The sequence below is a fragment of the Chitinophaga sp. ARDCPP14 genome (genome assembly GCF_051362515.1).
GTDB lineage: Bacteria > Bacteroidota > Bacteroidia > Chitinophagales > Chitinophagaceae > Chitinophaga.
On sequence record NZ_JBKIXB010000006.1, the window covers coordinates 230,685 to 288,355 of the forward strand.

Genomic DNA, 57,671 nt, shown 5'->3' on the forward strand with positions numbered 1-57,671 from the left:
GCACCCCCGCTAAAATAAAAGACTGGCAGAGCTGGTTCTCCATCCCCGACAAGAATTGTTATAATTACGAAAATTTCGACCGCATAAAAGATAACAAAGACATCGACGCGGTATATATCACCACACCCAATGCACTGCATCACGACCAGGCCATCCGCCTGGCTGCAGCAGGTAAACATGTGATCTGCGAAAAGCCAATGGCGCTGAATGCCAAACAGGGTCAGGAAATGATCGCCGCCTGTAAAAAAGCAAACGTAAAGCTGCTGGTGGGATATCGCATGCATTTTGAAGCCAAAACACTGGAAGTTATCCGCATGCGTAAAAACGGCGACTTCGGAAAAATCATGTTCTTCCAGGGGCAATGCGGTTTCCGTATTGGCGACCCCACGCAGTGGCGCCTTAATAAAGAACTGGCCGGCGGCGGTTCCTTAATGGATATAGGCATCTATGCTATCAACGGCTCCCGCTATATGACTGGCGAAGACCCTATATGGGTAACAGCCCAGGAAACCAAAACCGACCCGGTGAAATTTAAAGAAGGCGTGGACGAAACCATCCAGTTCCAGCTGGGCTTCCCCAGTGGCGCCGTGGCGTCGTGCCTGTCTACTTACAACATGAACTACCTCGACCGCTTTTACCTCACCGGCGAAAAAGGATTTGCAGAGATGCAGCCTTCCACCGGCTACGGCCCCATCCGCGGGCGCACCAATAAAGGAGAACTTACCCAGCCACACGTTACCCATCAAACCGTGCAAATGGAAGAAATGGCAGGGATCATCCTGGAAGGAAAACAACCGGTGGTAGCTGTGGATGGAGAAGAGGCCCTGAAAGACCTGAAAATTATTGACGCCATCTATCACGCCGTTAAAACCGGACAGAAAGTAGACCTTAAACTGTCATAACCCCAAACGATCTGCCGAGGAAATATCCCGCGTGATAGTGAAAAACAGCAGGATCATCTATTAGTGGTCCGGGCGCAGCAATTCGCATCTGATCAATTCGTTTCTTTATGCTAAAATCATCAGCTATGAAAAAACGATTACTGTCAGTATTGTTGCTGGTTTGCCTTGCTGCCGCGGCCAGCGCACAAGGACTGCATTACGGCATCAAGGCAGACCTGAACATGTTTAAACTGGATGGGGCAGGCATTAAATCAAATTATACACTGGGCGGAAGATTAGGCGTATACGCCGAATATGATTTTACAAAAAAATGGGGGCTGCAACCGGAACTCCTGTTCTCGCAGGTGGGACCCAAACGTGACGATGATTTCGGTGCAAAATATATTTCTGCCGGCAACGACAACGCCAATAAAAGCATTAAACTCAGCTATATTACCCTGCCCCTGTTATTGCGTTACAACGTGAATAAGTTAATTACTATCAACGCCGGACCGCAATACAGCTACCTGTTTTATGCCAATGAAAACCTCCTTAACTACAACCGTAATGCTTTTAAACGCAGTGATCTGGGAGTGGCTGCCGGCGCCACATTGAACTTCGACATACTGCACGTATACGCACGCTATGTACTCGGCCTTACGAATGTAAATGACATTGATGACCGCTACCAGTGGAAAACACGCCAGGTACAAATCGGCATTGGCGTGAATATTAAGTAAACAGCCTTACGCCTTTACTACGGTATCGTATATACGTTGTAACTGGTGTATATGTCTTTGCGTATGAATATTGATGAACTGTATCCACTCCAGCCGGGTAAAAGGTCCGAAGCCAGGCACTTCAAAGTCGGTGCATTCTTCTGTAAGGTTAACGGTATTGGCGGCAGTGGTTAATTTATGCCAGGCGGCAGCGGTATCTTCCAGTACAGCTTCTTTCGGCATATAACCTTCTTCCGGTACAATCATGTCCGGCGACTTCATTTTAATATCGAAGTTCAGGAACAGTGATTTTACGGCGGGTATTTTTTCATCCGGTTGACGGTCGGTAGGTACCGCCTCGCCATACAAGATGCCGCAGTCGCCGGCTTTGCAAATATGCGATGCCACCTGCGCGGCTGTCCAGCTGCCTTCAAAAGGTACCTTGTTCAGTTGTTCGTCATCAAAGGACGTAAGCAGTTGTTGCAGGGTATCGCCGGTGTTGGTTACTTCGCGGAGCAGTTCTTGTCTCATGATTTTCTTTTTCACAAACTTAGGTGGATATATCGGTATATAACGGGTGTGAAAACGACAATCAGGCGGGCAAAAAAGGACAATAAACAGCTGCAGTTATTTCACTACCTGCAGCTGTTCCCTGCATTATATTTTTTGGAATGAAAATATTATTTCCTGGAAGATCCCAGTTTTCTTTCAGCAGATTCTACTGTTTGGGCAATCAGTTTTGCGATAGTCATAGGTCCAACGCCACCCGGTACCGGCGTGTAGGCGGCCACCCGGTTTGCTAATGGCCCCAGTTCTATATCGCCGATGCCGCCTTTGTGATAACCGGCATCTATTACAACGGCATCATCTTTTATCCATTCCGCTTTTATAAATTCAGGTTTACCCACTGCGCCTACTATAATGTCTGCCTGTTGGATAAGCTCCCGTAAATTATTGGTCCGCGAATGACAAATAGTTACCGTGGCATTTTCATTCAGCAGCATCATAGCTACCGGTTTGCCGAGGATAGGACTCCGGCCCACTACTACTGCATGCTTACCGGCAACAGGTACCTGGTAATGCTTCAGCAACTCCATAATTCCCGCAGGGGTGGCACTGCCATAAGCGGGTTCGTTCATCGACATACGGCCAAAGCCCAGGCAGGTAACCCCATCTACATCTTTATCGATATGTATTTTATCGAAACACGCCCGCTCATCGATCTGTGACGGAACCGGGTGCTGCAACAGGATGCCGCAGATCTGGTCGTCGTTATTCAGCTTTTTGATGGTATCCAGCAATTCCTTGGTAGTGGTTTCTTTGGGCAGGTGTACTTTTACAGAGGTCATGCCCACCCGCTCACACGCATTCCCTTTCATTTTCACATATACTTCCGAAGAAGGATCATCGCCCACCAGGATGGTAGCCAGAACAGGCACCACGCCCGTTTTTTCAATGATGCGCTGCACCCTGATCTTTAATTCTGCTTCCATTTGTTTGGATAAAGCTTTTCCGTCGAGTAGTATTGTTGTTGCTGTCATATTTTGGTGTTTATTTCCGTGTGTTGAGCCAGATGTATGTAGAAGACAGCAAAGATACTAACCACCTGCGACATAATTTTTTTTCGTAAGACACATTCCTGTTACCTTTTTTTCCGTCTTTATAAACATAACGGTCTTTTAAAGGGCTGTTATTGATTCACGTATGAAAATAAAACTCTTTTCTATCCTCCTTGTAGCTACAGGGTATCTCCTTCCGCTTAACAGTTCCGGGTTTACAGCGCCTCCCAGGGAGGTGGACATTTGCGTGTACGGCGGCACCTCTGCAGGTGTAATAGCTGCTTATACAGCAAAGCAGTTGCATAAAACAGTACTGCTCGTATCACCGGACAAACACCTGGGCGGCCTTACCTCCGGCGGTTTGGGATATACCGACATCGGTAATAAGTATGCTATCACCGGGTTATCGCGCGACTTCTACCGCCGGATCGGCAACCACTACGGAAAACTGGAACAGTGGATCTTTGAACCCCATGTGGCGGAAGCTACTTTCCAGCAGTATATCGATGCCGCCAAAGTGGAAGTGCTGTACGGATACACCATCAGCAACGCAGTAAAGAAAAACGGGTATGTTACGGAAATAACCGTGAACGGACCCGCGGAACAGGTGGTTAAAGCCAAAATGTTCATCGATTGCTCCTATGAAGGCGATCTGATGGCCAAAGCTGGCATCTCTTATACCGTTGGCCGGGAATCCAATGCACAATACCACGAAACCTACAACGGCGTTCAGCTCCTCGACAAACACCAGTTCCCCGACGGCATTGATCCGTACAAGATCCCCGGCAAACCCGAAAGCGGCCTGCTGTGGGGCATTAGTCCCGATTCGCTGGCCGCCCATGGCGAGGGCGACAAAAAGGTACAGGCCTATAATTTCAGGATCTGCCTGAGCAACCGCCCGGAAAACCGTATTCCGATTACCAAACCGGAAGATTATGATCCGTCCCGTTATGAGCTGCTGATACGCCTCCTGAATGCTACCAAACCTGAAGCCCTGAAGCCCAACCTCAAGATAGATCTCATGCCCAACGGGAAAACGGATATCAATAATTACGGCGCTTTTTCCACGGATATGATCGGGATGAACTATAACTACCCGGAGGCCGATCCGGCTACCCGGAAAAAGATCATCCGCGATCATGAGCTTTATACCAAAGGACTGTTATATTTTATAGGACACGATGAACGGATCGCTTCCCATCTCCGGGAACAAATGTTACAATGGGGGTACCCGAAAGATGAGTATACGGATAACGGCCATTGGTCGCCCCAGCTGTATATACGCGAGGCCAGGCGCATGATCGGCGGATATGTGATGACACAGGCCAATTGTGAAGGCCGGGAAAAAGTAACGGATGCCGTTGGTATGGCGGCCTACAATATGGATTCCCATAATTGTCAGCGTATTGTAGTAAATGGTATGGTAAAAAATGAGGGAGATGTACAGATTGGCGGTCTTGGCCCTTACCCGGTTTCTTACAGGTCCATCACACCTAAACCGGAGGACGCGAAAAATGTACTGGTGCCGGTTTGTTTATCAGCGTCGCACATTGCCTATGGCTCCATCCGCATGGAACCGGTATTTATGGTACTGGGGCAATCTGCTGCCACCGCAGCGGCGGTAGCCATCGATCAGCGCAGCTCCATACAGGACGCAGACGTAAAAAAGATCCAAACCATGCTGCGTACCAACCCGCTGGTGGATAACAGCCCGGCGGAAATACTGGTGGACGACAATGATGAGCAACACGTAACCATTACCGGCGAATGGAAAAAGGTGATCCATGGCTGCTATGGCCCTTCCATGCTCACAGACGACAGCAAGGGAGCTGTGCGCAAATCGGTACGTTTTTCACCGGCTATCGGGAAAACGGGTAAATATGAGGTATTTACCTATGTGCCGCGCCTACCCGGATTGGATGGAAATGCACGGGTAAAGGTATACGATGGCCGTACGGTAAAGGAAGTGGAAATTGCAGCGGCAAGTATAAAAGTAGAGGGACAAACCAGCGGCGAATGGGTGAGCCTGGGTAGTTACCAGCTGAAAGCCGGAACCGGCGCCTATGTGGAAATAGACAACCACAAAACGGACGGGATAATAGCTGCGGATGCAGTATTATTTATCCCGAGATAATTATTTTGGAAAAAATAGAACAGGAAGGATTCGGTTTACATTTTTTATCGTCTTTATAATTACAGGTAGTTCCGCGAAATGATTATTTTGTAATAAATTCCATGACCTTCCTTGCCGAAAGATAGTCCACATAATGAAAAAGAGCTGTTGCTGCGTGTGGCAGCGGGGGATCAGCCCGCCTTCCAGCGGTTATTTGACCGGTACTGGGGGAAGATGTATGCCAACACCCTGCAATTTGTTAAGTCGCCTGCCGTGGCAGAAGACCTGACACAGGAAATTTTTATAAAAATATGGATGAACCGGGAACGCCTGCTGGCAGTACAGCGTTTCGATGCCTTCCTGTATACGATGGCAAAAAACCTGATCCTGGATGAGTTCAGGAAAAGGGTATTGCCCACGGTGCAGGAAGAAGGACACCATGTGTACATGGCATCGGACCAGCCGTCTGCCCAGGATAAACTGGAACTGAAGGATTTTGAAGGCCAGTTGCATGCTGCCATTAACCAGCTGCCGGCGCAAATGCAACTGGCCTTCCGCCTGAGCCGCTTCCAGGGATTGTCGCACGATGAAATAGCCCGGCAGATGAATATTTCCAGGGTCACTTCCAAAAATTATATTGCACGGTCCATTGCCGCCATCCGGAAGTATATGGGTGGGAGAGCGGAGCATGTTACATGAGCATGGAAACAGGTGATAACGTTGCCGGTTAAACGAAGTGAAATATTTTCCGGTAACAGAAGGATTCCCGTTCGTTCTTTTTTCGTCTTTATTATACAACCCTTCATGAGAGTGTTGTGCTTGCATCCGGTTTTATGTTACACGATGAGTTAAAAGATTTATTGGAGAAATACCTGGACAACCGGATTACACCGGAAGAAACCAGGCGCCTGCAGGTATTGATGCAGGCTGAACGTAACGGGCCGGCAATGGAAGAAATGATTGAAGCCATACTGGCGGAAGACAGGTATGCGGCTAACGCTCATCCTGATCTGCAACAGGCTTTTAACAAGGTAATGGAAACTGCTGCCTTGCGGCAGGCGCTGACGCGGAGAGATGATGACGCGGAAACAGGCAACGATGCGCAACCACCAATAAAGGAGGAAGATAACCGCTATCACATCTCCCGGAAAAGTATCCGCACTTTTTATAAAACAATGGCCGCGGCAGCAGCAGTAGCATTTATACTGGCAGCGGGTTACACCTGGCGCTATTATTACGCAAGCCCGGCACCGTTGGTATCAAGTAAAACAGCTTCGCCCATACCGGCAGGTAATAAAGCTGAGCTGATCCTGGCAGATGGCAGCACCATTGTACTGGATGATGCAGGAACAGGAACAGTAGGCAAACAGGGAAACACCCGTATCATTAAACTGGACAGTGGCCGGCTCGCCTATCGTGGCATGAGCAGCAGCAGTGGCGCCGCCCCCGAATATAATACCATCCGCACGCCTAAAGGAGGACAGTACCAGGTAGTACTGCCCGATGGCAGCCAGGTATGGCTGAACGCCGCCTCTTCACTGAAATTCCCTGTAGTGTTTACAGGCAGCAACAGAACAGTACTCCTCACCGGGGAAGCGTATTTTGAAATCGCACAAAATGTGGCAAAGCCTTTTGTGGTTCAAACATCCGGTATACAGGTGAAAGTACTGGGCACTCACTTTAACGTAATGGCTTACACCGACGAAGCACGTGTAAAAACAACCCTGCTGGAAGGCGCTGTCAGCGTAACACAAGGCGCTGCTACCGCAATGATGAAACCTGGTCAGCAGGCAAGCATCGCTGAAAAAGAAAACCAGTTTTTAATTACCCGCCCGGAAATAGAAGAGGTAATGGCCTGGAAAGAAGGACAGTTCAAATTCCGCAAAACAGATATCACCGTTATCATGCGACAGATAGCCCGGTGGTATGATGTGGACATCGAATACAAGGGCGATCTTTCCGGTATTCAGCTGTATGGCAGCATGACCCGCAAGGAAAGTGTAACACAGCTCCTGGAGCTGCTGGAACAAACCGGAAGGGTGCATTTCACCATCAATGGAAGCCGTATCACCGTAATGCCCGCCACTATGAAGTAAATCAGGAGAGTACTCCACGTATGAATTATTTAAACTCAACCAGAAGATAGTATGGAACTGTTTACCATTGTCCACTCCCACGGGAGCAGGAGCCGTATGCCGGCTAAACAACGAACATGGCGGGTATTTAAATTTACCGCCTGGCTGCTGCTGGCAGCCTCACTTACCGCCAGCGCTCAAACCGTAAAGCTCTCCGTGAGTAAAATGCCGCTGGATAAAGTATTTGATCTTATCAGCAAGCAAACCGGCTACCAGTTTATCTGCGATGAAAAACTGCTGGAAGATGCGCCGCCGCTCAGCGTGAATATCGCCAACAAATCGCTGGAAGAAGCCCTGAAGATCTGCCTGAAAGATCTTCCGCTTACCTACACGATTAAATACGGCACCGTCGTTATCAAAAAAAACACACCGCCCGGCGGAACGCTTTCCCCACAGGACGGCAGCTCACCGGCAAAAACCATTACCGGCATCGTTACGGATAGCGCCGGTGTAGGCTTACCTGGCGTAACAGTAGGCATCAAAGGCACTACAAAAGGCGTGCTCACAGATGAAAACGGAAAGTTTTCACTGCCCAATGTAACAGACCAGGACGTACTGAGTATTTCCAGCATCGGGTATCTCACAAAACAACAACCTGTTAAGGGGGAGAAGTTTTTTCGTATACCGCTGTCCGTTACCCCCGCAGCATTAACGGAAGTGGTGGTAGTAGGATATAGTACCCAGAAAAAAATAAACCTCACGGGAGCCGTAGCCACGGTGTCCGGCGAGGTGCTGGCCGCGCGGCCGGTAGGACAAACCGCCGCAGGGTTGCAAGGTACCATGCCCGGCGTTACTATCACGCAAGGCAACGGTAAACCCGGTGGCGATGGCGGTACGGTGCGCGTGCGCGGCTGGGGTACCCTGAAAAACCCCGATCCGCTGGTGCTCATCGATGGCGTGGAAGGCTCTATCAACAACATCGATCCTAATGTGATCGCCTCCGTCAGTGTGTTGAAAGATGCGGCATCGGCAGCTATATATGGTTCGCGTGCGGCCAACGGCGTAATACTCGTAACCACCAAGAGAGGCAAAAGCAATAAGCTGTCCATTAACTACAACAACTACGTTGGCTGGCAGAAACCTACCAATCTGCCTGCACTCACCAACGCGCTGGATTATATGCTGCTGGCGAATGAAGCGTATAAAAATTCGGGCCGCTCTCCGTTGTACTCCGATGCACTGCTGGAAAAATACCGGCGGCAGGGAAACGGCAGCTCCGATTCACTGCCCAATACCGACTGGCAGAAGGCCGTGTTAACCGGTTCCGGTTTTCAACAGAGCCATTTCCTGACAGTGAACGGTGGTACCGATAAAGTAAAGATGCTGGTGTCCTTGGGGTATTTTGATCAGAAAGGATTGATGGATAACAACGAATTTAAACGCCTTACCATCCGCAGTAATACCGATATCATTTTTTCGAAGAAGTTAAACATGCAGTTTGACCTGCAGTATATCAGCCCGGTAACCACCGAGCCGGCAACAGGCGCCGATGTGATCTTTGCCTATATGAATAATATTTCCCCCAACCAGCTGGCTGTAAACGCCAACGGTACCCGCGGGGAAGGATGGGTAGGCATTAACCCGGCGGCAGCCGCCAGCGAAGGGGGCCTGAACCGCGTAAGCGCGCCCTGGGGCAGTCTTAACACGTCCATTAACTACCAGCCGGTAGAATGGCTTACTGCTTCCTTTAATATCGCCCCCAAATACGTGCAAACCTATACGAACAAGTTTAATAAAGTAGTGCAAACGTATCATCCTGATGGCACTCCCAGCTATAAGTTTCCACCGGTAAGCACCCTGGACGTTTCCAGTCAGCGGCAGTTTTATAACAACATGCGCGGTACCCTCACGTTCCAGAAAAAATACGGCGTACACGACCTGAAAGTATTGGGCGGTGTGGAACAAAACAGCTACCGCCAGGACAGATTCACCGCGTACCGCGACAACTACGTTTTACCCGACTATCCCATACTGAATGCCGGAGCGGCTACCAATATGAATAACGGCGGCGCCGGCGAAGAGTGGGCGCTGCGTTCCTTTTTCGGCAGGATCAACTATAACTACAAAGAAAAGTACCTGCTTGAAGTCAATACCCGCTACGACGGATCTTCCCGTTTTGCAGAAGGCCGCAAATGGGGGGTATTCCCTTCCGCCTCAGCCGGATGGCGTATTTCAGAAGAAGCATTTATGGCATCGCTCAAACCGGTGGTGAATGAATTAAAGCTCCGCGCATCGTGGGGCCGGCTGGGTAACCAGAACATAGGAACCTACCCGTCTGCCACCGTAGTGAACCTCAGCTCCTATACAATGGGCGGACAAATCATAGGCGCCGCCGCCCTGGATTCTCTCGCGAACAAAAATATCACCTGGGAAAGTACCGAGATGAGCGATATAGGATTTGATGTAACCTTGTTTTCCCATCTCTCCATAACAGGAGATTATTATGTCAGCAAAACAAAAGATATCCTGCTGTTGCTCAATATACCACTGATCACGGGGCTGACAGCACCTTACCAGAACGCAGGAAAAGTAAGCAACAAAGGCTGGGAGCTTGGCATCAACTATGATGGCAGGATCCGCGACTTTAAATACAACATCGGTGTGAACGTATCCGATGTGAAAAATAAAGTAGTGGATATGCACGGTATTAACCAATCGGCTGTAACCGTGAGCAGGGAAGGTTACCCGGTGAACTCAATTTTCGGGTTAGAGGCAGAGGGATTTTTCCAGAATGCCGATGATGTAGCCAAACATGCCACACAATTCGGTACCGTTGCGCCAGGCGATATCAAATATAAAGATCAGAATGGCGATGGCATCATCAATGAAAGTGATAAGGTAATTATTGGCAACACCATTCCCCGCTATACTTATGGCGTTAGTTTAAACGCATCGTGGAAAGGCTTTGACCTCAGCGCATTTCTGCAGGGCGTAGGTAAAGTAGACGGCCTGATTTACGGCGCCGGTATCATGCCTTTTTATGTAAGCTCTGTAGGCGGTACCGCGCAGGAACGCTTCAAAGATTACTGGACGCCCGAGCATAAAGATGCCGCCTTTCCGCGGCTGGTATTTGGCGGCACCAACAACCAGCAGATCTCCAGTTTCTGGATGAAGAGCGCCGCTTATCTGCGCCTGAAAAACTTACAACTGGGATATACGCTGCCGGCCAACCTGGTGAAATCCATGCGGATCAACAGCCTGCGGGTGTTTGTAAATGGTTCCAACCTGTTTACGTCCAGTAAGTTCTGGCCGGGCTATGATGTGGAAACAGCTGTGGGCGTGGCCGACAACTATGCCATTGTAAAGGTCTACAGTTTTGGTGTTAATGTAAATTTCTAAAAACCGAAATCATGAGGAAGCGTTTTACCTGTTGGATGATTGTGGCTGTTACCCTGCTGGGGATACAGGCCTGTAATAAAGATTACCTGGATAAAGATCCTTTAACCGGCCCTTCCGACGCCGCTTATTTCAATAACCAGGACGAACTGCTGCTGGCAGTGAACGGACTGTATAAAGGGCTGAATAAGCCTATGGACAAAGCCTCCGACCCGGCCCAGCTGGATGGGTTTCCCTCAGTGCTCCTGTTTGATGCCATCAGTGATATTGGCTATGAGCGGAACAACAGCGACCTGCAAAAAATAGGGCTGGGTAACCACGATGCCAACAATACCTTTACACAAGGCATCTGGACGGATTACTACAAGGTGATAGGACGGTGTAATTATATACTGGATAATGCGGAAAGAGTACGGGCCGTGACTGATCCCTTGCTGTACCAGCGCAGTATGGGCGAAACCCGTTTTGTAAGGGCATTTATGTACCAACAGCTGCTGTCGATGTTTGGCGGGGTGCCGTTGGTAACGCATACCCTTTCATTGGAAAACTCGCAGGTGCCACGCAGCGAGAAAGCAGCCATACTTAAATTCGTGTTCGATGAGCTGGACAGTGCGGCAGCATTACTGCCGGTTACCTATCCGGCTACCGATAATGGCCGTGCTACCAAAGGCGCAGCGCTCACTATAAAAGCAAGGGCGGCGCTGTATAACGAACAATGGAAAACTGCTGCTGATGCCGCCAAAGCAGTGATGGATCTAAACGTGTACAAGCTGGATGACAGCTACCCGCGGTTATTTAGCTATGATGGAAAAAATTCGCCGGAAGTGATCCTGTCCCTGCAGTATCAGTTGCCGGTTATCAACTGGGTAGGACCGTACCCGCTCCTGTGCAGGAATGCCGGCGGTGCTTCCAATAAAATTCCTTCACAGTCGCTGGTCGACAGCTATGAGTGTACCGACGGACTAACCATTGATCAATCACCGTTGTTCAACCCGCAGAAGCCTTTTGAACACCGCGATCCGCGGCTTGGCTTCACGATTGCACTCCCGGGATCCATCTTTTTTAATTACCAGTTTGAAACGCATAAGGACAGTCTCACGTGCTGGAACTATAATACCAACCCGGCTACCCGGATCGTAAACCAGGATGCCGTTAACGCTTACGCTTCTTTCAGTGGTTATTGCTGGCGTAAGTATGTGGATTTGAAAGATAAAGACAACACGCGCCAGTCGACCATGAGCGTGATCCTCGCACGGTATGCGGAAATACTGCTCATGTATGCGGAGGCAAAAATAGAAGCCAATGAGCTGGATGCCACCGTATACCAGGCGATTAACGCGGTAAGGAAACGGCCGGGAGTAAACATGCCGGACATTCCCGCCGGCAGCACACAGGAAGCGCTTCGTTCTGCAGTAAGGAAAGAGCGGATGCACGAATTGTCGATGGAAGGATTCCGTTTGTTTGATATCCGCCGCTGGAAGATTGCCGATAAAGTGATGAAAGGGCCATTTTATGGCCGTGTGCCGAGAGGCTGGCTTGCTGCCGCCCCGAAGATAGATGCCAATGGGATCGCCGATTACAGTGCAGTGCCCAATAAAAGCGAAATGAGGGTGATAGAAGTGCGCACCTTTAATGCTGCACGGGATTACCTGTGGCCGATCCCTTATATAGAAACACAAACAGATCCGTTGATCGTACAAAATCCCGGTTATTAATTCCGGGAGATAAATATCTGGTCACCCATGCTGCTGCCCGTTGTGTTTACAGCGGGCAGCTTAGTTTTTAAGATCTTTCGGAAGCAGGCCGAATTTCTTCCGGAAGGCAGCTGTGAAGTGCTGGGGATATTTATAGCCCATCCTGTCGGCCACCTCGTTTACATACATTTTTTCCTCCAGCAGCAATCGCCTGGCTTCCTGCATTTTCAATCCTGAGATGTAGCCAAATACGGTGGTGTTAAACAGGGCTTTAAAGCCGTTTTTCAGCTTCATCTGGTTAATACCGGCAGTGCGGGCCAGTTCCAGTATGGAAAGTGGTTGCTCATAGTGCTGATCGATGTAGTATTTAATGCTGTGAAGCCGCTCTGTATCGCCGGGTGTTAATCCTGCGGGAGCGGGCGATGGCTGGTCCAGTTGCAGCACCTGCATCAGGAATAATTCCGTGGCTTTGGTTTCCAGGTAGGTAGCCTTTAGCGCGCCGCTGTATGGGCTATGTTGCATATCGTTGATGACGCTGTGCATGGCCGGCAGCATTTGTGCGGTAAATTCCGGCGCAGGTATATTAAAAGTGTTGTACCGGCGGAAACGTTCCATAAAACGGCTTTCTTCCGTGAAAATATGATCAAAGAAATCATCCGTAACGATCAGTTCAAAGAAGGAGCGTATTTTATTATTGGTGGGAGGAATGAACAGATCGTGCGACTCCGGTGATTCGCGGTATACCACGAACTGTTTTTCGCGGATGGCGTGTGTGCTGGCGGCGCCGGCATCCTGTATCCTGAAGTGTGATACAATGGCCTTTTTGTCCGGATGAAAAGACATCACTTTGGCGTCGTGGTTGATGTAGCTTCCCCAGCGTAGATCTACGCCGTTAAAAGTGATCTCTTCCAGTTGAATGCGAAACCCGGAGGCATCTCCAATACTCAGCTGTTTTTCCTGCACGGGAGGTTTATCTGCGCTATGGGTTACCTGGCATCTGCGGATCATAATACTTCTTTTTGCGTTGATGAGAGTTCCTTCTGCGTTATCAGCCGGAATTTACGGGCGGTAACTTTGGGTCTGCTAAATTAAATCATTAAAATGGAAAACACACCGTACCGCACCGTGTTTGGTGCAACAGGAAAAATAGGCAGGGCATTGCTCGGTTTCTTATCAGAGGCGCAGCTGCCCACTATTGCAGTAACCCGCGACCTGGGCAGGGCTGAAAGCCTGCCTTTTGTAGAATGGGTGGCCGCGGATATGAGCCGGCCGGAAACGCTTCCTGCCACCATGAAAAACAGTGTGGCGGTTTTTCTGGTATCTGGCATGGGGGCCAGCTTCATAGCGGAACAACACAATGTAATCACCGCGGCGAAGGCTGCCGGGGTGAAAAGCTTTGTAAAATTATCCTCTGCGGCAGCCGGTAAAAGCTGGCCTGCACACATTGCGCCATCGGCCATCGGGCAGTCGCACAGGCAAGTGGAAGACTTGCTGAAAGCCTCCGGCCTGGACTGGACCATCCTGCAGCCGACTGGTTTTATGCAGAACTGGCTGGGCGAGTTTTCAAAACGGGTAAAAGAAGAGCGCAGTATTTATGAAGCTACCGGCGATGGCGGGCGGGCATACATCGACCTGCGGGATATTGCGGAAGTGGCATTTACCGTGCTCAAAGACCCGGCAAAACATGCCGGGCAAACGTATATCCTCACCGGCGACGAAGTCCTTAATTACTGGCAGCTCGCCGATATCATAGGAACGGTGATCCATCAGAAAGTGACCTATGTGCCGCTCACCCTGGAGGAAGCCCGGGAACGGATGGAAAAGACGGGCATGCCGCAGTGGACCATTCAAACCCTGATAACGTATGCTGAAGTACAGCGGAATGGCGACGCCACTTATGTGAGCAATGATGTGCAGCAGGTGTTGGGCAAGCCGGCGCGTACCGCCGCCGCTTTTATAGCAGACTATATAGAATGGTTCAAATAAATGCCCGTTAAAGGATACCGTTTACATTTTTTATCCCCATTCCCCGGAAGGCATTCCTTCCGGGGAATGTATTTCGTGTAAAAATGACAATTAATATAAAATAACAATTGAACAGTGGTTTGTTTCCCGTAAACCCTTATCCATCAAATCTTCTATAATAATTAAAAAAAATCCGGAAAAAAAATAACGGGTCAATAGTTATTAATTGTATATTAGACAATTAATAATTCTCACGTTCCGAAGGAACAGAAGGCCGTAGGTAAAGAGAGGTTTCACGTTTATGTTAATTTTCCACTTATGAATAGTGTGCATCTTCAACAATATGCAGACGATATTCTTTTAAATTTGCTGAAAGAGGATAGCAAGGAAGCCTTTGATGTGATCTATATGCGTTATTGGGAACGGCTGTACTTTTATCTGGTAAAGGCAATCAAGGATACCGCGGAGGCGGAAGATATCCTGCAGGAAGTATTTGTGTCCCTGTGGAAACGCCGCAGTAACCTGCACAATGTAGAATCACTGTATACCTATCTTCATTCCTGTGTACGATATGGCGGCTTCCGGTACATCCGCCAGGAAATCAAAAGAAACCACTTCCGTAAATCCTGGGGCATACTCTTCGCGGAGGCCGACGACCTTTTTGAACGGCAACTGGCCGCCAATGAGCTTTCCCTGCTGGTAAACCGTGAAATAGATAAGCTGCCCCTGAAAATGCGGGAAGTATTTCTCCTCAGCAGAACAGAAGATCTCTCTCATAAAGAAATTGCACATAAGCTGAATATCTCCGATAAAACAGTAAAGAAACAGATCAGCAATGCATTGAAATACCTGCACCTCAAACTGAATGTATAATTTTTTCAACTTTTTTTTAAGTCATCTACTACCATCCCTTCTTTTTATACACTTCTATATTAACCACGTGTTCCATACAAAGAAAAACAGCCGTTATGAATGAAACTGACTTTAACACGCTGCTGGAACTTTACCTGGAAGGGAAATGCACGCCGGAACAAAAAGAGTGGATGGAGCAGTGGTTCGACCGCCTTTCAGAAGAAGGAAGCGGGGAGGAGTTGCCTGCAGATAAAGAATTGGTAATGCAGCGGCTGAAAGAACGCATCGACAGACAAATCAAAAGACAAAATTTTTTTAAGCTCCCGGTATTGCTGCGTGTAGCCGCTTCTGTTATTGTTATTTTATCATTGGGCACATGGGCATACCTGCATTATCACAACACAGGCACCGTTGCAGCACAGTATGTTACAAGATCCACCGCCAGGGGGCAACAGCTGAAAATACCGCTTCCGGATGGGTCAATAGTAACATTGAATGCAGGCTCCGGTATCCGTTACCCGGAAAACTTCCGGGAGAACAGAACGGTAACGCTGCTGGAAGGAGAAGCTTGTTTTGACGTAACAACTGATCCTATGCATCCCTTTACTGTTTCAAGTGCAGGCGTACAAACAGAAGTACTGGGCACCGCATTCAATGTACAGGCATACAAAGCATTGGGAGAGGTAACAGTTACGGTTATACGTGGTAAGGTAGCAGTGGAAACATCTTCGCAGGAAGCGCCTTTGATGGTGCTGCCGGATGAACAGGCTATCATCCATACTGCCAACGGGTCACCACAGAAAAGGAAAGTGGACGCGGCGGCCACCACCGGGTGGCTCACAGGGAAATTAATCTTCCGTAATGAAACTTTGCAGCACGTGGCCATCCTGCTGGAGAATATTTATGATGTCAAAATAGTTTTTAAAGATGAAGCTACGAAGGGAATACGTTTTACAGCAAATTTCAGTTCCACCGATTCATTGGAAAAAATTCTTTTCGCTATTGCTAAAGCCAACAAACTTAACTGGTCAGCCCGGAATAAAGTAGTACAATTCTAAATCTTTTCTTAACCAAAATTCTCACTCGTTATGAAGCAATTCATTTGGTGTCATCTCTATGCCATCCGGAAAACGATGCGCACCGGCTGTAGCATATTCCTGCTCATTTCACTGGGCACACAACTTTTGTTTGCAGGCGCCTTAACAGGGCAAACAGCCAGGGAGATAAAAATAGATGTGCAGCTGGAGAACCGCTCCCTGCATGATATCCTGACAGAGATAGAAAAGAAAAGCGGGCTTTCATTTGTGTATAATGATAAACTGGTAGCGGAATACAGGCAGTTGTCCGTATCTGCAAACAGGCAACCGCTCTCTGTTGTACTGGACAAAGTACTGAAGAATACGAAGCTTAGTTACCTGCAGAAAGATAACCTGATCATTATCGTGGAAAAAGAAACTCCGCACCAGGAAATCATCAATGATATACCCATTCAGCAAATAACGATACAGGGAAAGGTAACCGATGATAAGAATGAGGCACTGCCCGGTGTAAGCGTGAAAGTGAAGAACGGGCAAACAGGCACTTCTACAGATGTGGACGGAAAATACCGCATCGCTGTGGACCCCGGCGCCGTACTGGTGTTTTCCTATGTGGGCTACCAGGATGAAGAAGCGCAGGTGGGCAACAGGACTTTGATAAATGTAGTTATGCAGGGATCGATAGCAAGTCTCCGCGAAGCCGTGGTTATTGGTTATGGCACACAGCGCAGGGGCGATGTAACCAGCGCCATCGCCACCGTGAAGGCGGCCAACTTCGTGAAAGGCCCGGTACTGGATGCGGGACAGCTGTTGCAGGGAAAAGTAGCAGGTTTAACCATCGCTACACCCAGCGGCAACCCCACTGATGGGTCACAAATATTACTGCGCGGTAACACCACCTTATTCGGCGCTAACGCCAATCCCCTCGTTATCGTTGATGGTATCCCCGGCGATCTGAAAACAGTAGCGCCTGAAGATATTGAATCGGTGGATGTGCTGAAAGATGGTTCCTCTGCAGCCATCTATGGCGTAAGAGGATCCAATGGCGTTATCATCATCACCACAAAAAGAGCCAAAGGCACCATCGCTAACGCCGTGGACTACAGCGGCTATGCTACCACGCAAATGATTTCCAAAAAACTGGATATGCTCACGGCACAGGATTACCGCGACCAGATTAAAGCCGGCACCAGGCTGGCTTCATGGGATGCAGGCGGCTCTACCGACTGGCTGAAAGAAGCCACCCGTACGCCGTTTTCACAGGTACATAACCTCACCATCCGCGGCGGAAACGCTACCACCAACTACCTTGCATCCGCCAACTACCGCGCGTTACAGGGTATCTTTAAAAAGAGTGATAACAATACTTTCTCCGGCAGGATCGATGTAAACCACAGTATGCTGGATGATAAACTGAAACTGAATATCGGCATCCTGAACCAAACCAATAATTACAACCGTAATAATAATGGTGATAACAGCTTCAACGGATGGATTTACCGCCAAACAGTCATCAGGAATCCTACCGAACCGGTGCGTAAAGAAAACGGCGACTTCTATGAACAAACCGGCAACTTTGATTATGAAAATCCAATGGCCTTATTATATGAAAGCGACGGGGAAGCCAAGAATGTAAATTCGCGCATGAATGCTACGCTTACCTACCGCCCCATTAATAATTTGAAGCTGTCGGCCTTATTCTCCTACGCGCGTTTTAACTCCAACAAAGGTTATGCAGAAACGAAGAAGCATATCTCCAATATCAAAAGCGGCGTGAATGGCTTTGCATCGGTGGCTTCGGATTTATCTATCGATCGCCTTACAGAATGGACGGCCGAGTATTCCCGGTCATTCAATGCGCATCACTTTACATTATTAGGCGGATATGGCTACCAGGAGAATGAGTCTTCCGGTAACTATGCCGATAACCAGGATTTCCCGACTGATCTTTTTGGGTATAATAATATTGGTTTGGGAGAAGGCATCAAGAACCAGCTGGCGAATATCAGCAGTTATAAAAGAGAAACAAACCTGATCAGTTTTTTTGGACGACTGAACTATAGCTACGAAGACCGTTACCTGCTGATGGCCAGCCTGAGAAGGGAAGGAGCCAGCCAGTTGTTTGGTGCTAAGAACCCCTGGGGTAATTTCTGGGCAGCATCCGGTGGCTGGAGAATTTCAAATGAAAACTTTATGAAACAGCAACGGCTGTTTGACGACCTGAAACTGCGTGTTGGATATGGTATTACCGGTAACCCGCCATTGGATGGGTTTTTAAGCCAGCCATTAATTGGCTATGGCGACTATGTATATACCAACGGCAAATGGTCGCGCATCCTGGTGCCTTCTACCAATGCGAATCCGTTTATCCGCTGGGAAGAGAAAGCAGAAGCTAATATAGGATTAGACTTTAGTATGCTGAAAGGCCGCATCAGCGGTAATGTGGATGTATATAACCGGCGGATCAAAGGATTGCTGTATAATTATGAAGTACCCAGTCCGCCTAATCTTTACCGCACCACTACTGCGAACGTAGGTAAAATGGAAAACAAAGGCATTGAGGTAATGCTAAACTTTATCCCGGTGAAAGCAAAGGACTTTACGTGGAATACAAGCGTCAACTTTTCTACCAATAGCAATAAATTAATCAGCCTCTCCAACGAATTATACCAGACCACTACGCCTTACTTCACCACTGGTGCGGCGGGGATTCCCATCCAGACATTTACCAACATTGTAACCATCGGCAAAGGTATCGGCGATTTTTACGGATATAAAGTGATTGATGTGGATGATAACGGTAAATGGATATACGAAGGAAGAGACGGTAAACCGGTCGCCTATGATAATTTTGCCCATGCTTTTGAGGACAAAAAAGTAATCGGTAATGGTTTGCCGAAATATTATGCCGGCTGGAATAATAATTTCTCCTACAAACAATTTGATCTCAGTATCACTATGCGCGGCGCTTTCGGGTACCAGATCATTAATTCGCAAAGGATGTATATGGAGAATCCATCTATACAAAATTATAATATCCTGAAATCGGCTTATGATCCTGTTTTTGGAAAGAAAGTACTGAATGTAAATGCACTGGAATTCAACAGCTATTATGTGGAAAACGGCGATTTCTGGAAGATAGATAACATTACATTGGGCTACACTTTGTCACAGGTGAAAAGCAAGTATCTCAAAGGTGCGCGTTTCTATGTTTCCTCGCTGAATACTTTCGTTATCACAAAGTACAAGGGCCTGGACCCTGAAGTAAACAGGTTGGGACTGAACCCCGGTATGGACGACCGCGACAAATACCCGTCTACCCGTTCCTTTACCGTTGGTGTGAACCTGAATTTCTAATCTTCCAAAAACACGCATATGAAAATGCTTCGTAAAATAAATCTGCTGATGGTTATTGTTTTACTGTCGGCGTGCACCAAGTTAAAAGATAAGCCATACACCACCATCATCTCCACGGAGTTCAATCCTACTAAAGATGATATTGCCGCGCTGGTGGGCGCAGGATACTCGCAATGGCGGTTTATATTGCTGGACTGGAATGGCCTTTGGCGGGCACAGGAAGTAACTGGCGATCAGCTGGTGATTCCAAAGCGCCCGTGGGGATGGTTTGATGACGGGGTATACCAGCGTTTGCACAAGCACACCTGGACTACCGATGACGATGTGGTAAACCAAACCTGGTCCCGGACCTACGCAGGTATCACCAACTGCAACAGGATCATCTACCAGATTGAATCCGGCCTGATACCCATCACAGATGAAAAAGAAGCCACCCTCGCGGAACTGAAGGTGCTCCGCGCGTCGTACTATGCCATTCTTTGCGATTTTTACGGGAATGTTCCCGTGGTAACACAGTTTGATCTGCCTGCAGGATTTCTGCCTCAACAAAGCACGCGTAAGGAAGTGTATGACTTCATTGTAAAAGACCTCACCGATAATATTCCCTTGCTGAGCAAGGATAACACGGTGGCTACCTACGGCAAGTTCAACAAATGGGCGGCCTTTACGCTGCTGGCTAAAATGTACCTGAACGCAGGTGTGTATACCGGTACACCGCAGTGGGAAAAATGTATCAGTGCCTGCGACAGCGTTATGAATTCAGGCGCCGGGTATATCCTGGAACCGGCACAGAAAAATGTGTTTGTAACAGAGAACCAGAGTTCAAAAGAAATAATACTCGCAATTCCGATGGATGAGGATTATACCAATAACTGGAATGCCTTTGACCTGCACATGCAAACATTGCAGCAGGAAAACCAGTCGACCTATAACCTGAAGAATACGCCATGGGGTGGTATCTGCGCTATTCCGCAATTCATCAGCACCTTTGATGTTGCGGATGCCCGCTATCAGAATAACTGGATCAAGGGCCAGCAGTACACCGCCGGCGGCCAGATGCTGTTTGTGGCGCAGGGCGATTTTGCCGGGAAGCCGCTGAGCTTTGTGAATGAATTACCGGGATTGGAAAAGGGAGAGTCGGTGCATGGTTTCCGTTTAGGAAAGTTTGAAATAAAGATGGGCGCCACCAACCGGTTGAGTAACGACTATCCGCTGTTCCGCTACGCAGAAGTGTTGATGATGAAAGCGGAAAGCTTGCTCCGTACGGGTAAGGCCGACGAGGCAGCAGCCATTGTTACCCAGGTAAGGCAACGTGATTTTGTGGGTAATCCCGCGAAGGCAGTGGTGACTGGTGCGCAGCTGAAAGGCGGCAGTTCTTACCAATATGGTATGAAAGACGCCGTGAATAATCAGTTCAGCAATGAAGGCGGGGCGGATCTTTCATTCGGCCGGTTTTTGGATGAGCTGGGCTGGGAGTTTGACCAGGAAGGTCATCGCCGCACAGATATGATCCGGTTTGGCGCATTTACGAAAAAGTCGTGGTTGTCGCATGCCGCTACCAATAACATTAACCGTACGCTATTCCCGATACCCAGAACGGAGATACAGAAGAATAATAATCTGAAACAGAATCCGGGGTATTGAGGTCTATTTTGGTTGTATAAAGATCGCGGGGATGATTAGTCATCCCCGTTTTTTTTGACAGCAACTAATAATCGCTCCTTCAAAATAAAATTTCCACAAACGTTAGGATACTATCATAAATTATTTTAGTTTCAATCTTGTTATTTTGCTTAAACGTGTAAGCAGAATTTAATGGTCCACGGAGAAACGATGAAAAACGACACATTTAACCAGCAGAGCCATAGTTGATTTTATTGTAAAGTGCAGCAGCGGTACCGCTTACCGGCTGTTTAAAATTTTGAACCCACATGAAAAAAAGTAACAACCGGCGTTTCTTTCTGAAAAACATTGCTGTTGCCTACCTGGGCGCTACTACTATTCCTGCCATAGCGCTGGCGGCAAAGGAAGAAACGCCTCCGCCGGGAGAAAAAAAGGCGCCCGGTGGCCGTCGTTTTAATGAAACGTACAGCGGAAAGTATAATAACCGTATAGCCTTTCCTGTTGGAGGAATAGGTGCCGGCATGTTTTGCCTGGAAGGTACCGGCGCTATTTCACATATGTCGGTACACCATAATCCCGAAATGTTTTATGAACCGGCCATGTTTGCCGCCATTAGTATAAAGGGCATTCCAGATGGAGCGAGGGTACTTGAAGGGAGTGTGCCCGACTGGAAAAAATTCGGGCAGCGCGATGCCGGGTTAGGCGGCACCAGCGGCGCCACCTGGGGGTTGCCACGTTTCAACGAATCCACTTTTAACGCACGCTTCCCGTTTGCGGATATCCGTCTCCGTGATAACGCATTGCCGCTTCAGGTAGCCATAAAAGGCTGGAGTCCTTTTACGCCAGGCGATGAAGATCATGCCAGCATGCCTTTTGGCGCTCTGGAATACCAGTTTACCAACACCGGCGCGAAACCGGAAGAATATATCTTTTCCTATCATGCCCGCAATTTTATGCGGCAGGGGGATACAGGCAATAGTGTAAAGGCCATGCCGCAAGGGTTTGTTTTATCGCAGGAGGCAGTTCCGGATGCACCCGAAAAGAAAGGCCAATTCGCCATCTTTACTACGGAGCCGTCTACTATTGTGGATCATTGCTGGTTCCGGGGCGGTTGGTTCGATCCCTTAACAATGTCATGGAATACCGTAAAAGCAGGCGAAACACGTAACACAGCACCTGTAGAGAAAGACGCACCCGGAGGATCTTTGTATGTGCCTTTCCGTTTGCAACCCGGTGAGAAAAAAGTGATCCGTTTGATGATGACCTGGTATGTACCGGATTCAAAACTTCATATTGGTGATAGTCCGGGTGGCGGCACTCCCGCTACCGGCAAATATTACCGGCCCTGGTACAGCAGCAGGTTTAAAGATGTGGCAGAAGCAGCCGATTACTGGTCCGGCCACTATGATGAACTGTACAGGCAAACATCTCTTTTTACAAATACCTTTTATAAAAGCACTTTACCGCCCGAAGTGCTGGAAGCAGTAGCCGCCAACCTCACCATCCTGAAATCCGCTACCGTGATGCGGCAGTATGATGGCCGCTTCTGGTGCTGGGAAGGCTCGGGCGACAGCTGGGGAAGTTGCCACGGCACGTGCACGCATGTATGGAATTATGCACAGGCAGTACCACACCTGTTTCCAGCATTGGAAAGAAGTTTACGCCATACCGAGTTTCATGAAAATCAAAATACGGATGGACACCAGGGCTTCCGTGCAAATATCCCCATTTCGCCATTGGTGCATAACTTCCATTCAGCTGCCGATGGCCAGCTGGGAGGAATTATGAAAATGTACCGCGACTGGCGTATCAGCGGGGATAACGACTGGCTGAGGAAAATGTTCCCGCTGGTGAAAGTGAGCATGGATTATTGTATCCGCACCTGGGATCCGAAAAGAAAAGGTATTGTGGAAGAGCCGCATCATAATACTTATGACATTGAATTCTGGGGCCCTACCGGCATGTGTACGAGTTTCTATCTGGGGGCACTCACGGCGTTCACTGCAATGGGCGCCTTTCTTGGCGAAGATGTTAGCGCCTACAAAACGCTTTATGCAAAAGGAAAGCAATACCTGGAAACGGAGTTATACAACGGCGAATATTTTATACAGCAAATAAAATGGACCGACCTGCAGGCGCCCGATCCGGTAAAAGCGCAGTCGTTTAGCACCCAGTACTCGCCGGAAGCATTGGCCCTGCTGAAAAAGGAAGGACCCAAATATCAATATGGTACAGGATGCCTCTCAGATGGCGTGCTGGGTTCCTGGATTGCACGCGTATGCGGCCTGCCAGAACCCGTTGATCCTGCCAAAACAAAAAACCACTTACTGGCCGTACATAAATACAATCTTAAAAAAGACCTGCAACAACATGAAAACCCGCAACGCTCTACTTATGCACTGGGGCATGAAGGCGGACTGCTGCTATGCTCCTGGCCAAAGGGCGGCATGTTGTCGCTGCCGTTTGTGTACAGCAATGAAGTATGGACCGGCATCGAATACCAGGTGGCTTCCCACCTGATGTTCCAGGGTGAAGTGGAAAAGGGACTTGATATTGTACGTGCCTGCCGTCAACGTTATGATGGTACCGTCAGGAATCCTTTCAATGAATATGAATGCGGGCACTGGTACGCCCGGGCAATGTCGAGCTACGGCTTACTGCAGGGACTCACCGGCGTACGGTACGACGCGGTAGATAAAGCCATCCATATCGATTCAAAGATCGGCGACTTCAGCAGCTTCCTGGCCACCGACAAAGGTTTTGGCACTGTGAGCTGGAAGAAAGGTGTACCTTCCTTAACTGTGGCCTATGGTACTATTCCGGCCATACACGCGATAGTTGGGGGAAAAACGATCCCGCTGCAACAATCCGCCGTTTAAATAATAACAGATGAACATTTACCGCTGCCTGGTTTTTAGTATAATCGTTGCCGTTAGCACTGCATCTGCGCAGCAACCAGCGTCGGAACCGCAATGGATCAGACCTGATAATGCCGCCAGTCCACCGGTGTGGGGGATACGCAATGGCATTGTAATCGGGCTGTGGCCAGCTGCGATAGAAGGCGCGCGGCCCGGCAATGATGGCGGCCCCCGGGGACTGCTGCGCATCGGGTATGAATGGAAAGGCATCGTGTACCATCTTAACTACATCGCTATAGAGCCGGTGGTGAATGGTAAAATTGAGTTCAGTGAAATCTCCCCTTCACGGGTAGACGGGAAGTGGGGCAAGTTGATGTGGACCGGCGAAACCAACGATCCAGGCCGGTTTACGGCTGCTGCCGGTACCCGTGGCGTGCTTTCACATCCTGATCCGCAGCATCCGGAATATACTACCCTCAGCTTATATGTTTTCATGGAAGCATTTGAAAACGGCGCCCGGCCTTACCTCCGTTTGAGCATCAGCAGCAACCGGCCGGAAGAACTATGTATAGAAGTATTCCACCAGCCAGGTGGCACGCCCATGGAGCGATGTGGCATCACCGCTACCATGGGCAATTATGCACGATTGAGGAAATTACACCTGAAGGATAAAGTCGTGTATGCGAAAACGTTATATGACGGGTATGATGGCACCGGGTTCGTGGAAAAAGCACCGTACCCCGTACAGCAGCTGTTGCGTAATAAAAGCGGGGACTACCTGGTAATGGCGCAACCCGACGAATCATTAAAGGAGCTGGCCGCCTGGCCGGAGGATGAACAACACGCCGCCCGCTGGGGCTGGCGGTACCGCCCTTTTTATACACTTACCCAATACTGGCGCAAAGAAGCCAGTGAGGCCGATAGTTCACTACAGGTAAGGGTAAACGGGCGGGCGAAATATTGGAGCGGTGGAAGCACCGATCCGAACGCATACATCAATATCCCCGGTGGTCCATCTTTCGAAAACTTTGAATTACGGGAAAAATATAATGCCGGTCAGAAAGTATATTTTGGACTGACCCGTAAACCCATTAGTGAATTGCTGGAACAGTAACCGGCGCCGCTCGTCTTAACGCATAATAACCCACCACCGCAAAACAAATCAACGGTATAGTATATGCCAGCTGCACGTTGCTGTAAAAACTCACTGCGCCCAAGGCCAGTGGTATCAACGCGCCACCTACGATAGACATTACCAGGAAAGCAGACGCTGATTTCGTTTCGTTACCAAGATCTTTAATCGCCAGTGAAAAAATAGTAGGAAACATAATAGACATAAAGAATTCCACCGCTAGTAAAAAGTAAACGCCCGTTCTACCGCCAACGGCTACACTGTAACACAACAATAATACGCACGCAATGCTGTATAGCAGCAATAATCGTTGCGGTGCTATTTTCCGCATGAATAATGTACCCGCATACCTGCCCGTCATAAAGCAAAGCAATAATAATCCCAAATAGGTAGTCGCCTCTTTCTCCTGCATATGACCACTATAACCTGCATAGCGGATAAAGAAACTGGAGATACAAACCTGCGCACCTACATATGCGAACTGTGCGATCACCCCCCACCGGAAATGAACATGCCTGAATACACGCAGGTTAATACTCAATCCGCCACTATGCTCTTCATGTATTTTTGGGAATCGTACTAACCGGAACAGTAACGCTGTAAACAGCAACACGCCTGCAATTGCCAGGTAGGGAACCTGAACGGAACGTGCTTCGGTAAGCAGGTATTGATTCAATGCTTCGGGCGACATGCTGCTGCTTTGCGCAGCCGTGAGCTCCTTTCCCGAAAGGATCACTTTACTCAGGAAAAAAGCCGCTACAAAAGCGCCCAGACCATTAAAAGCCTGCGCAAAATTGAGTCGCTGCACCGCTGTTTCGGGTGTGCCCATAATGGTGATATATGGATTGGCAGCGGTTTCCAGGAAGGTCATGCCGGCGGCTACCAGGAACAGGGCAAAGAGGAATAAACCAAATGAACGCAGTTCTGCGGCGGGGAAAAACAGCACAGCCCCCGCAGCGGCAATGAGCAAACCCGTGATGATACCGGTTTTGTAACTCCATTTGCGCATCACCCAGGCCGCCGGCAAAGCAAAAAAGAAATAGCTGATCCAATAGGCAGCGTCAATAAAAGCCGACTGGAAATCATTCAGCTGGCAGGCTTTCCGGAGATGTGGTATTAATACAGGAATGAGATTGCCCGTGAGCGCCCATAAAAAGAAGAGGCTGATAATAAGTACAGTAGCAAGTTTCAGCTGACGCGAAGCAGTAGAAGCCGCGGGCGCCTTTTGTTGGATGGCTGCAGTGGAATTCATAAAGATGTTTTTTAATTATAAGCGGTAAGTCTGTACTTCGTTCACCAGCTGTCCTATATGATCGATGCTGATCTCTACCCGGTCGTTGTCCTGTAACGTAAAACTATTGTCCGGTACCAGGCAGGTGCCGGTCATCAGGAAAGAACCATCAGGGAAAGCGCAGCCACGGTATAAGAAATCCACCAGCTCCTGGTGACTGCGTTTCATCTGGCTGATCGGCACGCTGTCGGAATATTGCACTTCGTTGTTCCGGTAAATAGACATGCGGATGATAGTGTCCGGGGGAACCGGTTTATCAGGCACCATCAGGCAAGGGCCAAGCCCGGCGCATTTCTCGTATACTTTTGCCTGCGGCAGATACAAAGGATTTTCTCCTTCTATGCTGCGCGAACTCATGTCGTTGCCGATGGTATAGCCTTCAATAGTACCTTTGCTGCTGATAAATAAGGTCAGTTCCGGCTCCGGTACATCCCAGGAAGAGTCTTCACGGATATACACGGTTTGCCCATGACCGGCTACACGGTGTGGCGTAGCCTTGAAAAATAGTTCAGGACGTTCGGCTATATATACTTTATCATAAAAAGTGGCGCCGCCTGATATCTCTGATTCTTCCATACGCGCGGTGCGGCTCCGGTAATAGGTAACGCCGGCGGCCCATACTTCCTGTGAACCAATAGGTGGCTGCAGCGCTGTTGCCAGTATTTTTTCGGCCACGGATTTTTCAACAGGCGATAATCCTTTCAGATCTTCTACCACACGCTGGTATAAGCCTTCCCTGTTTACGAATTCATTCCAGCCGGCAATAACAGTGTAGTACTGATCCTGGTAGGCGATGAGTAAAGTAGTAGTGGTTTTATAAATACGGATGCTATTCATTTGGAATTATTTGTTGGTAAGAAAATGTTGAACGTCTTCCAGTGGGAGTTGCCATAACTGCATAGCCAGCGCCTGTAATGCTTTACGGTCGCCTTCAAAGTGCAGGGTCGTTTGCCGGTAACGGAGCGATTCGCCTGCCTTCAGGGCCCGCGCATCGGAGGAGGACTCTACTTCATAGAAGGGGCCCATTTGTGTGCCGTCGGCAAGGGGACCATCATTGTAGCAATTCACTGCATCACCTTTGAATGGTTCTTTCTGCAATTCCCATTTTGAATTTACATAACGGCCCTGTGGTACTACATCATAAAGCAATACCGTGAGCGTGTTGTTTTCAAGGTCAATACTGCCTGCGCCTCTTTTAGCCACGAGGGGAGAGAGGCCCAGTTTGCCACGCGACTTTCCGTCTGCGCGGAATAGCAGCAGGCTGTCTTTTACCTGTAAATTCTGTGGTGGTATCTTACCGAAATAATCATCCGTAATATGTTGCCTGGCATCCCGCCCTGGTCTGAAAGGCGCCACAATGGCGGTTTGATCGGATGGTTTAAACATGCCCAGCAGCCAGATGCTCAGCAATCCGTTTTCTTCCTGCCAGCTGCTGTCGCCTTTATTGGTGATGGTATTGTCGGTTTCATAGGCTACGCTGCTAATACCTGCAGGTAATGCAAATCCAATACTGGAAACGATGTCGGCGTTGTTCAGCAACCGGATGGTTCTGTTGATCTGCAATTGAAAGGTACTGCCTTTATAATTTTGAATCGTTCCTTCCTGTTGATAGGTAATACTATTCTCCGATTGCGCAGTTACCGTATAATGTGCCGTATCTATCAGGCCGGGCGTTTGCCAGTTGGCAAAGTCGAAAGGTTTTCCCGGGGGAAAGAAGAGTGCATATTGTCCGCCTTCAGGGCCCAACCAGAAGCGTTCTTCGCCGCCAAAGGCATTGATGTGCGGCGCGTATTGCTGCGATGACACCAGGTTGTAGTTGATCCAGCCAAAGCTCTTTCCTTTGTCGCCGCCGGTAGTGCTGGTCATTACGCGGGCCTGGTAGTCGCCTGTAACCACCAGCCGGCCGCTGTCGCTGCCATTTTTCAATACCACAACATTCTTCAGATGTTGTTGTAAAAAGGATACGTCTTCACCAAAATTTACGGGCTTCATATGATTGGGTGCTTTCGTTGGTCCGGCGCCGTTACAGCTAAAAAGCGCTGCAGCAATACAACCGGAGAGAAGGATAGATTTCATAACGATGGCATTTTTAGCTTGATAAAATATGAACTATAGTGATACCCCTCTTTTCCAGGGAATAAAATCATCCTGGCCGAGTACCTGTGCTTTTGTCTGGTAGTTGCCGCTGGCGGTATTGATCACCATGTCCATAATGCGGGCGGCCACTTCATCGATGGTTTCTTCTCCGCTGATGATGGTGCCGGTATCAAGATCAATGATATCATGCATTTTGCGGGCAAGTATACTGTTGGTAGATAATTTAACGACTGGTGTAACAGGGTTGCCGGTAGGCGTACCGAGGCCGGTGGTGAACAGTACGATGTTGGCGCCTGCGCCTACTTCCGCTGTAGTGGATTCTACATCGCTACCAGGAGTACAGAGCAGGGCAAGACCGGGATGTTGTACCCAACCGGGATAATCTATTACATCGGTTACAGGGGAGGAGCCTCCTTTCTTCGCCGCACCTGCCGACTTGATGGCGTCTGTAATGAGGCCATCGCGGATATTACCGGCAGAAGGATTGGAGTCGAATCCGGAGCCTACGGCTTCCGCTCTGCTGGCGTAATCGCGCATCAGTTGCACATAGCGTGCAGCCATGTCCGTAGTAACGCACCGATCGCTCAGTTCCTGCTCCACACCGCACAGTTCCGGGAATTCTGAAAGTATTACGGAACCACCCAGCGCTACCACTATATCAGCCACTTTGCCAACAGCGGGGTTGGCAGAGATACCGGAAAATCCATCGGAGCCGCCGCATTCCATGCCAATGCATAATTTGCTGAGTGGGGCCGGTTGCCGCTGCCAGCTGTTGGCATGCGTTAACCCTTCAAAAGTTTGTTGCAATGCCTGTGTCATCAGCTCTTTTTCCGAACCTACCTGTTGCTGTTCGAGATGGATCACCGGTCTATCGAAGCCGGGCGAACGTTTTTCAATTTCTTCTTTGAGGATACTGATCTGTGCATTCTGGCATCCAAGGCTTAACACCGTAGCGCCGGCTACATTGGGATGTGTGATGTAACCCGCCAGTAATCCGCAGAGGGTACGTGCATCGTCTTTAGTGCCGCCGCAGCCCATGGTGTGCGAGAGTAATTTAATACCATCTATATTGGGAAAGGTGCGGGTAGGCAGCGTAAGTGTGGCCGCAGCAGCGGAGCGACCTGGTTGTACGCCCTGCCGGAAATCCTGCAGCAATTGTTGCAGCATGGATTCATAGGGAGAGGGTTCCCGGTAGCCCAGCTCTTTCACCAGCATTTCATGCAGCAGCTGTACGTTGCGGTTTTCGCAGAACACCAGTGGAATAATTACCCAGTAGTTACCGGTGCCTACACGGCCGTCATTACGGTGGTAGCCCATAAAGGTGCGGTTTTCCCAGGGAGATGTATCCGGCGGTGTCCATTCGGCATGCCGCTCACCGCTCACGCTGAACTGACCGGAAGCATGGCGTATGTTCCCGGTGGTGATGAGTTCCCCGGCAGGAAGATCTTCATTGGCCAGTCCTACCAGTACGCCGTACATAATGATGGGCGCATCTTTCGGGATATTTCCCGCCGTTATTTTATGCTTGGCGGCAACATCACGTATAGCCGTTACAGTTTGCCCGCCATTGCTCACTGCGGTGCCGGCAGGAATGTTTTGCAAGGCTACCCAAACATTGTCACCAGGATGGATTTGTAATATGCTTTGTTTCATTATTGCTTGAATAAAATAATTTATACCAGTGCCCTGTCGAGGTGTACATAGCCGCCATCCACATGAATAAGTTGCCCGGTGGTATGGCTCGATTTTCCCGACAGGAGGAAGGCGGTCATTTGTGCAATTTCTTCTGGGGTGGTCATGCGTTTTTCGAGGGGAATACGTTCCACGATGCTGGCCAGTTTTGCTTCTTTGTCGGGGAAGGTATTGATCCAGTTTTCGTATAAAGGCGTCCACGACTCAGCTACCACGATGGCGTTTACACGGATGCTGAAAGGCAACAGTTCCACGGCCCATTCACGGGTAAGCGCATTGCGGCCACCGTTGGCGGCAGCGTAAGCGGAAGTATTACCCTGACCGGTTTCTGCGGTTTTTGAAGTGATATTTACAATGGCGCCTTTTGATATTTTGAGGTAGGGAAGTGCATGATGCGCCATCAGGTAATAGTGCACGAGGTTGCGGTGCAGTGATTGCATAAACGCTTCGTAGTTTCCTTTCTCCAGTCCAACGCCATCGTTGATACCTGCATTGTTCACCAGCCCGTCGATGCGCCCGAATTCCGCAGCAACTGCGGCCACGGCTTTTTCGCAGGCCTGCGGATCGGTGAGTTCCGCTACTGCCTGTGCCCCCTGGCCACCTGCTTCACGGATACGTTCCAGTTGCAGGAGATTATCGGCTTCACTTCTGCCGATAATAACAGGGGTGGCGCCTTCCTGTGCCAGCACTGCGCTGATAGCGGCGCCAATGCCTTTGGCGCCGCCGGTTACGATGATGATCTTATCTTTTAAACCCAGGTCCATACTTATTATTTAGAGGGATTTTTTTGAAATATCGCCATTCACCTGTCGCCATATATTCGTTGGATTTTCATCCTGAAGTTCCGGTGGCAGCAGGTAAGCGGGGAAGTCCTGGTAACATACGGGGCGGCAGAAGCGATAGATCGCTGCGGTGCCTACGGATGTGCCTGCGGCCGGCGTAGTAGCCGGCCAGGGGCCGCCATGTACCATCGCATGACTAACGGCTACGCCTGTAGGAAATCCATTGATGATGATCCTGCCGGCTTTCTCCCGTAAGATATCGATCAAAGCAGCGTGTTGCTGCAGTTCTTCTTCGGTACCGTGAACGGTAGCGGTGAGCTGACCTTCCAGCTTCCTGGCTACCGTGTATATTTCTTCGATGCTGCCGGCATGAATATGCAGGGAAGAGGGGCCAAATACCTCATGACAAAGAGCCGGGTTTTCCAATGCCTGCGCTGCGGTAACCTGCAGCAGGCTGGGGGCTGCCTGTTGATCGGCAGGAGTGGCTTCGCCCAGTATTTGTACGCCCTGCTCACGCAGGGTGGCAATACCGTTGTTATACGCCGCCAGGATCCCCGGTGTGAGCATATAACCATTGGGCAGTGTGCTTATACCTTGCTGCAGGGCGCTGATAAAGGTATCGGTGGACCCGCCGGCTGCGGTGATGAACAAACCGGGATTGGTACAAAACTGCCCGGTGCCAAGGGTAACAGATTGCAGGAACTGTGTGGCCAGGGCAGCGCCTTTCTCCCGGAGTATCCCCGGAAGAAAAAATACCGGGTTTACGCTGCCCATTTCCGCAAATACCGGGATGGGTACTGCTCTTCGTGTAGCCGTATCATATAGTGCTTTTCCTCCTTTGAAGGAGCCGGTAAAGGCGATGGCAGATACCAGCGGATGAGCGGCCAGGTATTGCCCTGTTTCATGGGAGGTGCCATGCACCAGCGAGAATACGCCATCGGGCATATTGGTACGGAGTACTGCTTTACGTATAGCCGTAGCAGTTAAATGCGAAGTATGCGGATGTGCAGGATGTGCTTTGAACACCACGGTACAGCCGGCCGCCAGTGCGGCGGTGGTATCCCCTCCGGCCACGGAAAATGCCAGCGGAAAATTGCTGGCGCCAAAGATACCGGTAACGCCTATGGGAATCTGCATTTGCCGCAGGTCCGGAGCAGGCGTGGTGATCCGCGCATTTACCCACGAGCCTTCCATGATGGTAGCGGCAAACAACCGCAGCTGACCGGTGGTGCGGTCTCTTTCGCCCTGCAGCCTCGGCAGTGGCAGCCCGCTCTCTGCCGACGCAACATTGATTAATTCATCTCCCAGGGAAATTATTTCCTCCGCAATCGCCTCAAGGAAAGCGGCCCTTTGCAGCGATGTTGTTTTTTTATAAACGGTGAAAGCCTGTGCGGCTAAGTTTAAAGCCGAATCAATTTCACCGGTAGTAGCTTCCCTGAATTCCTGCGACAGCCATTGCTGCTGCGCAGGCGCGAATGCCCGGAAGGTTTGGTCGCCTTCACCGGAAAAGTTATTGCCTATCATCTGCAATCCTGTCAACGAGGTTCTGTTCATCTTCCTGTATTTTTATGATTAGTTTACTTCCAGGTCGTTCATTGCCGGCAGTTTCGGAAACGGTGCGTGTGGTTCACGCTGGTACCAGTACACTACGCTGCTGATATCCGATTGTTGCGGAAGATAACGTCCGCTGCTGCGCCAGCCCAGATCCTGGATGGTGATCTTCAGTTCTTTTTCAAAACGTACCGGGTCCATAATGTGCCAGCGGTACAATCCAAACCGTTGCTGTGATTTATACAATCCATCGGGGCGTATTACCTGCGATAATCCGGAATAAGGTGTGCAGAATTCCTGGTAGCGGCCTTTCGTGTCGAAGTTGTAGGAGCCGCAGAAATAATCTTCCGTGCCGGTGCCGCAAATAGTAGGATATTGTTTATCGCCATCCATAAAGAATTTTATTTCTCCTTCGCCCCACCAGCCGTTGTTATTAACGCCCCAGGCGATGTAGGTGCCTACGTACTGGCCTTTTCCCTTCACACCATCGATCATGGTAAAGCTGGCGTCTTTCACGGGATTATTGCGGCGGAACTGTGCATGGAAATAGCCGGCGTCTTCAGGCACGTTAGTAAGCGTGTAGTCGACCTGGTAGTACAAGGTCATTCTTTCTGTGTTGATATTTTCCATGGTGATGCGGCACTTCTTGCGGAAGGGCATAGCCCAGTAGCAGTTGAAGGCGCTGCCTGGATTTACGCATACGGCCAGTGAATTGAGGGGTGCATATTCGCCCCAGCCCATCCCAAAGAAATCGCCTACCGGCACTTCTACAGAAGGCGTGGTTTCATCGTCCCAGTAAAAACGGAGGATAGAGTAGCGCCAGTTGCCGGTGGGTGTCATCCATATGTGCTGGATGGCGCCGGGGCCGCTAATTTCCGCGAGGGTAACGGTTTTCCCCGGCTCAATATGAATATAAGGATTTACTTTCCATCCCTGGCCCAGCTCTTTTGCTGCGCCGCGGGCATTACCCTGGTCAAGTGTGGCCATGCCGCCTTTACCGGGTTCGCCCGTAAAGTTTTCCGGGCTGATAGAACGGGTTTTGGCATCAGACAAACGGTACAGATTTCCCATGTTCATCTCCAGGCCATTAAAGGGTTGCTGGGCGCTGGCGGCCGTCCATGTGAGGAGCGCAATAAAAGAAAGAAGCAATAACTTTTTCATCATACGTGAATATTAAAAGATTAGGTTTTACGGGTTTCTGCTGAATATAGCTTTATCGTTTAAGCAATCGGGTAAATTTTTAAAGATCACTTTCGTACGTGGTCGCGTGTTACCGGCTGCCACAGGATTTTCTTACCACCAGCGTAGTATCAATACAAATCGCGGTGGTGGCAGTAGTATGGTCCAGGATCTGTTCCAGCAGCACGCGCACTGCGGCCTTTCCTATTTCAAGGATCGGTTGTCTCACAAATGTTACGGGTGCGTAAAACAAATCCAGCGCTTCTCCTTCATCAAATGTAATCACCGCCAGGTCATCGGGTATGCGTATACCCAGTGTATTAATGTATTTCAGGCCCTCTATAGCCAGGCTGTTGGTGGCAAAGAAGATCGCATCTGCCGGCTGTTTTCCTTTCAGCAGCTGATCAATTGCCAGCCTGATATCTTCTTTCAAATGCGAGTACCTTGCCTTCTTCAGTAAACTATTACTTGCTTTTATATCATGTTGCTGCAACGCATCCTGGTAGCCGCCTATCCTTTCGCTGATATGGTGCAGCGTGGTTTTATAAGCCACCATGCCAATCCGTTTGCTGCCCATTTTAATAAGATGCGATACTGCTGTTGCGGCGGACTCACGGTTATTAACGGCAATATAACTGGCCGGAATCTCCGGAAAGAACCGGTCGATCAGCACAAAAGGGATCTTCTGCTCTTTCAGTTGCAGGATCTGTTGCTCCGATCCTTCGGTAGGGGTGATAATAAGGCCATCTACCTGCCGGTTTACGAGCACATTGATCAGGTCCTGCGACTTGTCCACGTTTTCGTCCGAGCTGCCAAAAATTACGTTGTAATTGTGCTTTTGGGCCTCGTCTTCAATAGTCCGCGCAATATTGGCAAAGAAAGGATTGGAGATGTCCGCCACGATCAGGCCAATGGTAAAAGACCGGCCGCTTTTAAGGCTGCGTGCAATATGATTGGGCTGATAATTCAGCTTCCGCGCAATTTCACGGATCTTCTTCGCCATCTCTTCCCCGATCCGGGCCTTCTTGTCTTTGTTGGTCAGCACATAAGATACCAGCGCAGTGGACACACCTGCTTCGGTAGCGATATCTTTCAGCGAGACTTTCTTCATCTTTTAAAAATATGCTTAAACGTTTAAGTTTGCAAGCTTTTGGGTAATTTTTTTTTGAGAGAAGAACTTTTGACCAACTCCAGGTATTTGTATTTTTACCCGCAATGGTCTATTTTTAAGGGCATGATACAACTGGAAACATTTACTGCTGCGGACTTTGACCGTTTTATATCCTGGATCGACAATGAAGAAGCATTGGTACAGTTTGCAGGCCCGTTGTTTACTTACCCGTTAACCCACGGGCAACTAACCGCCTACCTGGAACAAACCCAAAAGAAACCTTTTAAGATCCGGTTACTGGAAACCGGTGAGGTGATTGGCCATTGTGAACTGAATTTTGAAAAGGAAATGCCCCGCTTGTCCCGCATTCTGATAGGCGACAAGAACATGCGTAATAAAGGATTGGGAAAACAGGTGGTGAAAGAAATGGTGAACAGGTTATTCAGTACTACCGAACATACAGCGGTGGACCTGAATGTGTTCGACTGGAACCACAACGCTATTGCGTGTTACACGCAGCTGGGCTTCCGGATTAACCCGGAGATGGCCGGTACCACGGAGGTAGGCGGGAAAATATGGCACACACATAATATGGTATTACAAAAAGCCGACTGGCAGATGCTGTAATATTTCCCTACTTTAGCAGTTGGGCCGGCATTTGCCGGCAGTAATAAACTGAAGCCGATCAGCATGGAGAAACCAGACCATACTTCACCCCCTTTGGTGAATGAAAATCTTGAAAAGCTTGCCGCCCTTTTTCCGGATTGTGTGGTGGAAGGTGCCAATGGTAAAGTGGTCGATTTTGATTTGCTGAAGCAGGAAATCAGCCATGCGGTTGTAGAAGGTCCCAGGGAAAGATACCGCCTGGACTGGCCCGGGAAGCGCGCTGCCATCGTTTCCGCCGGTAAGCCGGCTACACAGGCACTGCACCCGGTAAGAACAGACTCCCTGCACTTTGATGAAACGGCGAATATCTATATCGAAGGGGATAATCTCGAAGTACTGAAATTGTTGCAGCCGCACTATCTCGCTAAAGTAAAAATGATCTACATTGATCCGCCCTATAATACCGGTAGAAATTTTGTATACAGTGACAATTTTACACAAGGCGACGGAAACCATCACGCATTGAACAGTTCACCGGATGAATACCCGGAGGCGGGCAGCAGATACCACGCTAACTGGCTTTCCATGATGTATCCCCGGCTGAAACTGGCCGCTGCTTTGTTGCGCGAAGACGGGATCATTTTTATTTCCATTGACGACAGGGAATTGCCTAATCTCCGCAGGATCTGTGATGAGATTTTTGGAGAGATAAATTTTGTGAGCTGCCTGCCACGCCTCACAAAAAAAGCCGGTAAATCCACCAGCATGATCGCCAGGAATAACGATTATGTGTTGTGCTACCGCAGGTCGCCTTACGCGCGGTTTAATACTACCGCATTTGAAGCGCAGGGATACACCCACGCTGATGAATATGAACCGGAAAGAGGCAGGTATAAATTAAATCAAACGCTGGACTACAGCTCTATCCAGTACTCTGCGTCCCTTGATTATGAAATTGAAATAGACGGGCAGGTACTAAGACCTGGAAATGTAACCCGGGAAGAAATGCTGAAAAGACAACAGCGTAATCCCCAAAGCGATTTTTGCTGGAGATGGAGCAAAGGGCTGTATGAATTTGGTTTAAAGCATGGGTTTGTGGTGCTGAAGCAATCGAGGCACGGCTACCGCATTTATACAAAAACATACGAGAAGGCCACTATTTCCAAAGCAGGCAGCGGGTATGCGGTGGAAATGAAAGAAAGAACCAAAGCCTTTACCAGCCTCGATTTTATTGATAACCGGTTTTCAAACGATAATGCCAGGAAAGATATGGGCAAATTGTTTGAAGGGAAGATATTTGAGTATTCAAAACCGGTATCTCTCATCAGTGAGCTCATTGCACTGTCAACTTCCGCAGGCGATATTGTGGTGGATTTCTTTTCCGGGTCAGCGACCACTGCGCATGCCGTATATTCACTGGCAGCGCACACCGGGCAGCAGCGGAAATTTATCCTGGTGCAGGAGCCGCAGCTTACAGCTGAAGACAGCGACGCTTATCATGCCGGGTATAAAAATATTTGTGAAATAGGGAAAGAGCGGATACGCAGAGCCGGCAAGGCAATAAAAGAGGAGACCGGCGCCGTGTTCGACGATGGCTTTCGCGTATACCGGTTAGGCCCCCTCTGAGCTATAATTGTATTGCTGCGGAACAATCCGCTGCCACTTAACCACCAGCGGCCATCCCTGCCGTTTGATTTTTTATTCCATTATATTTGATCCGGTATGTCCAATTGCTGCTATTCCATTTGTTATAAGGTATATTATCACACTTAAAACTTTAAAAAGATGGAAGAATTTATGTTGATTTTCAGACACGAAGATGGCAACAAAGTAGCCTCCCCGGAGCAAATCCAGGTTTGGATGAAACAAACGATGGACTGGATCGGCGGCATTGCCGCACAAAACAAATTTGTAGAAGGAAATGGTTTACCTTTTGCCGACAGCAGGGTAGTGCATCATAATAACGTGGTGACTAACGGGCCGTTCGGCGAAATTAAAGAAACCATCGGCGGCTACATTATTGTAAAAGCGGCATCCGTAGAAGAAGCGGTGGAGTTCGCAAAAGGCAGCCCGGTATTACAGGGAGACGGTAATACGGTGGAAGTAAGGAAAGTGGATCGTCACTAAAAGGTATAAGCCCCTGTGCAACAGGGGCTGTTTTAATGTATGGCACAATCCGAATTAATACCACATTTGTTCCGTACAGAGTTCCGGAAAATAACGGCTGTGCTCTGTAAGGTTTTTGGCATCGAACACCTGCAGGCGGCTGAAGACATTGCCAGTGAAACGTTTTTGTCGGCAATGGAAACCTGGACCTATAAAGGAATTCCGGAGAATCCAACGGCATGGCTATACCTCGTGGCAAAAAATAAGGCGAAGAATTATTTTCAGCGGAATCACCTGTTTGCGGCAAAAATCGCCAGCCAGATCAAGTATACTTCTCCTGGCAGTGAAGAACCCGACATCGATCTGTCTGATAAAAATATTACCGATAGCCAGTTGCAGATGATATTCGCTATTTGTCATCCCGGTATTTCAAAGGAAGCGCAGATCGGCCTTGCACTCCGCGTGCTCTGTGGGTTTGGGATTACAGAAATTGCCAACGCCTTTTTAACCAATAAGGAAATTATCAATAAACGTTTGTTCCGGGCGAAAGAAAAACTGCGCGAAGAGAAAGTGCAGATGGAGTTCCCGGGGGAAACGGAGATCAAAAAACGCCTGGATACCGTACTCACCACGCTGTACCTGCTTTTCAATGAAGGCTATTATTCTGAAAGCCAGGATGCAGTATTGCGGGAAGATTTCTGCCTGGAGGCCATGCGGCTCACTTACCTCCTGCTGGAAAATGCCGCTACCAATACGCCGGAGGTAAATGCATTGTTTGCCCTGATGTGTTTTCACGCATCGCGGTTTGAAGCGCGGAAAAATGAAAACGGTGAGATTATCCTGTACCAGGACCAGGACGAGTCACGCTGGAATGAAGCGCTGATCGCCAAAGGCGCGTGGTTCCTGCATGAAGCCTCCGGTGGTAAAAAGCTTTCCCGTTATCATCTTGAAGCGACTATTGCTTACTGGAATACAAAAAAGCAGGATACACCGGAAAAATGGGAGAGTATCCTGCAACTGTATAACCGCTTGCTGCAGATCTGCTATTCGCCGGTGGCGGCATTGAACAGAACATATGCATTGTCGAAAGCCAATGGAAAGGAAGCGGCCATCGCAGAAGCTGAAAAACTGCAGCTTACGGATAATCACTATTATTTTGTGCTGCTGGGAGAATTGTATACGGATATTGATAACAACCGTGCCGTTACCCATCTTCAAAAAGCTTTATCACTGGCTAAAACGGAAGCCGATAAACAAACCATTCAAAAGAAGCTGGCCCGGTTGGCAGCGATGTAAGCCGGTTCAGGAAAAAAGTATGACTACCTGGTTTGCCAGCCTGAAATAGAACATACAACAATCAGCTGCTGATACGCAGCGCAGATGAAAATGCAGTGGTAATAGCGGCATTATCCCTTCTCAGGATGGTCGGGTTCACCATCATACGCGAAGCGCCATAAGCCTGCGGCTGACCCACAATAATTCCTTTCTCTTCCCGGAGCCATTTGGCTGCTTTTACGGTATCAACCTGTTTATCAAAATGCAGGTCAAAGATATTGGTTCCCCTTTCCCTCGCCGTTATTTTTATACCGCTGATGTTGTTCAGCTCTTTAAACAGGGCTTGTGCTTTTTTGATAGATGCCTGTAATACATCGTCGATGTCCTGCAGGTGATGCAAGGCCATGGCGGCATTTCCCCAGTTGGTGAAAATGCCGCCGCCATGTACTTTCAGCAGGTGCGGCATTTTGTCGATCACTTTCTTTTCACCGCACAGGATAGCGCCGCCCTGTGCACCGAGGTATTTATAAAGGCAGAGATATACCGTGTCGAAGTTTTTCGTATAGTCGATTACTTTATTCCCGGTAAACGCGGCCGATATATGCAACCGCGCGCCATCCAGGTGTGTTTTTATGCCCTGCTCCCGGCAATAGGCAGTGATGGCGGTGATATCTTCCAAAGGAAAAAAAGTATTGCTGAACCTTCTCACCGGCGTTTCTATGGAGAGAGCGCCCACCGGGGCTTCAAACGCTTCTTCTGTTTTATGCCAGCTGATGGCCTGCTTCAGTTCCTCCAGCGTAAAAGCAGCCTGGTCTTTTCCCAGCGGAATCAGCCTTTTATTAAACACCGTTTGCGCGGCATCGGCTTCATCACGGTAAACGTGGCTGCTTTCCTGCACCATTACTTTGGGATGATCGCCGGAAAGCACCTGTAAGGCCAGCTGGTTGGCCAGTGTACCGGATGGCATGTATATCGCCGCCTCTTTGCCGGTGATTTCACAGCATTTGTCCAGCAACTCTTTCAGTGTGCCATCTGTACCATAAAAATCCCTGGTGATAGGATGCTGTTGCTGGATAAGTTGAAGCTGTTGTATATAATCTGCCGGCCTGTAAAAGATACCGTCGTTGATAAAATATATCCTTTCGCTGTCTTTGTCAGGATCCATGTTATCAAAATGGGGTGCTGCTTTGGATACCAGTGGCAAAGCGCCCGCCAATGCGCTGAGGGAGGCTGCTTTAAGGAAATGTCTGCGCGGAATATAGGTCATAAACAGTTGTTTTTACAGGAAGACATAAACCTGTTCATCCGGTAAATATAACAAACGCAGCACGTTACTTTTCATTGTGAGTAATACTTTTTTATATGCCTTCGGCAGGAATGTCTGCTGTATGCATGTCCATATTTTCAGGCAGTAGCCAAAGCATCCATCCTACTATTGCCAGGCAGCAGATCCCCGTGAGTATACCCCAGTCGAGCGCTTTGCTATAATCCGGAAAATGCGGACTGCTGTTGATCACGTAATAAAATACACCGCCCACGATGCTGATGCCCAGTGCAGAAGCAGTTTGCTGGAAAGTAGAGAAAACGCCTGCCGCTGCCCCTGCAAATTTTACCGGGACGCTTTTTAAAACAATGTTTAACAGGAAAGGCAATACCAGACCGTTGCCCAGGCCGTATAATCCTATCAGCAGTATTACATTCATGGTGCTGACGTGTGGCCTGAAAAGCAGGAGTTGCAGTATGAAGGAAATAAGAATGATAAGTAGTCCTGCCTGCAATACTTTTTTCCCGGACCGTACTATCAGCTTGGAAGCGAGCACAGATGAGATCATAAACAACACCGCATGCGGAAGAAAGAACATGCCGCAGTCCAACGCCGTATAGCCGAGCCCGTTCTGTAGATATACGGCGCTCATCAGCAGGAAAGCGGTGTGCATCATAAAGTGAAACAGTACCGCCAACAAGCCAATATTAAACTCCCTGATCTTAAAGAGTGCCGTATCAATTAAACTGCCTTTCTGTAAAAGTGTTTTTGTTTGCTGGTCGCGGATAAAAAAGGCAAATATGAAAACCGCCAGCAGCATCAACCCGATTGCCCACAGCGGCCATCCCATTTCCCTTCCTTTTGTGAGTGGATAGATGAGGCAAACCAGTCCTGCTGTGAGGATAGCGGCGCCGGAGTAATCAAACTGCTGCCCCGTGTCCCTCGGTGTTTCATCGAGATATTTCCGGATAGCCCACAGGGATACGATCCCAACGGGGAGGTTGATGAAAAAGATAAGCCGCCAGCCGGCGATGAGAAAATGGGTATCTACCAGATAACCGCCCAGGATCTGGCCAATGATAGCAGCAATGCTTAGCGTGATACCATACCACCCAATGGCCTTTGCCCTTTCCTGCGGGTCGGTAAACAACACCTGTATGAACGCGATGGATTGCGGCACCATCAGGGAAGAGCTCACCCCTTGCAGAAAGCGCATGATGTTTAACTCCAGCGGGGTTTGCGCTAACCCACATCCGCATGAGGTGAGGGTAAAGAGCAGCATGCCCAGGAAGAAGATCTTTTTTCTGCCAAGATAATCGCCGGCCCTGCCACCGGTAATCAGGAAAGAAGCGCTGCCCAGCAGGTACCCGGCTATCACTAGCTGTACTTCCCCATCGGTGGCTTGTACGCCTTTCTGAATACCGGGAATCGCCATGTTGATAATGAAGATATCAATGACATAGAGCAGCGGGGCCGTTAAAATAACGGCCAGGGCAATCCATTTGGAATGCCTGTGTTGTTTTGGGTTCATAACCTTGTTTGTGTGAATGTTTACCGGTTACCCTGTTCCAGGTCGAGTAACCATTGTTTCCGCCAGATGCCGCCACCGTAGCCGGTTAAACTGCCGTCTTCTCCAATTACGCGGTGGCAGGGAATGAGGATGGAGATGCGGTTCATGCCATTGGCATTTGCGATGGCACGGATGGCTTCCGGCTTTTGCAGGGCGATGGCCTGTTGCTTGTAAGACCTGGTGCTGCCATACGGAATGGTTTGAAGCAGGCGCCACACCGATTGCTGAAAGTCTGTGCCTGGCATAAACAAAGGCACCGTGAATGTTTTTCTTCTTCCGGAAAAATACGCTTCCAGCTGCTGTTCTAATACATCAAAATGTGGGTTGGCGCCCTGGATGATATTGGCGTTGAGTTTTTGTGAAAGTTGTTTTAATTCCGTTTCCAGCATCTTCCGGTCAGTGAATTCCAGTAAGCAAATACCTGCTTCCACTGCGCCTGCAAACATAGTTCCCAGCGGCGTTTCCAGGCGTGTGATATTCATTACCTGCTTTTGTTTGCTATTGGATGGCGATACCCCGAATACTGATCTGAATGAATCGGCAAAGCCGCTCAGGGACTCGTATCCGGCGTCAAATGCTGCTGCCGTTACGGGTTCGCCATGCTGAATTTTTTTGAAAGCAGCATTAATGCGGAACATGCGCTGGTAAGCCTGGAAGGTAATGCCATGATGTTTCAGGAACCACCGCCTGATGGCGCTGGGTGCTATACCTTTTACAGCCAGGTCTGCGTCTTTGAATTTCCGGGAGGGGTTTTCATTCAGCTCCTGCAGGATCGCCCTGATAGCCGGAGGTGTTTCATCCAGTTTTTCCAGCGGACTGCACACCTTACAGGGCCGGTATCCCTTTGTAATAGCGTCTTTCGTGGTTTTAAAGAATTCTACATTTTCCCTTTTGGGTTTCCTGGCCGTACAGGTAGGACGGCAGAATATCCCGGTGGTTTTAACCCCTGTTATGAAGCTGCCTTCATAAGCCACATTTTTATCAAGTATCGCCTGGTACATGATTTCGTCCGTCAGCATGTATATCTTTTTTTCAAAAGTACGCCAGCTGAACTTGGGTAACAACCGGAAATTGAACAAGTATTTTTTTTAGCGTACCTCGTAGTTGTGTAACTTTAAATACGGAGATAAAAACCATGCTATATGCAGGAAGAAAAAGCGAGCGGCTGGGACTTCAGCTATTTAACCAACACAGGCAGAATGATGGAAAGCCCTTTGCCCTGGAACTATTTTGTAATGGTGTGCCGCCACCTGAAGCCGGGCTGTACCCTTCTCGACCTGGGAACCGGCGGCGGAGAGTTTTTAAGCCTGCTACCCGGTAAAGAACAACTTCGTATATACGCTACCGAAGGATACATTCCCAATGTGGTACTCGCCCAAAAACGGCTGCATTCGTTTGGCGGAACGCTTGTTCATGAGTATACAGATGATAACCTGCCTTTTGAAGATAATTATTTTGACATGGTAATAGACCGGCATGAGAGTTATGATCTGAAAGAAGTATATCGTATCCTGAAGCCCGGCGGGCATTTCATCACCCAGCAGGTGGATGGGAGAAGTGATCTTTCCATCGCAGAGGTGCTGGGAGTGAAACCTAATGAAGAATTTTTGCACTGGAACATCGATTATGCGCTGCAGCAGTTTGCACCAACCGCTTTCAGCATCCTTCACCAGCAGGATGATTATGGCTTTATGCGTTTTTATGATGCGGAAGCATTGCTGTTTTATATCCGCTCTATGCCTTACTTATTTGAGGAATACGACAGCTTTGATTTTGAGCGGCTGTCGGCCCGGCTGTCGGATTATTTTGCCCTGCATACTTTCCTGGATGTGCGGAAAGACAGGTTCATCATTGTGGCGCAAAAGTAAGCGCAGGCAACAATATCCCCCGGCTGGTTGTTAGAAGAAAAGAGAAACATCATATGATCATGAAAAATATCTTGCTTTTTCTGTTGGGTTTACCGCTTTTTACTTTCGCCCAGCGGGAGAAATTGCTGTATGGTTACGCTTATGGAATGATCCACGACGGTAATGGCGGCGGTGGCGTGACGGCCAACGTGGAGTTGCTGAATCATGTTATTAGTGTGGGGCCGGGTGTGGAGCTCACTTCTTACAATGATCATTCCTTGATCCCGGTATTTGCAGATGTGAAAATCAAACACCGCTTCGGGCATATAGATCCGTATATCACCGGGCAGTTCGGCAGGAATGGCTATAATGTAACCCGTACTGCGGAAGTGCCCTCAGGAACAGGGCAGGAGTCTGTTACTTTCAATGAATCCGGGAAGTATTTTTATGGAGCAGGTGCTGGTGTTGCCTGGCATTTCAATAAGATAGGCGTGTTCGCTTCTTATATTTACCGCGGCTATAAATACCGGTATCCCGACAGAATATCGGAAGAGGATCACAGTGTTGTGTTCGGCGAAAAATCCGTCAATGCTAATGTGTTTGTTGTAGGAATTGTATTTTGAAGCAGGTGCCGGCTGCCCCAGTTAAAGATCTGGTCGATCAGCTGCCGCAATGATGCACCGCTTTCTGTTAGCCTGTAAATAACTACCTGCGGATGTTTGCTGACCTTTACCTCGCGGCTTATCAGCCCATTATTTTCCAGGTCCCTCAAATGTTCGGTGAGTATCTTCCGGCTGATCTTCGGCATTTTTTCATGCAGCAAGCCAAAACGATTGATATCATGCTCTATTAAATAGAGGATGACAGGCTTCCACTTACCGCTGATCAGTTCTATTGTTTTACTGACCGGGCAAATGCCTGCGTCATATTCGGTATGTGTAATTGACATGCGTATATCTTTTTAAAAAAAAAGTTGATGGTTACCATCCTGTAACTACTTGCCTGCGCCGTTTTACAAATCTAGTTTTGCTTGTATAAAAATACGAATCATGTACAAGCTACCGAAAAATGAGCAAACGAATGTAAGTCTGTATAGTAACGCACTCATGCTCCTCACTTCTGTTCATCACGTATACGGCGCCATCCGGTACCACACGCCCTGGCGGATGCATGTGCTGCTGCTGAGTGTGCCCGTACTGATCATTACCGTTATCCTGGACCGGGTAATCAAACAAAAAGGAATGACCGTTAAGAGTGTGTGGTCCTGGATATTCTGTTCCATCATATTCCTTGCTGCTATTGTAATGATTGGGAGCTATGAAGGGATTTATAATCATCTCCTTAAAAATATCCTTTACTTTGGCGGATTATCAGCAGCACGCATGTCCATGCTTTTCCCGCCCGCTATGTATGAAATGCCGGATGATATATTTTTTGAAGTGACGGGAGTGCTGCAGGGCATTGTGGTAATTCCCCTTGGTATTTATTTCGTCCGGATGATCCGGCAGGGGATGACGAAATTACAGGCTTAAAATATCATGAAGCTGTTGTTGTTTAATCCTCTCAATCTGGCGCCTGTGCCGGAGTACATGCACAATAGCGTGTTCGGCCATTTGTTCTATATCGTATACCTGTCCCCAGCCGGCTTTTATTTTTAACGCATCGTCCATTTGTTCCAGTTCATCATCTTTAAATGCTGCGAATATTTTTTCTGTGAAGATAAATACCTGGGTGAGGTCTTCCAGGTAAGCGTTTACAGTAAGATGAAATGTTTTGGCAGGACGTGTTAGCTGCGGGCCCCGCAGGTTGTGAATACTGGTGGCATAGCCAAAGCCGGAGCTGACTACATGAGATAAAATGGTTTGAACCGACCGGCAGTTTTCGTCCGCCGTATGCGGATCGGTGATAACAGTAAGTGCGTGATCGGGAATGGTCCTGATCACTTCTTTCAATTCCGAAATGGCTCTTTCATATTCATCAAGCAATGCGCCGATGGCCCCCTGTCTGAAAGTTTGGGTCATATGTTTTATGATGGTCCCGTCAAAAGTAGGACATTCACCTGATAAGAAGGCGTTAATAATCCGACCGCTTTTTAGCTTCCTTTGTTGCCAGGTCCAGCAGGGAATTTTTGATCACCTTTGTATATACATCCCTGGTTTTGTCGCTATAGGTAAAAGACTGCAGGTATTGTTCATAATCCTTTCCTTCGTAGGTCATTTTCTTTGCCAGCAGGAGCCATGTCTCCTGGCCGGCTTCTTTCCCGAAAATATGGATAATGGTAAGGGTGTTGTGCGTTAGCAATGCATCGAGATAATTCTTATGTTCCTTTGAGGTATCTTCTTTTGCAATGAGGTCTTTCATCACCACTGCGCCCAGGTCAACGCTGTTCGCATCATATACCGGCTGAGGCGTATCGTCCGCTTCCCGCAGGCTGTCCACTCTTTTATAGTAAATTTCCTGCGTTGCCTTCATGGTGGCTGCTGCTTTCTTTAGCTTTTTTTCGTCGGCCTTTTCATTTTTCAGTGTGATGGCAGCTTTCTTTACCAATGCTAAGAATTGCGCCTGCTTAACAGTGTCTGTTTGCTGTGCGAAACTATTCCCGGTAATAAAAAGTAACAATAAAGCAGCTGCAAAAGCAAAGTGTATATGCGGTTTCATAAGGTCAGGATATTTTTTAAAGCAGACAAATATATAATATATTATCAATATAGTGATCCGGTATAAAAAAATAACCTTTCGGCAGATTTTATTAATAAATTTACTTCCGCAACCAAAGTAGTTTCCAATTTACTAATCAAGGAATTCATCCTGATTTCATTGATTCATTATATGAGGGGTTTCGGAATTCATGAGGATCTGCCAGGAGAGCAGGAGTTGCTCCATCGCGTAGCTGACGGTGACGGCATGGCGTTTGCCATATTGTTTAAAACGCACAAGGAAAATTTGTATACCACTGTTTTACGGGTAACCGGCAGTCGGGAGATGGCGGAAGATGTATTACAGGAAGTATTTATCAAGGTATGGATGCACCGGGAGCGATTGCCGGGTATTATTAATTTCGCCGGATGGCTGTACAAAGTAGCCGAATATGCCGGCTTTAAAGTGATCCGCAGTAACCGCCGTATTGCCGGTGGGCTGCAGGCTTTATCCAATGATCCGTTAACGCCGCCGGAGAAAGATCCCGTTGATATTTTTATTGAAAAAGAGTACGACCAGCTGTTGGAGGCTGCCATTGCGCAGTTACCGGAAAAACAACAGCTCACCTACCGGCTCATTAAGCAGCAGGGACTGAAAAGGAAAGAGGTGGCAGAACGATTGTCGGTGTCGCCTGAAACAGTTAAATGGAACCTCGATCAGGCCAACCAGTCCGTCCGTAAGTATTGCATGGCGCACCTGGGACTTACCCTGGCTTTCATGCTGCTGAATGGTTTGCAATAATTTTTTTCGTCCTTACCCCCCAATTGTTATTCCCGTGGCTCTTATATATATGATTCACAGGAAAGGCCGTAAAAATCATACTGTTTATCTGCCTGATGAAGCAGGGTTACTCGGGAGAATTGCCAACGGAGATACCGCTGCCTTTGCCACGGTATTTGCGCATTACAGGAAGCAACTGTATACAACCATTTATCACCTTACGGGAAGCCGGGAGCTGGCGGAAGATGTGTTGCAGGAAGTTTTTATGAAGGTGTGGTTGCACCGGGAACGGTTGCCGGTAATCACACATTTCGGCGGCTGGATTTACCGGGTAACGGAACATGCGGGTTTTAAAGTGATCCGTGAGTTGCGCAGAACCGTCAGCAACCCGCAGTCACCACCGGAAACGGATAAAAAAGATCCGCTGGACCTCTACATCGAAAAGGAGCTGGATACCTTGCTGGACGAGGCTGTAGCACGACTGCCGGATAAACAGCAACAAACGTATAAGCTGATAAAAGAGGAAGGCCTAAAAAGAAATGAAGTGGCCGATCAGCTCCTGGTGTCACCGGAAACGGTGAAATGGAACCTGGACCAGGCGATGCGATCGATACGGCGGTTTTGCCTGGCAAAGCTTTCCCATTAAAAACATACACCTAAGAAAATGAATGATGGAACTACCAGATAATATAGCTGCTTTATATCACCGTTGTATACAGGGCGCCGCTACTGCAGAGGAACAGGCTGCATTCCTGCAGTATCTGCAGGAACCTGGTCATGAAGATATCCTGCGGGAAGTACTGCGCCGTGGTTTGCGGGAACCCAAACCGCTGACAGATCTTCCGCCAGAGCGGGAAGAAGTGGTATGGCAGACTATCATGGCCTCCACCGGGGCAACACCGGCTGTAACGCCGGTATACCGGATGGCCTGGTTCCGTATGGCAGCTGCGGCCTCTATAGCAGTATTGGTGGCCATAGGTGGCTATACTTATTACCGTTCGCATGAAAGCAGGCCATTGGCCGTACAAACACCACTGGCGCCGGGTGGCAATAAAGCCATACTTACGCTGGGCAATGGTAAGGTGATCACACTGGATAGTATTGGAAACGGGCAAATTGCCGGTGAAAACGGGGTGGTTAAACAAAGCAACGGCAAACTCGCTTATGCAGCTGATCCTGCCGGAGCTGTTACCATGCACGTGCTTACCATACCGCGCGGCGGGCAATATCAGCTGGAGCTGTCTGATGGTACAGAGGTGTGGCTAAACAGTGCTTCTTATATCAGGTATCCCAACCGTTTTGGTGATAAAGAAAGGAGCGTGGAAATTTCGGGAGAAGCATACATCAGTGTGGCAAAGAACGCCACGAAACCTTTTATCGTTGTTTCCAAAGGGCAACGCATTGAAGTATTGGGAACAGCATTTAACCTGATGGCCTATCCTGATGAAGCAGCCATAAAAACTACGTTGATAAACGGCGCCATCAAAGTGATCCAGCAGGGAACACAAAAGATACTAAAACCCGGTCAACAGGCCGCCGTAGCAAACAACACTCCCGGTATTACCATTACTACACCAGACCTGGAAGAAGTGCTGGCCTGGAAGGAGGGGAAGTTCCGGTTCTATAATACAGACATCGCCACCATTATGCGGCAGGTAGCCAGGTGGTATGATGTGGAGGTAGTATACCAGGGGCAATTGCCGGAAGAAGAATTTTACGGCGCCATTCCAAAAAGTGAGAATGCCCGGCAGATCCTGGATGTGCTGGAACTGACACGCAAAGTACATTTTGAAATAAAAGGGAAGCAGATCATTGTTATTCCCGGTCCGAGGTAAATTTAAACCAACCAGTCATTGTGAATGAAAATAAATAAATAGAAATACATCAACCAAAAAGAAATCCGGATATGGGAGAACATTTTCCGGATAGCAGCAAGAATTAGACGTAAAACCAACATCGCTTTTCAGCATTACTTTAACATCCAAACCGGTACAAAGATATGAGCTCAATTGTACATGGCAGTCCCGTGCCTGATTGTATGCCACCTAAACTGACCAGATTTATAAAGGTGTGTTTCTTTGTTTTTACAGCAGCATTGCTTCTTAGCGCAAATACCTACGCACAAAAGATTACGATTACAGGACGGAATTTATCCCTGGAGAAGATCTTCAGGGAAGTAGAAAAACAAACAGGATATTCTTTTCTCGTCAGCAAAGAAACACTGAAGAAATCCAAATCTGTAAACCTGAAAGTAAAAAATGCCTCCCTGGAGGATGTATTGGATCAATGTCTTTCAGAACAACATCTCACCTGGGAAATAAAAAATAAGGTGATTGTGATTACACCCGAACAACCTGCTGCAATGGCGCAACCGGTGATGGTGGAGTCGGTGCCTTCCAACCCGGGCAGGATTTTCAGCGGACGTGTAATAGATGAACGCAAAAGACCTGTTGTCGGCGCCACCATCCGCGCTGATGTAGCCGCCGACCGTCTGCAGATGTCCTTTACAGATGAAAAAGGCGTCTTCATTTTATCTGAAGTGGAACTTCCGGTGGTAAAGGCACAGATTACCAGTGTAAATATAGAACCCTGGAACGGGGAGCTGAACATAGATGAACAACAACGTACCATTGTCGTAAAAAGTAAAGTGTATCAGCTTTCCGATGTAAAGGTGATTGTTAATACCGGCTATCAGAAACTCGATAAAGAAAGAGCCACCGGCTCTTTTGGTAAACCGGATATGGAGATTGTCGCCAAACGCACCGGCTCCATGGATATCATGCAAAAGCTCGACGGTCTGGTCCCGGGATTAACCCTCGCAGTGGGCAGCGATTACGATGTGGAAACGCAAAACGGTAATGGAAACGGCGTAAAAACCAGGAGAAGTGTGATCCGGGGAAAAGGCAGCATCCAGCTGAATTCGGACCCGCTGTACGTGATCAACGGCATGATCGTAAATGATTTCAGTACGTTGAACCCCGATGATATTGAAAATATCACGGTATTGAAAGACGCCGCTGCCGCCGCCATTTATGGGGCAAGAGCAGCCAATGGCGTTATAGTGCTCACCACCAAGTCAGGCAAAAATAATCAACGGCTCACGGTTAATTACAGCGGCTTTATCAACTTCCAGGGTAAGCCCGATTATAACTATATCCCGGTGATGAACAGTCAGCAGTTCATTGCCACCTCAAAAGAATTGTTCAACCCGGAGCAGTTTCCCTGGAATACCCTGTATGATCAAACCATTCCGCCGCACGACCAGCTCCTGTATGATCATTACCGCGGGCTGATCTCTGACGCGCAGTACAACAAAGGAATGGACAGCCTGGCCTCCATCAACAACCGGCAACAGATCCTGGATGTGCTGGTTCGCCCGGCGTTTACTACTAATCATACTGTTTCTGTGAGCGGCGGAAATAATGTGTATTCATTTTATGGATCATTGGCCTATACGATGTCGCAGGATAATATGCCGGGAAATAAAGACAATAGTTACAAAATAAATCTCACGCAGAATCTGCAGCCAAACAGGAATATTAAGATTTCTGTAAACGCTTCTCTCATTAATAACGTACAAAGCTCAAAAAATTCAATAGCATCTGGTCCTAATGTGGTGCCCTACCTGTTACCCAAAGATGCCTCCGGGAAAAATGTGGCTATGCCTTTTTTGTCGGGATGGTCAGATTCCCTGCGGCTCGATTATCAGGCGCGCAGCAGGATCAATATGGATTATATACCACTCGATGAAGTGGATTATGCGCATAGTGAAAGGAATACTATTTTCATTAACCTCACGGCTAATGCAAATATCAGGATCTGGAAAGGTTTAAGTTTTGATGGTACCTATGGTTATGTGAAATCCCCGGGTGTCAACAATTACTTTTTGGATAACAGGGCATTTATGCAGCGGCGGGAGCTCCTGGGTTTTACCGTAGCACCCACTGTTAACTCCACTCCTCAATACCTGGTACCCATCACCGGGGGAACCTTCGGTAACGGCCACAATGATCAGCGTAACTGGACCGTCCGGAATCAGCTGGTATATACAGCAGCACCACGCGAAGGCCGGGACCACCTGATGGTACAGGTAGGGCAGGAAGCACAGGAACAATTCAATTTTTCAACTACCAGTACTTTTTTGGGATATGACGAAAAACTCGGCACCTACGGCCTCGTGGATTATGCAACACTGGCCCAGGGTGTAACAGGTACGGTCAGCGGCTACGGCTACCTGCAGCGGCCATACTCCATTAACCAAACGCTTTCGCGCTTTACGTCAAAATTCGCACTGGCCAGTTATACCTTCAATGATAAATATAGTGTAGACGGAAGCTGGCGGCAGGACCACAGTAATCTTTTTGGCAGCGATGTTTCTTCGCAAAATAAGCCGATATGGAGTTTTGGCGCTAAATGGCAACTGGCGAAAGAGAATTTCTTTCAGCCCATCACCTGGGTGGATAATCTTAGCATCAGAACTACCTATGGTATCACAGGTAACTCGCCCTACGTCGGGTCGGCGTCAAGGAATGATATTCTGAATGCCATTTCGCAGGCAAATAGCGGCGGAATAGCCGGTGATGCCTTAGGCATCGCATCTACCGCTAATACCAAACTGGCATGGGAACATACCGCCACCATCAATATCGGCATCGACTATTCACTGCTGAAAGGAAGGATCAGCGGAGGCATCGACCTGTACAGCAAAACCACCACCGATATGCTGGGCAATGTTTACCTGAATCCGTTCGCCGGGTATAAAACCAGTATAGGCAACCTCGGTAAGTATTCCAATAAAGGAATTGAACTGAATCTTACCTCCCGGAATATCCAGGGAAATGGCTTGAATTGGTCTACTACATTTATATTCAGCTATAATAAAAACAAGCTGCAGGATTTTGAAGCGTTATCCGCATATTCCAATACCGGTGATTATAAAATACAATCGTTTTATTACATCGGTTACCCCGCCGGACCTGTTTTTGCCTACACATGGGGAGGATTGGATAACATGGGTGATCCGCAGATAAAACTGAACGATAAAACCATTACCAAAGACCCTTATTACCAGGCGAAGAATGAGGATATCAAATATATGGGCACCACCAATCCCGTTTTCAACGGGGGGCTTTCCAACACCTTCCGTTACAAAGGGATTTCCCTTTCGGTGAATATGATCTATAACATGGGTAACGTGATGCGCCGCGATGTAAACAATTTCAGCTCCGACCGGCCCGGATCTTATGCGTCAGGATTTTCTTTCGGAAACCTGTCGAGTTACTTCCTGGACCGCTGGAAAAAGCCCGGAGACGAAGCCACCACCAATGTGCCTGCCTATGTGGCCAACCCGAATGAAGATTACAGCCGGCGCAACATGATGTATTATTACAGGGCCGATATCAATGTAGTGAGCGCCTCCTATCTCAAGATCAGGGACCTTACGCTTAATTATGAACTGCCCGCTGCATGGCTGAAACCATTGAAAATACAGCAACTGAGCGTATACGGACAAGCCACCAATTTTATGGTATGGAGAGCCAATGATCTTGGTATTGACCCGGAATACCACGACATGCGGCAGGGATACCGGTCCATACCTCCTTTCCGGCACAGTTACAGCCTGGGCGTAAATCTTACTTTATAAGTGAACATAAATGAACAGATCATGATAAAGAAAATAATTTATCCTTTCTTATACATAACGCTGCTCTTTTCCTTTGTTGCCTGCAAAAAGGATTTCCTGGAAGTAGTGCCGCTGGGTAACCAGGTAGCCACTACCACCGACGATTATGATAAGCTGATGAACAATCCCGTTTTTTATATGAACGAGGCTTCGGGAGGGCAGGAAGCTGTATCAATGGGAGATGAAACAGGTGCGGAAGCAGCTTTCCTGAATAGAGGCACGGTATGGATGCCGCGGCTTTTTCAATGGGCCGACAGTATCTACAAACCCGGCGATGAAATACCGTACCCTTTCATGTTACGGGAGGGACTGGAAAATATGTACCTGCTTAACAAGATCATTACAGAAGTAATGGCATCATCCGGCGGGTCAGACACGCAGAAGAAACAACTCCTTGGGGAGGCAAAAGCGACCCGCGCCTGGCTGAATTTACTGTTTGTCAACTACTACGCAAAACCTTACAACGCGGCTACTGCTGCCACAGATCCGGGCTTCCCTATTATTGACAAAGCGGATATTACTGTGCAGCGGTTCGATCGTGGCAGTGTACAAAGCAGTTACGACTTTATTATTAAAGACCTTACCGACGCGCTGGCGGATGTGCCGGTGCACCCCCGCATTGTTACCCGCATGTCGAAACCCGCAGTGGCCGGGCTGTTGGGGAAAGTGTACGTGTTTATGGGCCGTTATGCGGATGCGTTGCCATTACTGGATAATGCGTTTGCCGCAATTGCTGCCAACGGCGCACCGGTGCTGTATAACTATAATGTGGAGTTTGCACCGGGTGGCGCATTCCTCCCCATCGATCCAACCTTTGGCCCGCAAGGTCCGGGCGTTAACCGCAATGATACCCGGGAAGCAATTCTTTCTAAAGTTTATTACAATGGTCCCAACAGGGGGAATATGTTTGGTACCGACGGACTGGTACTGATGCCGGCCGTCGCAGCCTTGTATGGGCCTCATGATCAGCGCCTGCTGCTGTATACCAATAGGGATCTGGATGGTAACCTTAATCCCGGTGGCAGGTTGCGCAAATATGGTATTACCTGGTCGCGCTACGGATTGCAATTACCTGAGCTGTACCTGCTACGGGCAGAGTGCAGGGCCAGAACAAACGACCTGGGTGGCGCCATAACAGACCTGGAAACATTGAGAAGAAACCGGATGCCGGCTGCCGATGCGCAGGTTCCACCTGCTGTTGCGGGCAACCAGGTAGCGCTGATAAAATATATTATCGATGAGCGAATCCGTGAATTTGCACAGGAAGGGTACCGCTGGTTTGATATGCGCAGGTTATCGGTAGATCCCATTTTCAGTGGAAAAGCTATCACACGTAATTTGTATAACACCAACGGAACCACTACGGTGATTACCCTGAGGCAGCCGGACCGCCTGGTGATGAAAATACCGCCTTACTTTTTACAGAACAACCCGGGTATGCCCGACAATCCATAATTAAATTAAAACAGACCAACACGATATGACCAGCATTGTAAAGCTTGAGCACCTGTCTCATAAGTATAGCAGCTCATGGGCGATCCGTGATATCAATATAGAGATCAGTAAAACTGGTATTGTAGGGCTGCTGGGATCCAATGGTGCGGGTAAATCCACCACCATGAACATCCTCTGCGGCGCCCTGAACCAAACAGAAGGGAATGTATATATCAACGGGATCAATATGCGGGAAGATCCGCAACTCGCCAAAAGAGAGATCGGATTTTTACCACAGAACCCGCCGCTGTACATGGATCTGACGGTAGATGAATACCTGGGTTATTGCGCAGGGCTACGACAGTTGACAAAAGACAGAATGAAACCAGCCATAAAAGAAGCCAAGGAACGTTGCGGCATCGACCACTTCAGCAGCCGGTTGATCCGCAATCTTTCCGGCGGCTACCGGCAACGTGTGGGCATTGCACAGGCCATCGTTCACCGCCCCCGCCTGGTGGTACTGGACGAACCTACCAACGGCCTCGATCCCAACCAGATCACGGAAGTACGCGCCCTGATCAAAGAAATTGCACAGGACCGGGCGGTCATCTTTTCTTCTCACATTCTTTCTGAAATACAAGTGCTCTGTAAAGAAATCAAGATGATTGAAAACGGAAGGATTGTATTCTCCGACAGTATGGACGCATTTAATAACTATGTGGAACCGCACAGCGTCATCATGCACCTGGAAAATCCACCGGCTGCCGCCGAACTGCTGAAAATAGACGGGGTTACAAAAGCGGATTTTCTTACTGAAAGACAAGTACGCCTGTATTTCAATGGAAGCCAGGACATCACCGAGAAGCTGATCGTTGCCAGTGTGCAGAACGGATGGCGGTTGCGGGAGATCAATCTTGATAAAACAGCACTCGATGAGATCTTCAAACAATTATCCAGTCAATCATCTCAATAAAAATATTTAATGAAGACAATATTCAGAATTGCAAAAACAGAACTGCGGGTACTGTTCTATTCTCCCATTGCCTGGTTTTTACTGGTTGCCTTTTTTATTCAATGCGGTATCGCCTATTTCCTCCAGTTACAAGGGTTTGCTGGCATGCAGGAAATGGGCGGTGAGCAGTTAAGATACATGGATAACCTCACCATCAGGATCTTTTCCGGTGACAACAGCGTTTTCACTAACGTGATGCAGAAGCTGTATCTCTACGTCCCATTGCTTACCATGGGATTGATCAGCCGGGAAACCAGCAGCGGCACCATTAAGCTGCTGTATTCTTCCCCGATCAAAGTACGGGATATCGTGCTGGGTAAGTACCTGGCGATGCTCATTTACAGCTTACTGATGGTGGCGGCCATGAGCGTTTTTATTGTTGCCGGTATGTGGCAGATCAAATCAATGGACAGCGGTATCATGTTATCTGCTGTACTGGGGCTTTTCCTGTTACTCTGCACGTATGCTGCTATCGGGTTATTTATGTCCAGTTTAACTACCTACCAGGTGGTGGCGGCGGTATGTACTTTTGTGATGATAGGCATCCTCAGCTACATAGGTACCATGTGGCAGGGAATCGATTTCGTACGGGATCTTACCTATTTCCTGTCTATCCAGGGACGTACACAGAAGATGTTGTTTGGTTTAATCAGCAGTAAAGACGTCGTATATTTCCTCGTTATCATCTTTATGTTTATCGGGTTCACTTATTTCAGGCTGAAATCAGGCATGGAATCCAAACCATTTATGGTGAAAGCAATGAGATATGTGGCAGTAGTGGTAATAGGTCTGGCAATAGGATATGTTAGTTCCCGCCCTGTTTTTACTTTATATACGGATACTACGGTTCACCAGCAACAAACGCTTACCCCCAATGCCCAGCGGATTATTAAAGAGTTGGGAGATGAACCGCTGGAAGTGATCACTTATAACAATGCATTGAGCAGGTATGTGTGGCTGGGCATACCCCAGGAGCGCAACAGGTTGTTGGACAACTGGGACCTGTATACCCGTTTCAAGCCGGATATCAGTTTCCGTTTTGTGCAGTACTATGCAGAACCGCTGGATAATCCGCAGTTTCCGTTTTCTAAGATGTATCCTAATAAAACCGTTAAAGAGGCCGCCGAACAGTCCATACGCGGGCTGGGCATGAAGGTATCGCAATTTAAAACACCCGAAGAGATCAAAAAAATAATTGACCTGGAACCGGAATTAAACCGGTATGTGATGCAGTTAAAGTACAAAGGCCGTTCTACTTTTCTGCGGGTATTTGACGATCAGCAGGTATGGCCGAGTGAAACCGAAGTTTCTGCCGCTTTCAAGCGTTTACTGCAGGCTAAACTCCCCAAAATCCTGTTTGTAACCGGCGACCTGGAAAGGGATATTTATAAAGTAGGCGCCCGGGAATATATGACCATCACGAATACCAAAACGTTCCGGTATTCATTCATTAACCAGGGCTTCGATTCAGATACTATTTCACTGGCTTCACGCGAGATCCCGGAAGGCATCACCGCCTTGGTACTGGCAGATCCGAAAACAACCCTTAGTCCGGCTTCACTGGCTAAACTGGAACAGTATATCGACAAAGGCGGCAACCTGCTCATTGCCGGCGAGCCAGGCAAACAAACGGTGCTGAACCCTGTTTTGCAAAAACTGGGCGTGCAAATGATGGAAGGCGTGATAGCCCAGCCCAGCAAGGATCTTACACCGGATATTGTATTGCCGGAGTTAACGCCGCTGGCGGTATCGCTATCCGCCAATGTAGCCAAAACGGTGAAAGACAGCCTGAAAGTGGCGATGCCCGGTGTTACCGGTCTTACTTACAGCGGTAGTTCCTTCACTGTTGAACCATTACTGGTTACCGACGCTAAAAAGAGCTGGTTAAGAAAAACTGCACTGGTGCTGGATTCCGCACAGATTGTATATGATGCGGCCGCCGGAGACGAGAAGAAAGCATTGCCGGTGATGATCAGCATGACCCGTAAAGTGAATGGAAAAGAACAACGCATCATTGTATCCAGCGATGCCGATTTCATGAATAATACCAACCTGAACAGGTTCGATGTGGAAACCGCTAACTTTCCTTTCATCACTGCATTATTCAGCTGGCTGGATTACAAAGAGTTCCCGATTGATACGCACCGCCCGGAGTCGGAAGATAACCGGGTAAAAGTATCGCTGGATGATGTGGACCTGCTGAAGATAGTATACCTCTGGGTGATGCCTGGAATACTGATTGCCTTTGGCGCTATATTGCTGATCAGACGTAAGCGGAAATAAAATTTTATGTTATTTACTACAGATAAACAAACACTGGAAGATCTTAACATCTTTGGCAAACATGGCGGAGATTCCATCTTCAATATCTTTAACCGCTGCATCACCAGGGGTGGTGCGGCGGTACTGGATGAGATGTTCCAGTACCCGCTGTCAGATGAGAAATTGATTAACCGTCGCAGTGGTATCATCCAGCATTTCGCGGCAAAAGAA

The 57,671-nt window shown here is 48.5% G+C and carries 46 protein-coding genes (2 of these 46 cut by a window edge); 29 read left to right on the forward strand and 17 right to left on the reverse strand.

Annotation, left to right across the window (positions count from 1 at the left end; all coding sequences use genetic code 11):
• Together ACLHR0_RS18320 and ACLHR0_RS18325 are read left to right on the forward strand one after the other, a co-directional pair.
• Positions 1–902 carry the 3' portion of a Gfo/Idh/MocA family protein gene (locus tag ACLHR0_RS18320; protein ID WP_436488493.1) on the forward strand. Its footprint begins 208 nt before the window's first position, so the window shows 902 of its 1,110 coding nt (coding positions 209–1,110); its start codon lies off the left edge, out of view; the stop codon is at positions 900–902.
• A 125-nt stretch (positions 903–1,027) separates the two neighbouring features.
• Positions 1,028–1,621 carry a porin family protein gene (locus ACLHR0_RS18325; RefSeq protein WP_436488495.1) on the forward strand — a complete coding sequence of 198 codons (594 nt, stop codon included), beginning with the start codon at positions 1,028–1,030 and terminating at the stop codon, positions 1,619–1,621.
• Positions 1,622–1,627: 6 nt separating this feature from the next.
• On the opposite strand, the gene ACLHR0_RS18330 is transcribed toward ACLHR0_RS18325, so the two are convergent.
• Together ACLHR0_RS18330 and folD are read right to left on the reverse strand one after the other, a co-directional pair.
• Entirely contained in the window at positions 1,628–2,131 is a 504-nt protein-coding gene (locus tag ACLHR0_RS18330) for a DinB family protein (RefSeq protein WP_370911658.1), read from the reverse strand.
• A gap of 149 nt (positions 2,132–2,280) precedes the next feature.
• Positions 2,281–3,141 (reverse strand): bifunctional methylenetetrahydrofolate dehydrogenase/methenyltetrahydrofolate cyclohydrolase FolD, encoded by an 861-nt coding sequence (gene folD, locus ACLHR0_RS18335; RefSeq protein WP_429046305.1) that lies wholly within the window; start codon positions 3,139–3,141, stop codon positions 2,281–2,283.
• 163 nt (positions 3,142–3,304) lie between these two features.
• On the opposite strand from folD, the gene ACLHR0_RS18340 reads away from it, so the two are divergent.
• The 5 genes from ACLHR0_RS18340 (at position 3,305) to ACLHR0_RS18360 (ending at position 12,458) form a co-directional block, all read left to right on the forward strand.
• Positions 3,305–5,293 carry an FAD-dependent oxidoreductase gene (locus ACLHR0_RS18340; RefSeq protein WP_429060819.1) on the forward strand — a complete coding sequence of 663 codons (1,989 nt, stop codon included), beginning with the start codon at positions 3,305–3,307 and terminating at the stop codon, positions 5,291–5,293.
• 111 nt (positions 5,294–5,404) lie between these two features.
• Complete coding sequence (locus tag ACLHR0_RS18345; RefSeq protein WP_429046308.1) at positions 5,405–5,971, forward strand: RNA polymerase sigma factor; 567 nt, start codon at positions 5,405–5,407, stop codon at positions 5,969–5,971.
• A gap of 134 nt (positions 5,972–6,105) precedes the next feature.
• Positions 6,106–7,368 carry a FecR family protein gene (locus ACLHR0_RS18350; RefSeq protein ID WP_429060818.1) on the forward strand — a complete coding sequence of 421 codons (1,263 nt, stop codon included), beginning with the start codon at positions 6,106–6,108 and terminating at the stop codon, positions 7,366–7,368.
• A gap of 51 nt (positions 7,369–7,419) precedes the next feature.
• Positions 7,420–10,746: a TonB-dependent receptor gene (locus tag ACLHR0_RS18355; protein WP_436488497.1), complete on the forward strand. Its 3,327-nt coding sequence runs from the start codon at positions 7,420–7,422 to the stop codon at positions 10,744–10,746.
• Between the two features lie 11 nt (positions 10,747–10,757).
• Positions 10,758–12,458 (forward strand): RagB/SusD family nutrient uptake outer membrane protein, encoded by a 1,701-nt coding sequence (locus ACLHR0_RS18360; protein WP_436488499.1) that lies wholly within the window; start codon positions 10,758–10,760, stop codon positions 12,456–12,458.
• 60 nt (positions 12,459–12,518) lie between these two features.
• On the opposite strand, the gene ACLHR0_RS18365 is transcribed toward ACLHR0_RS18360, so the two are convergent.
• The gene (locus ACLHR0_RS18365) at positions 12,519–13,445 is read right to left on the reverse strand and encodes a helix-turn-helix transcriptional regulator (RefSeq protein WP_436488501.1); all 927 of its coding nucleotides are present in this window, start codon (positions 13,443–13,445) and stop codon (positions 12,519–12,521) included.
• Positions 13,446–13,538: 93 nt separating this feature from the next.
• Between ACLHR0_RS18365 and ACLHR0_RS18370 the strand changes: the two genes are divergently transcribed.
• From ACLHR0_RS18370 to ACLHR0_RS18400, 7 genes are all read left to right on the forward strand, one after another.
• Positions 13,539–14,423, forward strand: coding sequence for an SDR family oxidoreductase (locus tag ACLHR0_RS18370; RefSeq protein ID WP_436488503.1), 885 nt, complete (start codon positions 13,539–13,541; stop codon positions 14,421–14,423).
• Positions 14,424–14,720: 297 nt separating this feature from the next.
• The gene (locus tag ACLHR0_RS18375) at positions 14,721–15,275 is read left to right on the forward strand and encodes an RNA polymerase sigma-70 factor (RefSeq protein WP_370911667.1); all 555 of its coding nucleotides are present in this window, start codon (positions 14,721–14,723) and stop codon (positions 15,273–15,275) included.
• A 95-nt stretch (positions 15,276–15,370) separates the two neighbouring features.
• The gene (locus ACLHR0_RS18380; protein WP_436488504.1) at positions 15,371–16,312 is read left to right on the forward strand and encodes a FecR family protein; all 942 of its coding nucleotides are present in this window, start codon (positions 15,371–15,373) and stop codon (positions 16,310–16,312) included.
• Positions 16,313–16,342: 30 nt separating this feature from the next.
• Positions 16,343–19,648: a TonB-dependent receptor gene (locus ACLHR0_RS18385; RefSeq protein ID WP_436488506.1), complete on the forward strand. Its 3,306-nt coding sequence runs from the start codon at positions 16,343–16,345 to the stop codon at positions 19,646–19,648.
• Positions 19,649–19,696: 48 nt separating this feature from the next.
• Positions 19,697–21,292: a RagB/SusD family nutrient uptake outer membrane protein gene (locus tag ACLHR0_RS18390; RefSeq protein WP_436488508.1), complete on the forward strand. Its 1,596-nt coding sequence runs from the start codon at positions 19,697–19,699 to the stop codon at positions 21,290–21,292.
• Positions 21,293–21,579: 287 nt separating this feature from the next.
• Positions 21,580–24,150: a GH116 family glycosyl hydrolase gene (locus ACLHR0_RS18395; RefSeq protein WP_436488510.1), complete on the forward strand. Its 2,571-nt coding sequence runs from the start codon at positions 21,580–21,582 to the stop codon at positions 24,148–24,150.
• Between the two features lie 10 nt (positions 24,151–24,160).
• Positions 24,161–25,243 (forward strand): hypothetical protein, encoded by a 1,083-nt coding sequence (locus ACLHR0_RS18400; protein WP_429046320.1) that lies wholly within the window; start codon positions 24,161–24,163, stop codon positions 25,241–25,243.
• On the opposite strand, the gene fucP is transcribed toward ACLHR0_RS18400, so the two are convergent.
• From fucP to ACLHR0_RS18440, 8 genes are all read right to left on the reverse strand, one after another.
• Positions 25,221–26,513, reverse strand: a complete 1,293-nt coding sequence (fucP, locus tag ACLHR0_RS18405) for an L-fucose:H+ symporter permease (protein ID WP_436488512.1) — start codon at positions 26,511–26,513, stop codon at positions 25,221–25,223. The two genes, ACLHR0_RS18400 and fucP, sit on opposite strands and share 23 nt — an antisense overlap.
• A gap of 15 nt (positions 26,514–26,528) precedes the next feature.
• A complete protein-coding gene (locus ACLHR0_RS18410) occupies positions 26,529–27,389 on the reverse strand; it encodes a fumarylacetoacetate hydrolase family protein (RefSeq protein ID WP_436488514.1) in 861 nt (286 codons plus the stop codon).
• 6 nt (positions 27,390–27,395) lie between these two features.
• Complete coding sequence (locus ACLHR0_RS18415; RefSeq protein WP_436488515.1) at positions 27,396–28,628, reverse strand: DUF6786 family protein; 1,233 nt, start codon at positions 28,626–28,628, stop codon at positions 27,396–27,398.
• 33 nt (positions 28,629–28,661) lie between these two features.
• A complete protein-coding gene (locus tag ACLHR0_RS18420) occupies positions 28,662–30,302 on the reverse strand; it encodes a UxaA family hydrolase (protein ID WP_436488517.1) in 1,641 nt (546 codons plus the stop codon).
• A gap of 20 nt (positions 30,303–30,322) precedes the next feature.
• Complete coding sequence (locus ACLHR0_RS18425) at positions 30,323–31,105, reverse strand: SDR family oxidoreductase (protein WP_436488519.1); 783 nt, start codon at positions 31,103–31,105, stop codon at positions 30,323–30,325.
• A 9-nt stretch (positions 31,106–31,114) separates the two neighbouring features.
• Complete coding sequence (locus ACLHR0_RS18430; RefSeq protein WP_436488521.1) at positions 31,115–32,677, reverse strand: aldehyde dehydrogenase (NADP(+)); 1,563 nt, start codon at positions 32,675–32,677, stop codon at positions 31,115–31,117.
• An 18-nt stretch (positions 32,678–32,695) separates the two neighbouring features.
• Positions 32,696–33,838 carry a glycoside hydrolase family 172 protein gene (locus ACLHR0_RS18435; RefSeq protein WP_436488523.1) on the reverse strand — a complete coding sequence of 381 codons (1,143 nt, stop codon included), beginning with the start codon at positions 33,836–33,838 and terminating at the stop codon, positions 32,696–32,698.
• 106 nt (positions 33,839–33,944) lie between these two features.
• Positions 33,945–34,964 carry a LacI family DNA-binding transcriptional regulator gene (locus ACLHR0_RS18440; protein ID WP_436488525.1) on the reverse strand — a complete coding sequence of 340 codons (1,020 nt, stop codon included), beginning with the start codon at positions 34,962–34,964 and terminating at the stop codon, positions 33,945–33,947.
• A gap of 123 nt (positions 34,965–35,087) precedes the next feature.
• Between ACLHR0_RS18440 and ACLHR0_RS18445 the strand changes: the two genes are divergently transcribed.
• The 4 genes from ACLHR0_RS18445 (at position 35,088) to ACLHR0_RS18460 (ending at position 38,972) form a co-directional block, all read left to right on the forward strand.
• Positions 35,088–35,591, forward strand: coding sequence for a GNAT family N-acetyltransferase (locus ACLHR0_RS18445; RefSeq protein ID WP_436488527.1), 504 nt, complete (start codon positions 35,088–35,090; stop codon positions 35,589–35,591).
• Positions 35,592–35,654: 63 nt separating this feature from the next.
• Positions 35,655–37,196 (forward strand): site-specific DNA-methyltransferase, encoded by a 1,542-nt coding sequence (locus ACLHR0_RS18450; protein ID WP_436488529.1) that lies wholly within the window; start codon positions 35,655–35,657, stop codon positions 37,194–37,196.
• Between the two features lie 159 nt (positions 37,197–37,355).
• Positions 37,356–37,697, forward strand: a complete 342-nt coding sequence (locus ACLHR0_RS18455) for a YciI family protein (protein WP_429046331.1) — start codon at positions 37,356–37,358, stop codon at positions 37,695–37,697.
• Between the two features lie 39 nt (positions 37,698–37,736).
• Positions 37,737–38,972, forward strand: coding sequence for an RNA polymerase sigma factor (locus ACLHR0_RS18460; protein ID WP_436488531.1), 1,236 nt, complete (start codon positions 37,737–37,739; stop codon positions 38,970–38,972).
• Positions 38,973–39,033: 61 nt separating this feature from the next.
• On the opposite strand, the gene ACLHR0_RS18465 is transcribed toward ACLHR0_RS18460, so the two are convergent.
• The 3 genes from ACLHR0_RS18465 to ACLHR0_RS18475 form a co-directional block, all read right to left on the reverse strand.
• Positions 39,034–40,218, reverse strand: a complete 1,185-nt coding sequence (locus ACLHR0_RS18465; RefSeq protein WP_436488533.1) for a threonine aldolase family protein — start codon at positions 40,216–40,218, stop codon at positions 39,034–39,036.
• A gap of 91 nt (positions 40,219–40,309) precedes the next feature.
• Positions 40,310–41,746, reverse strand: coding sequence for an MFS transporter (locus ACLHR0_RS18470; RefSeq protein WP_436488534.1), 1,437 nt, complete (start codon positions 41,744–41,746; stop codon positions 40,310–40,312).
• A 20-nt stretch (positions 41,747–41,766) separates the two neighbouring features.
• Entirely contained in the window at positions 41,767–42,804 is a 1,038-nt protein-coding gene (locus ACLHR0_RS18475; protein WP_436488535.1) for a bifunctional transcriptional activator/DNA repair enzyme AdaA, read from the reverse strand.
• Between the two features lie 123 nt (positions 42,805–42,927).
• Between ACLHR0_RS18475 and ACLHR0_RS18480 the strand changes: the two genes are divergently transcribed.
• Both ACLHR0_RS18480 and ACLHR0_RS18485 read left to right on the forward strand, forming a co-directional pair.
• A complete protein-coding gene (locus ACLHR0_RS18480) occupies positions 42,928–43,653 on the forward strand; it encodes a class I SAM-dependent methyltransferase (protein WP_436488537.1) in 726 nt (241 codons plus the stop codon).
• A 59-nt stretch (positions 43,654–43,712) separates the two neighbouring features.
• Positions 43,713–44,255: a hypothetical protein gene (locus tag ACLHR0_RS18485; protein WP_436488538.1), complete on the forward strand. Its 543-nt coding sequence runs from the start codon at positions 43,713–43,715 to the stop codon at positions 44,253–44,255.
• Here the strand turns inward: ACLHR0_RS18485 and ACLHR0_RS18490 are convergent.
• On the reverse strand, positions 44,189–44,581 hold the full coding sequence (locus ACLHR0_RS18490) for a winged helix-turn-helix transcriptional regulator (RefSeq protein WP_429046338.1): 393 nt from the start codon (positions 44,579–44,581) through the stop codon (positions 44,189–44,191). The two genes, ACLHR0_RS18485 and ACLHR0_RS18490, sit on opposite strands and share 67 nt — an antisense overlap.
• A 100-nt stretch (positions 44,582–44,681) precedes the next feature.
• On the opposite strand from ACLHR0_RS18490, the gene ACLHR0_RS18495 reads away from it, so the two are divergent.
• On the forward strand, positions 44,682–45,164 hold the full coding sequence (locus ACLHR0_RS18495; RefSeq protein ID WP_436488540.1) for a hypothetical protein: 483 nt from the start codon (positions 44,682–44,684) through the stop codon (positions 45,162–45,164).
• Here the strand turns inward: ACLHR0_RS18495 and ACLHR0_RS18500 are convergent.
• Positions 45,153–45,653: a DinB family protein gene (locus tag ACLHR0_RS18500; protein WP_436488542.1), complete on the reverse strand. Its 501-nt coding sequence runs from the start codon at positions 45,651–45,653 to the stop codon at positions 45,153–45,155. The two genes, ACLHR0_RS18495 and ACLHR0_RS18500, sit on opposite strands and share 12 nt — an antisense overlap.
• Positions 45,654–45,705: 52 nt before the next feature.
• The gene (locus ACLHR0_RS18505) at positions 45,706–46,290 is read right to left on the reverse strand and encodes a hypothetical protein (protein WP_436488544.1); all 585 of its coding nucleotides are present in this window, start codon (positions 46,288–46,290) and stop codon (positions 45,706–45,708) included.
• 171 nt (positions 46,291–46,461) lie between these two features.
• On the opposite strand from ACLHR0_RS18505, the gene ACLHR0_RS18510 reads away from it, so the two are divergent.
• From ACLHR0_RS18510 to ACLHR0_RS18545, 8 genes are all read left to right on the forward strand, one after another.
• Positions 46,462–47,070, forward strand: a complete 609-nt coding sequence (locus ACLHR0_RS18510; RefSeq protein ID WP_436488546.1) for an RNA polymerase sigma factor — start codon at positions 46,462–46,464, stop codon at positions 47,068–47,070.
• A 49-nt stretch (positions 47,071–47,119) separates the two neighbouring features.
• Positions 47,120–47,695: an RNA polymerase sigma factor gene (locus ACLHR0_RS18515; protein ID WP_370911694.1), complete on the forward strand. Its 576-nt coding sequence runs from the start codon at positions 47,120–47,122 to the stop codon at positions 47,693–47,695.
• A 22-nt stretch (positions 47,696–47,717) separates the two neighbouring features.
• Positions 47,718–48,884 (forward strand): FecR domain-containing protein, encoded by a 1,167-nt coding sequence (locus tag ACLHR0_RS18520; RefSeq protein WP_436488548.1) that lies wholly within the window; start codon positions 47,718–47,720, stop codon positions 48,882–48,884.
• Positions 48,885–49,048: 164 nt separating this feature from the next.
• Entirely contained in the window at positions 49,049–52,693 is a 3,645-nt protein-coding gene (locus ACLHR0_RS18525; protein WP_436488550.1) for a SusC/RagA family TonB-linked outer membrane protein, read from the forward strand.
• A 21-nt stretch (positions 52,694–52,714) separates the two neighbouring features.
• Positions 52,715–54,187 carry a RagB/SusD family nutrient uptake outer membrane protein gene (locus tag ACLHR0_RS18530; protein ID WP_436488552.1) on the forward strand — a complete coding sequence of 491 codons (1,473 nt, stop codon included), beginning with the start codon at positions 52,715–52,717 and terminating at the stop codon, positions 54,185–54,187.
• A gap of 25 nt (positions 54,188–54,212) precedes the next feature.
• The gene (locus tag ACLHR0_RS18535; protein ID WP_436488554.1) at positions 54,213–55,139 is read left to right on the forward strand and encodes an ABC transporter ATP-binding protein; all 927 of its coding nucleotides are present in this window, start codon (positions 54,213–54,215) and stop codon (positions 55,137–55,139) included.
• Between the two features lie 9 nt (positions 55,140–55,148).
• On the forward strand, positions 55,149–57,461 hold the full coding sequence (locus tag ACLHR0_RS18540; RefSeq protein ID WP_436488556.1) for a Gldg family protein: 2,313 nt from the start codon (positions 55,149–55,151) through the stop codon (positions 57,459–57,461).
• 6 nt (positions 57,462–57,467) lie between these two features.
• On the forward strand, positions 57,468–57,671 hold the beginning of the coding sequence (locus ACLHR0_RS18545) for a MutS-related protein (RefSeq protein ID WP_436488558.1). Its footprint extends 1,131 nt past the window's final position; 204 of the gene's 1,335 nt are visible here — the first part of the coding sequence; its start codon is at positions 57,468–57,470; its stop codon lies beyond the right edge, outside the window.

Coding starts and splice junctions, on each gene's coding strand:
- ACLHR0_RS18410 (WP_436488514.1), bottom strand. CDS start 27,389: ATGAATAGCATCCGTATTTATAAAACCACTACTACTTTACTCATCGCC.
- ACLHR0_RS18540 (WP_436488556.1), top strand. CDS start 55,149: ATGAAGACAATATTCAGAATTGCAAAAACAGAACTGCGGGTACTGTTC.
- ACLHR0_RS18340 (WP_429060819.1), top strand. CDS start 3,305: ATGAAAATAAAACTCTTTTCTATCCTCCTTGTAGCTACAGGGTATCTC.
- ACLHR0_RS18400 (WP_429046320.1), top strand. CDS start 24,161: ATGAACATTTACCGCTGCCTGGTTTTTAGTATAATCGTTGCCGTTAGC.
- ACLHR0_RS18430 (WP_436488521.1), bottom strand. CDS start 32,677: ATGAACAGAACCTCGTTGACAGGATTGCAGATGATAGGCAATAACTTT.
- ACLHR0_RS18530 (WP_436488552.1), top strand. CDS start 52,715: ATGATAAAGAAAATAATTTATCCTTTCTTATACATAACGCTGCTCTTT.
- folD (WP_429046305.1), bottom strand. CDS start 3,141: ATGACAGCAACAACAATACTACTCGACGGAAAAGCTTTATCCAAACAA.
- ACLHR0_RS18450 (WP_436488529.1), top strand. CDS start 35,655: ATGGAGAAACCAGACCATACTTCACCCCCTTTGGTGAATGAAAATCTT.
- ACLHR0_RS18415 (WP_436488515.1), bottom strand. CDS start 28,628: ATGAAATCTATCCTTCTCTCCGGTTGTATTGCTGCAGCGCTTTTTAGC.
- ACLHR0_RS18385 (WP_436488506.1), top strand. CDS start 16,343: ATGAAGCAATTCATTTGGTGTCATCTCTATGCCATCCGGAAAACGATG.
- ACLHR0_RS18515 (WP_370911694.1), top strand. CDS start 47,120: ATGATTCACAGGAAAGGCCGTAAAAATCATACTGTTTATCTGCCTGAT.
- ACLHR0_RS18425 (WP_436488519.1), bottom strand. CDS start 31,105: ATGGACCTGGGTTTAAAAGATAAGATCATCATCGTAACCGGCGGCGCC.
- ACLHR0_RS18500 (WP_436488542.1), bottom strand. CDS start 45,653: ATGACCCAAACTTTCAGACAGGGGGCCATCGGCGCATTGCTTGATGAA.
- ACLHR0_RS18395 (WP_436488510.1), top strand. CDS start 21,580: ATGAAAAAAAGTAACAACCGGCGTTTCTTTCTGAAAAACATTGCTGTT.
- ACLHR0_RS18495 (WP_436488540.1), top strand. CDS start 44,682: ATGTACAAGCTACCGAAAAATGAGCAAACGAATGTAAGTCTGTATAGT.
- ACLHR0_RS18505 (WP_436488544.1), bottom strand. CDS start 46,290: ATGAAACCGCATATACACTTTGCTTTTGCAGCTGCTTTATTGTTACTT.
- ACLHR0_RS18470 (WP_436488534.1), bottom strand. CDS start 41,746: ATGAACCCAAAACAACACAGGCATTCCAAATGGATTGCCCTGGCCGTT.
- ACLHR0_RS18525 (WP_436488550.1), top strand. CDS start 49,049: ATGAGCTCAATTGTACATGGCAGTCCCGTGCCTGATTGTATGCCACCT.
- ACLHR0_RS18360 (WP_436488499.1), top strand. CDS start 10,758: ATGAGGAAGCGTTTTACCTGTTGGATGATTGTGGCTGTTACCCTGCTG.
- ACLHR0_RS18380 (WP_436488504.1), top strand. CDS start 15,371: ATGAATGAAACTGACTTTAACACGCTGCTGGAACTTTACCTGGAAGGG.
- ACLHR0_RS18475 (WP_436488535.1), bottom strand. CDS start 42,804: ATGCTGACGGACGAAATCATGTACCAGGCGATACTTGATAAAAATGTG.
- ACLHR0_RS18365 (WP_436488501.1), bottom strand. CDS start 13,445: ATGATCCGCAGATGCCAGGTAACCCATAGCGCAGATAAACCTCCCGTG.
- ACLHR0_RS18375 (WP_370911667.1), top strand. CDS start 14,721: ATGAATAGTGTGCATCTTCAACAATATGCAGACGATATTCTTTTAAAT.
- ACLHR0_RS18490 (WP_429046338.1), bottom strand. CDS start 44,581: ATGTCAATTACACATACCGAATATGACGCAGGCATTTGCCCGGTCAGT.
- ACLHR0_RS18535 (WP_436488554.1), top strand. CDS start 54,213: ATGACCAGCATTGTAAAGCTTGAGCACCTGTCTCATAAGTATAGCAGC.
- ACLHR0_RS18445 (WP_436488527.1), top strand. CDS start 35,088: ATGATACAACTGGAAACATTTACTGCTGCGGACTTTGACCGTTTTATA.
- ACLHR0_RS18355 (WP_436488497.1), top strand. CDS start 7,420: ATGGAACTGTTTACCATTGTCCACTCCCACGGGAGCAGGAGCCGTATG.
- ACLHR0_RS18480 (WP_436488537.1), top strand. CDS start 42,928: ATGCAGGAAGAAAAAGCGAGCGGCTGGGACTTCAGCTATTTAACCAAC.
- ACLHR0_RS18330 (WP_370911658.1), bottom strand. CDS start 2,131: ATGAGACAAGAACTGCTCCGCGAAGTAACCAACACCGGCGATACCCTG.
- ACLHR0_RS18390 (WP_436488508.1), top strand. CDS start 19,697: ATGGTTATTGTTTTACTGTCGGCGTGCACCAAGTTAAAAGATAAGCCA.
- ACLHR0_RS18520 (WP_436488548.1), top strand. CDS start 47,718: ATGATGGAACTACCAGATAATATAGCTGCTTTATATCACCGTTGTATA.
- ACLHR0_RS18350 (WP_429060818.1), top strand. CDS start 6,106: ATGTTACACGATGAGTTAAAAGATTTATTGGAGAAATACCTGGACAAC.
- ACLHR0_RS18465 (WP_436488533.1), bottom strand. CDS start 40,218: ATGACCTATATTCCGCGCAGACATTTCCTTAAAGCAGCCTCCCTCAGC.
- ACLHR0_RS18325 (WP_436488495.1), top strand. CDS start 1,028: ATGAAAAAACGATTACTGTCAGTATTGTTGCTGGTTTGCCTTGCTGCC.
- ACLHR0_RS18420 (WP_436488517.1), bottom strand. CDS start 30,302: ATGAAACAAAGCATATTACAAATCCATCCTGGTGACAATGTTTGGGTA.
- ACLHR0_RS18455 (WP_429046331.1), top strand. CDS start 37,356: ATGGAAGAATTTATGTTGATTTTCAGACACGAAGATGGCAACAAAGTA.
- ACLHR0_RS18510 (WP_436488546.1), top strand. CDS start 46,462: ATGAGGGGTTTCGGAATTCATGAGGATCTGCCAGGAGAGCAGGAGTTG.
- fucP (WP_436488512.1), bottom strand. CDS start 26,513: ATGAATTCCACTGCAGCCATCCAACAAAAGGCGCCCGCGGCTTCTACT.
- ACLHR0_RS18440 (WP_436488525.1), bottom strand. CDS start 34,964: ATGAAGAAAGTCTCGCTGAAAGATATCGCTACCGAAGCAGGTGTGTCC.
- ACLHR0_RS18435 (WP_436488523.1), bottom strand. CDS start 33,838: ATGATGAAAAAGTTATTGCTTCTTTCTTTTATTGCGCTCCTCACATGG.
- ACLHR0_RS18485 (WP_436488538.1), top strand. CDS start 43,713: ATGAAAAATATCTTGCTTTTTCTGTTGGGTTTACCGCTTTTTACTTTC.
- ACLHR0_RS18370 (WP_436488503.1), top strand. CDS start 13,539: ATGGAAAACACACCGTACCGCACCGTGTTTGGTGCAACAGGAAAAATA.
- ACLHR0_RS18460 (WP_436488531.1), top strand. CDS start 37,737: ATGGCACAATCCGAATTAATACCACATTTGTTCCGTACAGAGTTCCGG.